Origin of the sequence: Brevibacillus sp. WF146 (assembly GCF_001673705.2) — a bacterium.
GTDB lineage: Bacteria > Bacillota > Bacilli > Brevibacillales > Brevibacillaceae > Brevibacillus > Brevibacillus thermoruber.
In genome coordinates this window covers 1,528,580-1,586,250 of the sequence record NZ_CP109943.1, presented here as the reverse complement: position 1 = coordinate 1,586,250, position 57,671 = coordinate 1,528,580, and the positions used below count along the sequence as shown (strand labels likewise).

Here is a 57,671-nt window from a genome sequence, read left to right as displayed (position 1 = left end):
CACTTCGCCACGATCGCCATGAACATATGGTAGCGGTGGAGGGGCTTGAACCCCCGACCTTTCGGGTATGAACCGAACGCTCTAGCCAGCTGAGCTACACCGCCAGAAATATATGGAGCGGGTGATGGGAATCGAACCCACGCGACCAGCTTGGAAGGCTGGGGTTCTACCATTGAACTACACCCGCACGCAATAATCGGTCAGCGCAGAAGATCGAATGCCGCTCTGCGCCGCCCGTCGCTGATGAGAAAAAGAATGGTCGGGAAGACAGGATTTGAACCTGCGACCTCTTGGTCCCGAACCAAGCGCTCTACCAAGCTGAGCCACTTCCCGACGTGGAGGTGAGACGCGGGCTGCGCCAACTTCCCACCTCTTGCGTATGGCGTGCCCTGAGAGATTCGAACTCCCGACCTTTTGATTCGTAGTCAAACGCTCTATCCAGCTGAGCTAAGGGCACAAAACATGTAAGGGTGTTGAACTGGAGCGGACGACGGGGCTCGAACCCGCGGCCTTCGCCTTGGCAAGGCGACGCTCTACCAGCTGAGCTACGTCCGCACGTGATGCAACCGCTCGAAAAAAGCGTATTTCCTGAAGCTTGAACATTGGGTATGGTGCGGTCGAGAGGACTTGAACCTCCACGGTGTTGCCACCACTAGAACCTGAATCTAGCGCGTCTGCCAATTCCGCCACGACCGCATATATCGTTGTCCCATAAAGGTGGTGGAGGCTGACGGGATCGAACCGCCGACCCTCTGCTTGTAAGGCAGATGCTCTCCCAGCTGAGCTAAGCCTCCGCTCCGTCCCGCAAAGTGAAACGGAGGCTTCTCAGCAGATCCGAGTGCTTTGCGGGGGCCCCCGGACAGGAGCCAGGGGCTTTTCCTATGGTGACCCGTAGGGGATTCGAACCCCTGAATGACAGCGTGAAAGGCTGCTGTGTTAAACCACTTCACCAACGGGCCAGGTGTTTGATGGCGGATGGAGTGGGATTTGAACCCACGAGACGAGTTATCCCCGTCTACACGATTTCCAATCGTGCTCCTTCGGCCTCTCGGACATCCATCCAGATCGTTTTTGCCGTTCTCTCATCGGCAAGAATTAATCTATCACATCTCCAAAGCTTTTTCAAGTGGTATTTTAAAATTTTTTTCTGGTTAAAAGAGAAGATGTTGGCCGTGCGCTTGTTTCATTGTACCGGTTCCGCTTTCGGAAGGCAACGAAAAGGCCCCTTGTTCACAAGGGGCCCTTGCGCGCAGCAGTGGGACGGCAGTCAGGCCGCCGCTCGGTCGATTCTCCTTTCGCCCCGGTTTACACGCGGTCGATCGCTCCGTACCTGTGGACATCGTCCGCGGTAATCCGCGCCAGTTGATTCAAAAACTCGATTTGAAAACGTCCCGGCCCCTCCGCTCCTCTCCCGGCAGCAGCCAGTTCCGCCGCCACGCCATAGCTGACGAGAGCGGACGCCCCCGCCAGCAGCACGTCTTTCTCCACCGCGGCAAACGCGCCCAGAACGGACGTGAGCAGACAACCCGTTCCCGTTACTTTGGTCAGGATGGGATGGCCGTTGCGGATGAGGTAGGTGGTGCGGCCGTCCGTGATGACATCCTCTTTCCCCGTGATTACGACGGTCGTGCCCAACAGCTTCGCCGCCGATTGCGCGAGCGAGACGGCATCGCCGCTCCCTTCGCCCGCATCGACGCCTTTGATCGTCCAGTTCTCGCCAATCACATGAGCGATTTCCGCAGCATTGCCGCGAATGACGGACACCCGGACCTCCCGCATGATCGTTTGGGCCGTTTTCGTCCGATACGGTGTCGCCCCCGCTCCCACCGGGTCGAAAATGACCGGCACGCCGTGCTGATTGGCCGACCGGCCCGCGATCAGCATGGCCTCCACCTCCGCCTCATTCAGCGTGCCGATGTTCAGCACCAGCGCGCCGGCGATCCTGGCCATGTCCGCCACCTCTTCCTTGGCGTACGCCATGACAGGCGAAGCGCCCAGGGCCAACAGGCCGTTGGCGGTAAAGTTGGTGACGACGACGTTGGTGATGTTGTGGACAAGGGGATTGGCCTCACGCACCTTCTCCAGCGTGTTCCCGATGTCTCGAAGCAATGTCATGAAAAGCGCCTCCTGATCCTTTGGTGGTTTGTCCCCTCATTATCTCACAAGATCGAGGCTGGAGACAGACAAGTACGTACACAAGCGGCCCTTTTGCCGCAAAAAAACCCCTCCCGGCAAACAGCCGTACGCGCTGTTTTTCCGGGAGGGGTTCGCGTTGGATGGACCGGCCGGCGATTCACTCATCCGGTCTGAAGCCGGTCCGGCATCAATGGTGTGGCAGGGTGAGCGAGCGCGGAATGCTTTCCGTTTCGGATTCGGCGCGATCGTGTGCCCGCCCGCCTGCGGCTGCGGTCCAGTTGATCACCCGGCTGGCAATCGCCACCGCCAGGATCGTGTAAAGCGTTTCGCGGAGCGGCAGGTACAACAGCGACAGGCTGAGGACCAGCGCGTCCAGCAGGAGAAAGACCGTCCCGATCGACAGACCGGTGTGACGGCTGAGCAGCACGGCCAGGATGTCGTCCCCGCCGGTGGCGCCGCCGTATCGCAGCACGATCCCCGCCCCCCATCCGGTCAGCAGGCCGGACAGCAGGGCGGCCAGCGGCATGAAGCCGCTCAGATCGATGTGCAGCGGCGAGAACCGCTCAAACAAATCGTAAAAGCCGGAAAAGGCGAAAGAAGCGATCATCGTGTTGGCCAGAAACTGGCGTCCCTTCACGTGAAAGGCGACGAGAAACAGCGGAATGTCGAGCGCCAGCGTCATGATCGCCGGCGACAGGTCAAACGCGTACTTGGCCAGCAGGGCCAACCCGACAAACCCGCCCTCCGACAAGTGGTTCTGAGCATTGATGTGGTAATACGCAAAAGCCAAAACAAACGCGCCGAACACAATCCAACACAATTGTCGAACGTACGCAACTGCTCTCCTCATCTGGGATTCCTCGCATCGTACACCGTTTTGGCGCGGGCGCCCTTCCGGCTACGGAGGAACTCCGGACGATTCGATCTCGTTTCATATCCACAATCTCGCTTTCGTAGCAGGTTGGGTCGCCCGAGAGACGATCAACGGCTACGTCGCTAGATGTAGGAGAGGTCATAACGTTTCCAGACGGTCTTGTACGGACCCATCGGTATCAAGATCCTTTCCTGTTTCATGGCTCTATTTTACCATATACAGGGTGTGCTGGCGAACGTGCGTACGGCGCAAAAGCCGGCGCTTCCCGGAAAAATCGCGCCTTTCCCGCGTTTGGGCCTGCCTGCTTCACTGATCCCGGCTCCTAGCTCCCTGTATCTTGCGTTTTCGCCGGTCTGTACGCACCTGTTTTCATGGCGGCTCCCCGCGGACGGTTTTTACGGCCAGGGGCGCAAATCAGGAAAAAATGCCCTACTGCAATCGGCAAATGCCTCCTATAATGATGTCCAACAACGATTGATACCGACATCCAGAGGAGACACGAATGAAACCACGACAGATCAAGACAATCATCACATTGGCCCTGCTGCTCGGCGCCGCCTCCCTCCCTGCGGAGCCGGCGCAGGCGGGCGGCATCCAAAACGCAAAGGTAGCGGCCACCTCGCTGAACGTCCGCAGCGAGCCGAGCATGGACGCACCGATTGTCGGCTCCCTGCCCTACGGCACCCTCGTATCCATTTCCCAGGAATCCTACGGGTGGGCCAAAATCAGCACCGGCCGGACCAGCGGCTGGGTGGCCGGCTATTATCTGAAAAAAGGGGACGAGCCCGGGACGAAGGGAACAGCCGGCAGCGTTCGTCCCGCCCAGCCGGCTTCCGTTTCCAAACGCGGCACGGTCCTGGCCGACGCCCTGCGCCTGCGCAAGGGACCGGGGGTGGAACACCCGATTCTGCAGGTGCTGCCCCAGGGAACCGCGCTGGAGATTACCGGCCAGCAGCAGGACTGGCTGCGCGTCCGGACACCGGCCGGGGCAACCGGTTGGGTGTTGGGGAGCTATGTCGGGACGGGGACCAACGCCCCCCGAACGGAACAGAACAGCAGCGCGCAGGCAATCGGCGCAAACGTGAACCGGACGCCGGGTTTGAAAGGTAAGGTCATCGTCATCGACCCCGGGCACGGCGGCATCGACGCCGGCGCCCTCGGGACAAAATACGGCACCCAGGAAAAGACGGTCAATCTCCAAACCGCCCGTTACGTGGCGGACAAGCTGCGCCAGCTCGGGGCCCGCGTGACCATGACCCGCACCGGGGACGGGGACAGCCCCGCTCTGTTCCAACGGGTGGCTCTGAGCGAAACCCTGGGAGCCGATGCGTTTATCAGCATCCACTACAATTCGTCGCCCAAACCGGCAAGCGGGACGTTGACGTTTTTCTACCAGGAAAAGAAAGATTTGCCCCTGGCTCAGGCGATTGAAGCCCGCCTCCGGGATCTGTACGGCATGAAGAGCAACGGCCTATCCTTTGGGGATTACCACGTCCTGCGGGAAAACGACCGGCCGGCCGTTCTGGTGGAACTGGGGTTTCTGACCAATCCGAGGGACGAGGCGATGATCCGGACGGCGGATTATCAGCAGCGGGCGGCGGAGGCGATCGTCGCGGGGTTGAAGGATTATTTTGGCGGATAAGGAGAAAGACACTTTTCGTACAGCTTGGGAGCGGTGAGGACCGTCCCCTTGATCGAAAGCGTTGTCTCCAGGTTACGGCAGCAGTCTCTCTTGGAATAGACACTGGCCCCCCTGATGGAAAGGTAGGGGGGCGTTTTTCCGGCTATGAAATGGGATTTTTTCAATGCCCGGGGTCATACACATTCATTACCACTTGCTTGGAATCAGACGTATCCATTGTTTTATAGGGAATATTTACGGCGAAAACCCTCATGGATGCGGTAATTTCTTCATAGGCCCTGATTTTACCATAAGAGCGGATGCTATTGAGATAGCTTGTCAACCCCTCGTCAAACTTGCCTGCTCTAAATTGATACGTCCCTTTATATTTATAGTACTCCCCTAGTGACGCATGTTTATATGGAGTGTTCACATGAAAAGGTAGAAATTGATCCTCTGCCTCAATAAGTTCAGTAATTGACTTGAAGTCGTCCATTTTTAAATAAATTTCTAACAATTCATTTATAACATGGATTCGCGCAGGTTTGCTTATTTCCTCCAGGCATTTTTTTAACATGGGAATCGCTTGATCATATTCGCCTTTTTTTGCTTTCACAATGGCACGAGTAAATTTGGCTGATTCCTCCACAAAATCATAACCAAACGATTCATAGTCGGGTAAGAGACTTTCTATGGGATCATAGTTGCCTGTCAACAGATACGAGTTTATCATTGCAAGAAATGCTCTAGCCGTTAGTTCGGTTTCAGCCGTTTCCAACGCAAGGCCCGCTTTACAGAACTCAATACATTGCTTGTATCGTTTGGTGTTATGGGCATGGAGCGCCATTCTAAAATAAAAGACAATCTGTTCTTCACGTGACAGAAAACCTGCATAATGAATAATCTCCTCACCAATTCTGAATGATTCTTCCAGGCGCTTCAAGTCAAGCCTTTCAATCAGATATTGTTGCAGCAACCCTTTTGCAATGTATGGAGGTACCCCTCGTTCTCTCGCGTATGTAACGATGAGGTTGTACAGAGACAGCCTGGCTTCGGTATTCGTTACAGCTCCTGTGAAGGTATACAGTCGTTCTAACGAGGTATAGGTATCCTCGCGCGTCGATTCGAGAAACTTTAACGCGACTTTTGAAGCCAACGGTATGTCAGAAAACTCAATCGCTTCCGAGATCAGCTCAAGCAATGCGTCCGGCCGCTGCTCCACGTCCAAATAGCATTCCTTTGTTCGTAAGGAATGTCCAGGATACTGGCTATGGCTTTGATCGTCTTCCATTCCGGGCGTTTTGTATCTCCGTTTTCAATCTTGGAGATAACTGCTTTATGAATGCCTGCCAGGTTTGCCAACTGTGTGATGGTTAGGTTCGCTAACTATAGCACACCACTTTATTTTTGTTAATATTTTTAATTTTATGCTATATTCATTACGGTGAACTTGTCTCAATGGTCTGCCAGGAGAAACTCCATTTCATTCGCAAAAGAAAAAGGCAGCCGTCCCCATCGAAAGGGGGTGTTGGCTGCCCTTCTACTCTTGCATCAAAATATTCTATTACTGGCCACGATGCCACCAAGAGAAGCACGGCGGCGCTCACTCGCCCCGCTTCCTACCACTCCATCGGCAATCCCACATAGTTCTCGGCCAGACTGGTCGCGGCGGCGCGCGAGGACGTCACATATTCCAGTTCGGCCAGTTGAAGTTGGCGCTCGAGCGGCGTGTGGTCATGGTGGCGATGCAGCATCGATGTCATGTACCAGGAGAAGCGCTCAGCCTTCCAGACCCGGCGCAGACATGTCTCCGAATACCTCTCCAGCCATTCGGTTTTGCCGGACTTGTAGAAGGCATCCAGAGCGCGGGCCAGAACCTGGACATCGGCAACGGCCAGATTCAGCCCCTTGGCGCCGGTCGGCGGGACGATGTGAGCAGCGTCGCCGGCGAGGAAAAGCCTGCCGTACTGCATCGGCTCGCAGACAAAACTGCGCATGGCGACAATGTTCTTCTGGATAATCGGCCCCTCGATCAGTGTCCAGCCATCCCGGGTGGAAAGCCGTTCGTGAAGTTCAAACCAGATCCTGTCATCGGACCAGTTGGCGATATCATCCTGCGGATCGACCTGAAGGTACATGCGCTGAATTTCCGGGGATCGCGTGCTGACCAGCGCAAAGCCGCGCTCGTGATTGGCGTAGATCAGTTCCGGGGATGACGGCGGCGCTTCGATCAGGATGCCGAGCCAGCCGAACGGATACCGTTTTTGGTATTCCTTGCGAACGCGGCCCGGGATCGAAGGACGGCTGGGCCCATGAAACCCGTCGCAGCCGGCAATAAAATCGCAGCGCAATTCCTGACATTCTCCATTCTTGTTTGTGCGAAAACGGATCTTCGGTGACGAGGTATCGAGATCGTGCAGGCTTACCTCCCCCACGTGAAACACGATCTCACCGCCCGCTTTCAGCCGGGCGTCGATCAAATCCTTGATCACCTCATGCTGGGCATAGACCGTGACACGTTTTCCCTCGGTAAGCTCGTGGACGTCGATCCGGTGGCCCCTGCCGTTGAAGCGCAGTTCGATCCCGTGGTGGAAATGCCCTTCCCGCATCATCCGCCCGCCGACCCCCGTCTCGTTCATCAGGTCCACGGTCCCTTGTTCCAGTACGCCCGCCCGGATCGTTCCCTCAATCTCTTCACGCGTCCGGCTCTCGATGATGATTGACTCAATGCCCCGCAGATGCAGAAGGTGCGAGAGCATCAGTCCCGCCGGACCGGCTCCGATGATTCCCACTTGTGTGCGCATCGTTACACCCTCCCCTACACGCCCAGATACTGATGCTGGATGTCCTGGTTGGCGAGCAGCTCTTGCGGCGAGCCCTGCCACACCACTTGCCCTTTGTTCATCACCAGCACCTCGTCAGCCACGCTGCATGCCAAATAGAGGTTTTGTTCCACCAACAGGATGGAAAGCCCGGTTTTCTTCAATCTGTCGATGATCTCCCCCACCTGCTCGATGATGACCGGCGCCAAGCCTTCCGACGGTTCGTCCATGAGGAGAAACCGGGGATTCGTCATTAACGCCCGGCCGATCGCCAGCATCTGCTGCTGGCCGCCCGACAGTTGGGTGCCCCTATTGTGTTCCCGTTCCTTGAGGATTGGAAACAAGTCGTACACCGCCTCCAAGTCCCAGCGCTTCCGTCCCGCCTCCGTGTCGCCGCTGTCTCTGGCGGACACCGTCAGGTTTTCCCGTATGGTGAGCGACGGGAAGATACGTCTGCCCTGCGGAACCAACCCGATGCCGAGGCGGGCGATGTGATGAGGCGGTAAACCGGAAATCGGTTTGTCCCTGTACGCAATCGTCCCCTGCCTGGGAGGCGTCAACCCGGCGATGGAATGAATCGTCGTCGTTTTTCCGGCTCCGTTTCTGCCGAGCAGGGCGACGCACGTTCCTGTGGGCACTTCAAAGGAGAGCCCCTGCAGAATATGGCTGTTTCCGTAGTAGGTATGAACCCGGTCAAGCTTCAGCATACAGCGGCGCACCTCCCCCGAAGTAGATCTCTTTCACCCGCTCGTCTCCGCGGATCTCCTCCGGGGCGCCGCTCAGAAATACTTCACCGTGATGCAGCACCGTGATCCGGTCCGCGATGGAAAAGACCACATCCATGTCGTGTTCAATCACCAAGAGGGTAATGGAACGCGGCATGCTTTGCATCAGCCTGGTGGTTTGAGCGGTTTCCGCCGGCGACATGCCCGACGTCGGTTCGTCCAGAAGCAGCAGGCGCGGTTTGGAGGCGAGGGCGAGCAGCAGTTCCAGGAGCCGCTGTTCCCCGTACGAAAGCTGGTTCACGACGCAGGCCCGCCGTTCCCACAGGGCCCACTGCTCCAGCAGTTGTTCCGCTTCCTCCAGCAAGTCCGTATATTTATAGAAGGGTTTAAAAAAATGGAAACGGTACGGCTTGCATGCGGCAATTGCCAGATGCAGGTTTTCTTCGACGGTCAAGTTGTCGAACAGATTGTTTTTCTGAAACGTTCTCGCCATCCCGACGCGTACGGCCGTATAGGGAGGAAGGCCGCTGATTTGCCTGCCGTTTACCGTGACAACCCCTTCATCGATTGGCAGCGTGCCCGTCATGCAGTGAAACAGCGTCGTTTTTCCGGCGCCATTGGGCCCGATCAGCACATGCCGCTCCCCGGCCTGTACGTCCAGCGAAACATTCTTCAATACCTGCAAGCCGTTAAACGATTTGTGCACCCGTTCAACCTTTAAGAGACTCAAAGCCGCTTCCCTCCTTCGGCAGCACACTCTTTTCTCGGCCGGTACGCCGCTTCGATTGGAGATGGCTCCACACAAGCGATGTGAGGTGAATCACCCCACCTCGCCCGTACAGGACCAGGCAGACAAACAGCAGCCCCATGATGATCGGCCAGCGTTCCGTGTACGAGCTGATGTAGTTTTGCAGGATGACAAAAAAGCCGGCGCCGATGGCCGGTCCGAGTAACGTACCGACGCCGCCGACGATCACCATGATCAGGGCCTGACCGGAGAACATCCAATGCAGAAGGTCGGGCGAAATGTACTGGTTGAAGTAGGCGTAAAGAGCTCCCGCAAATCCGGCCATCATGCCGGACAGCGAATAGACGGTCAGCTTGTACAGGTGCGTGTTGTATCCGAGCGCCGTCATGCGCGATTCGTTTTCCTTTATCCCTCTCACGCCCTTCCCCAGCGGGGACGACAGAAACACGCGAAGCAGATAGTAACACGCCAAAAAGGCAGCGGCGGCTACATAATAAAATGCCAACCGGCTCTCGATGGCCCCGAAGCCCAGGTTAAAGCTCTCGGATACCGCCTTGCCGTCCGCTCCCCCGGTTACGCCCTCCATTTTGTAGGCGATCGCGTACAGCATTTGGCCGAACGCCAACGTGATCATTAAGAAATAGGCGCCTGACGAGCGGATAAACATGAGACCGGACAGAAACGCGACGATTCCCGCTGTCACCACCGCCGCGATGAGCAGCAGCCAGGTATTGTCCACATGCTCGCCGATCAACGCCACGGTATAGGCACCGATTCCAAAAAAAGCCGCGTGACCGAGGGACACAAGCCCCGCAAAGCCGATGATCAGCCCCAGACTCATCACAAACATGGCGATAATCAGCACTTCGCTTGTCAATTTCAACCCATACGAGGTGAGGATCAGGGGCAGAAGCATCGTAGCAGCGACAAAGGCGACGTGTAACGCAACCGTCTCTTTTTTCAAGCTGCCGCCCCCCTTCCAAACAGACCGTTCGGCTTCATCAGCAGCACCGCGATCATGATCAGGAACACCATCGCCATCGTGAACGACGGGAACCAGACGCGCCCCAGCGTATCGACCACACCGATGACGATCGCTCCGATGAAGGCCCCTTTCCACGTCCCGAGTCCGCCCACCACAACGATGACGAGGGAGGAGACCAGTATTTCCGCGTCAATGCCCACATACATCCCCATGATCGGCCCGCCCAACACACCGCTTAATCCGGCCAGCGCCGCCCCCACGGCAAACATGCAGGTAAACACGACGTTGATGTTGATGCCCAGCGCGGAAAGCATCTCCCGGTCGTCAACGCCTGCCCGTATAATCGCGCCGATACGCGTTTTGCTTTCGATATACCACAGCAGCACGGCAAGCAGACAGCCGACCAGAATGACAAAGATCCGGTAGGCGGGGAACATCATCCCGCCGACATTCAGCGAAACATCCAGCGCTTCTGGAACCGGCAGTGTCAAAGGGCTTGACCCCCAAATCCACTCCACCAGATCGGCAAAGATAAAGGACAGCCCGAAGGTCAGCAGCACCTGCTCCAACTCCCTGCCGTACACCCGTTCCAGGAGCCATTTTTCCACCAGAACGCCCAGGATGGCGACGACCGCTACGGACACAAGCAAGGACGGCCAAAATCCCATGTGACGCGCAACCAGCGAATACGCGATGTACACCCCCGCCAGGTAAAAGGCGCCATGCGCCAGGTTCACAACATTCATCAGGCCGAATATGATCGACAACCCCGCCGCGATCATAAACAGCAGCATCCCGTAGGCCAACCCGTTCAAGATATGCATCAACAGTGATGATGTCACCATCGTCCCCTCCTTTCCCCTCTCCGGCACATGGGGGCATGCCCTCCCCCGTTTGCGCATGCCGCTTACTTCGATGCAGCCGGAGGAGTTTCCGGAATTTTCAGTCCTTTAGCCGCTATTCCCATGATTTCCTGTTCGATCTTCCCGTCTTTCCACACGTTTTTCGCCACATACATATCCAGCGCCAAATTGTGCGTGTTCGGATCCATCGCCAGCTCGCCGCGCGGACTGCTGAAGGTGATGGTTTTCAACACCTTGATCAATTCCTCCGACTTCGTACTGCCTGCCGTTTCGATCGCCTTGGCGATCACCTGCGCGGCATCATAGCCTTGAACGTTGAAGTAGTTGGGGGTTTCCTTGTATTTCTTCGTAAATTCCTCGACAAACGCTTTGTTGGTCGGATTGTCCAGCGAGGCGGTATACATCGTGGCCCCAATGATTCCTTCCGCCGCTTTTCCCGCCGGATCGGTAACCAGCGGATCCAAAAACTCCTGCGTGCCGGTCAGCGGAATCCTGCCTTTCAGTCCAAACTGCCCGTACTGCTGGACGAAGCGGATGGCGTCCGTACCGGACAAGAACGAAAAGACGAGATCCGGTTTCGTCTCCAGGATTTCCGTCAGGTACGTGGCGTAATCGTTGGTCCCCAGCTTGGGCCACGCTTCCTTGATTACCTGGCCGCCCGCCTTCGTGAACGCCTCTTTGAACGCTTGGATCGTTTCGTGGCCGGCCGGGTAGTCAGGCGCCAGAACGTATGCCCGTTTCCCGACATGCTGGGCGATGTATGCAGCGCCAGGCGTGCCGTCCTGCCAGTTGGAAATCGAGACGCGGTAAATATAATCGCTTTTCTTGTCCCACGAGATGTCGTTTGCCGCCGCGTTCGCGTCGATCAGCACGATTTTGTCCTTTTCGATCACGTCGCGCAGCGCGTACACGACGGAAGAGGAAATCGGGCCGACCAGCAGATCAACCTTCTCGCTGTCGACAAGCTGCCGGTATTTGCGCAGGGCGACCTGGGGATTGGCCTCGTCATCCTCATACTTGATCGTCACAGGCCGATTTCCGATTTGATTGCCATGCAGTTCGAAATACAGCTCCATCCCTTCCTTGATGCTTTCCGACAGCGGCGCAAAATTCCCCGAGAAGGAAAGAATTGCGCCGATTTTGACAGGTTCTCCCTCACCGCCTGATGCGGTTTGGCTGCCGCACGCGCTCAGAAGCAGCAGCAGCGTCAGCAAGGCGGAGATCCATGCACCGCTCTTTCGTGTGTTCCCTTTTCCCATCATCGAATGGCCCCCTTTTCTCTCGATTTCGGTCGGACGCGGCGATACCCTTGTAAACGCTGTCAACTCTTTCGATACGATTCTCTGCCCGTGCTCACAAAAACATGCTGAGATTCTTTACCCCCAATACGGCTTGGTCGGGATAAATCGTCCGCGCGGCGATTTTCCATTGACCATCTACGTTTCGCAGCACGTCCACCCGCTCACCGAAGATCTCTTCCGCCTCGATCTCGCCGGCTCTGCTCCGTTTGCATAAAAAACAGCTTCTGACCGTCAGCGCATCGTTGGGAAAACCCGATTCCACCAGGATGTTGGAAACAAAATGACGGGTCCTTGGAGGAGGGTCTTCCGCCCACGCCGATGTGGTTCCCAGCCTGTTTACCCGGGTAGTCAAGGAGGTTTTGCTCTCTTCAAAAAACGTCATGTCCTCCACAATCGTGGAACCGTCTTTCCGTTCGCGGGTTGCCCGCAGGGGCATTCGATACACGATGTCATCCGCCAGCAAATCCAGCCATTCGGCAAATCGCCTGCTGTCCAACAAGAACGCCTCATAATGGAGAAAGTTGGTGATGTGAAACTGCAGTTCAGGATTCACAGCCGTTTTCACCTGCGCTTTCCTCCTCTTTGGACATGAGTTCCAGCCAGTACTCATGGGTCGCTCGATGAATCGCGTCCAGATAACACGTGGGATAGGCAACGCCCGGGCCGGGGAATGTTTCATCAGGCAGTACCCGTTCCAGGCCCATCAGATAATTGAGCAGATTGTTGTAGCTCAAATCCTTGCTGCGGGCCATATGCCCTTTGCTTGCGTGGACGATCCTGGCCCATATTTCCGTGTCATCCTGCTCCAGTGTGCCGGACGGGCCAAACGATCCCACATACCCTTTGTACGCGGCCTCCTTGTACGCTTCGGAAGCGGCTTTGTCGATCAAAAACCAGGACCAGATTTCGATTTTTTCCGGTCCCAGCGGACGCCACAGCCGAACGTTCAGGTAATTGTGCAGATGTCCTTCGCTTCCGTGCACGGGACTGTTAAACGACAGATTGGGATAGATGGAGCCGACGAACACGGTCGTTTTCGCGAATACTTTCAATTGATCCGCGTTTAGATTTCGTTCAAACATCGGCCACATCTCCTGCGGCAAGCCCTGATAAGGAGGCCGCTGCGGTTTGCCGGGAGCGGCAGCGGTAATCACGTTAATCCCGTGCCCGTTTTGCAGCACAACCTGATGTCCGTACCCGGCATACAGCGGGTCTTGCGGACTGATCCCCAGCTCCACCGTCGATCTGTGCGTCGTTTGCACGTGATAGGGGTCACCGGCGAAGTTTTCCAGGCCTACCTTCCAGTTGGCGTGCACCACCCAGCGCTGCGGAAGTCCTCTCACTTCCATGCCGCCATCGCTTCGTCCCAGGATGATGTCCATGTACCATTTCATATCGCCCAGATAATCGTCCAGCGGCATGGCGGCGGGGTCCAGGTTTCCAAAAATCATGCCCTGATACCTCTCCACTCGTGGAATGGGCCGAAGCCCCCACTCGTCCTTTTTCATTTCCTCGCCGTACACCTTGTCGCCGGCCACCACACCGATCAGGTCGCCGTCCAGGTTGAACGTCCAGCCGTGATACGGACACGTAAACGCTTTCTTTTTTCCGAAATCGGCGGTACACAACAGCGTCCCCCGATGCGGGCAGGAATTCAGGAACGCCTTTATCTCCCCGCTGTTTGTTCTGACCAGCAATACAGGGTCATCCACCATCCATCGGGTCACATAGCTTCCGGGTTCGGGCAATTCCGATTCATGCGCCAAAAACTGCCACGTGCGGGCGAATATCCTCTCCAATTCCAGTTCATAGATGTGCGGATCGGTAAAGATCCATTGAGGCAGCAATCCCTGCTCCATCTTTTCCCGAAGCCCCTGAAAGATGCGGTTGTCAACAGAATGTTTCAGCATGATCCACGCCTCCTTTCCATACTGCTCCCCATTTCCAATTGTCACTCCGCCATCAGTGTTTGAAACCCGGTGGCGCCTGAGGAATCGGGCGGCCACGCACACAGATCGAACGGATAGTCGGAACCGGGAACGACCCGGTCGCCTCCGACCAGATCGATCAGGCAGCGGATTCCCGCGGGATTCCACAACACCGTGTCATACCAGAACCGTTTGAGATAGTCGTGTGGAGAGGCCTGCAGATGGGCGTTCACCGCTTTCCATTTGGCATATCCTGTCTCGAGTCGTCCGATCTGATAGGGAAGATACCCGCCCCCGTGCGCCAACAGGATCTTCACGTTGGGGTATTTGTCCATGAGACCGCTCAGCATGAGATCGACGGCGCATACGGTTGTCTCCCACGGAACTCCGATCAGATTTGCCATCATCCGCTGCCCCAGCCTCGCGTCTACGCTCAGCAGCGGGTGCAGGAAGAGGATCGCCTTTTGATGATCGGCTTCCTCCCAAAACGGTGCAAACTTCTCATGCGACAGCAGGTTTCCGGACCATGAGGTGGCGATGATCGCTCCTTTCAATCCCAGTCCCATCGCGTCGCGCAATTCGTTTGCCGCACGGGCGGGCTCCTGCAGCGTCACGGTGGCCAGAGCGGACAAACGCTGTTGGTGCGCCCCTGCCCAGGCGGCAAGAGAGCGGTTGTAAACCGACGCCAGCTCCGCTGTGACTGCTGCCGGACAGTCATAGAGAAACAACTGGGGAATCGGCGAAACGAGGGAGTGCGTCACCCCCGCCTGTTCCTGCTCCTCGAGATACAGCGCGGGGTTGATGAACGCTTCCTTCAGTTCAAACTCCCAGGTTCCGTTTACGCGGAGGAAATCCGCCTTTGCCGGATCACGCTTGATCCACGCGGCATTCACGTCATGCGCGTGACTCTTCAGCCACTGGATCACATCGGGTGGAATGACGTGCGTATGGACGTCGTACATGTTTTGCCTCCCAACCGTGATAGGATGACGCCTATCTGTTTTCCGCCTCTGAAATTGGCGTTCCGCCTACGCCCCAATGGCTTTTGGGGATTTCCGCGACGATGACGCGAATGCGGTCCCTGGGGGAACCCAGTTCGGCCGCCACCGTTTCCGTTACATGGGCAATCAAGGACCTGATCTTTTCCTTCGGTCTTCCCTCCAGGATTTGAATGGTGATAATGGGCATCTGCCTTTCTCCCTCCCTGCAAACGAATTACGCCCGGACGAGAAAGCCGACCGAACCCAGCCCATCCAGTCTTGCGCTGACGGCGTCTCCGGGCTGCAGCATCACCGCACCGGTAATGCCCCCTGTTAAAATCGTTTGTCCGGCCTTCAGCTTCAATCCCTTGCGTGCCAGCATATTGGCCAGCATCGCCACCGAGTTGGCGGGATGCCCCAACACAGCCGCTCCCGCTCCCATCTCCTTCAGCTCACCGTTGATCGACAGCGTGACCCCCACCAGATCCAGCTCCAGTTCGTCGGGCCGCTTCAGCGTCGTTCCAAACACCACGCGGGAAGAGGAAGCGTTGTCTGCGATCACATCGGGAAGGGTAAAGTGAAAGCGTTCATACCGGCTGTCGATGATCTCCAGCGCGGGCATCACATGCGCTGTCGCTGCCAGCACCTGCGCGCCCGTAACGCCCGGCCCCTCAATATCCCGGCCGAGAACAAACGCGATTTCCGCTTCGACCTTGGGATGAATCAGGTCGCGGAAGGAGATCTCGCCGCCGGATACGACCATGTAGTCAAAAATGAAGCCATAGATCGGTTCCTCCACATTCATCTGCTTCATCTTCGCCCGGCTGGTCAAGCCCATTTTGGGGCCGACAATCCGGTATCCCTGTTCCAGCTTTTTTCCCACCAGAACTTCTTGAATCTGATAGGCATCTTCCACCGTAAGCTCCGGGTATTGTTCCGTAATGCGGGTCACTTCCCGTTTTTCCACCTCGGCGCGATTCAGCCATTCTGCAAGCGAAACAGCAGTCGCTCTATCCATACCGTTCCTCCTGGTTGACGGCAGTGCCCGTTTTTTGCCTTGCCAATTCGGCGGCGATGTCCACGATCATGTCTTCCTGACCGCCTACCACTTTGCGCCGTCCCACTTCCATCAAGATATCGCGGGAGTCGAGCGAAAACGTTTTGGCCGCTCGCCGGGCATGCAGCAGAAAACTGGAATAGACACCGGCGTAGCCCAACACGAGACTGTCCCTGGTGATCTCCTGCGGCGCTGCCAGGATGGGCGCCACGATCTCTTCCGCCGCATCCATCAGCTTGTAGACGTCAATGCCGGTTTTGATGCCCAGTTTCTCCAAGACGGCAACCAGCACTTCCGTCTGCGTGTTTCCTGCGCCTGCCCCCAAGCAGCGCATGCTGCCATCGATGCGGGTGGCCCCTTCTTCAATGGCCGCCAGGGTATTGGCCATCGCCAGTGACAAATTGTTATGGCCGTGGAAGCCGACATGGACGCGCAGGCGCTGCCTAAGCGCGCGAACCCGTTCGCGAACCTGATGGGGGAGAAGAGCGCCGGCCGAATCCACGATGTACACCGTTTCCGCTCCGCAGCTTTCCATCAGGGCGGCCTGTTCGACCAGCTTCTCCACCGGTGCCATGTGCGCCATCATCAAGAATCCGACGGTTTCCAAGCCCAATTCCCTGGCCGTCTGAAGGTGCTGGGCAGACACGTCGGCTTCGGTCACGTGCGTCGCAATCCGCGCCATTTTCACCCCCAGCTTCGCCGCTTCCTTCAGTTCCCGTACCGTCCCGATCCCCGGCAGCACCAGCACGGCCACTTTCGATTCCCCAGAGACAGAGACGGCCGCTTCGATCAGCTCCATTTCGTTTGTGCGGGACAACCCGTACTGCAGGGACGAGCCGCCCAACCCGTCGCCGTGCGACACTTCGATATAAGGAACATGGGCTTCTCCCAATGCCCGGGCTACACGCGTCACCTGCTCGACCGTAAACTGATGGGCAATGGCGTGGCTGCCATCGCGCAGGGCCACTTCCGTGATGAACAAATCGCGCTCCATGCTCATCCGCAATTCCTCCCCCTTTTCCCGCACGCTACACGACCGTGTTGGACAGTTTGTGTTTAGCGATTTCTTCGGCGACTTTTACCGCTGCCGCCGTCATGATGTCCAGGTTGCCTGCATAGGTGGGCAGGTAGTCTCCCGCCCCCTCCACCTCCAGAAAGACCGTCACCTTGTTTCCGTCAAAAAGCGGCTCGCTGCGCAGACGGTACCCGGGCACATACGACTGGATCGACTCCACCGTTTGATAAATGGACCGGGTGATCGCATGCCGGTCCATCCGCTCCGGATCAACCAGCGCATACACCGTATCCCTCATCAGGATCGGCGGCTCAGCCGGGTTCAGGATGATAATCGCCTTTCCCCGTTTCGCTCCCCCGATCAACTCCAGGCCGCGGGCGGTGGTTTGCGTGAATTCGTCGATGTTGGCGCGTGTTCCGGGTCCCGCGCTCCTGCTGGCAATCGTCGCCACGATCTCCGCATAGTCCACGGGAGCCACCCGGTTTACGGCATGAACGATGGGAATCGTGGCCTGCCCGCCGCAGGTGATGAGGTTGACGTTGGGGTCGTCCAGGTGGGCATCCATGTTGACCGTCGGGACGACAAACGGGCCAACCGCAGCCGGCGTCAGGTCAACAGCCGTTTTCCCCGCCTGTTTCAACGCTTTGGCATGCCGGATGTGAGCCTTCGCCGAAGTGGCGTCAAACAAGATGTCCGCCAGTTCAGGCTGCTCCAAAAATCCGCCAAGTCCGGAAGCAATCGCCGCGTACCCCAGCTCGCGTGCCCGCTGCAACCCATCCGATTCCGGGTCAATCCCGATCACGGCGGTCAGCTCCAACACAGGTGACCGGCGCAGTTTCATCATCAAATCGGTGCCAATGTTTCCCGAGCCGAGAATGGCTACCTTCACCTTCACCAATTCAATCCCGTCCTTCCCCTTGTTCTATTTCAGAGAGGCAAACCTCACGCTGACTTCTCCCAGGTGGGCAAACCTGGCCCGAAAATGATCGCCCGGCGCGGCATTTACGGCTGCTGACAAAGCGCCGGAGAGAATCACTTCTCCTGCCTTCAGCGGAATGCCGAATTCGAATAATTTGTTCGCCAGCCAGGCCACGCAGGCTGCCGGGCTGCCCAAGGCGGCGGCGCCGACGCCGGTGTTGGCGATTTCCCCGTTTTTGTAGAGAACCATTCCGATCTGAGCCAAATCAACCCGATCCACCGGAACCGGTTTTCCCCCCAACACATAGAGACCGGAGGAAGCATTGTCGGCAACCGTATCCGGCAGGGCAATCTTCCAATCCGCCACCCGGCTGTCGACAATCTCCAGAGCCGGAAGCACGTAATCCGTTGCCAGCAGCACGTCAAGCTCGGTCACCTGCGGCCCGATCAGATCGCGTTTCAGCACAAAGGCGATTTCGCCTTCCACCCGCGGCTGCAGGACACGGTGCCACGGGATTTCTCCGCCATTTTCCACGACCATGTCATCCAGCAGGTGTCCGTAATCGGGCTGGTCCACCCCCAGCAGTTTTTGCATGGCCAGGGAGGTGAGCCCGATTTTCTTGCCCACCACCCGCCTGCCTTCCTGAATCTTTCGTTGAATCGTAACCAACTGCACGTCATACGCTTCCTTCTCGGTGATCGCGGGGTCGAGCGCGGTGATTGGCTGTACCCCACGCCCCTCGGATGCGGCCCTGGCCAGATGGTCGGCCAACTCGACGGCTTTTTGCGAAGCGCTCATCGCCGGTGTCCTCCTTTTTACAGCTTGATGCAAATGTTGGTCAGCTCCGAGTAGAATTCAAAGCTGTGAACGCCGCCTTCCCGCCCGATGCCGCTCTGCTTCATCCCGCCAAACGGGGTGCGCAGATCGCGGAAAAACCACGTATTCACCCAGATGATTCCCGCTTCGATCTGTCCCGCGACGCGATGCGCGCGCCGCAAATCGTTGGTCCAGATCGTCGCGCTCAGTCCGTAGTGGGTATCGTTTGCCTGTTCAATGACTTCTTCCTCGGTATCAAACGGCGTAACGGTCACGACCGGACCGAATATTTCCTCCCGCACCACCCGGCAGCTCCGATCCACTCCCGTAATGATGGTCGGTTCCAGGTAGTAGCCTTTTTCCAATCCTTCTGGACGGCGTCCGCCCAGCAAGATGGTGCCTCCTTCCTGCCGGGCCAGCTCGATGTACTGGGTAACGCGCTGATAGTGCTCCTCGCTGATCAACGCCCCCACCTTCGTCTTTTCATGGAACGGGTCACCCACCAGCAGTTCCTTCGTTTTGGCGACGAATTTATCGAGAAATTCCTGATAGGCGGCGCGTTCCACATAGATTCTCGAGCCGCACAGGCATACTTCCCCCTGGTTGACAAAACTTGATTTCAACGTGGTGTCGATCACTTCATCCAAATCGGAATCGGCGAAAATGATATTCGGATTTTTTCCGCCCAACTCATAGGAAAGGCGTTTCAGCGTTTTTGCGGCGGCCTGCATGATGATTTTTCCGGTTGTCGTTTCACCGGTAAAGGTGATGCCGTTTACATCCGGATGTTCCACCAGCGCGGAACCGGCGGAATCAGGCCCGAATCCATGTACGACGTTCACGACACCGTCAGGGATTCCCGCATCGCGGCAGATTTCAGCCAGCACCGTGGCCGTCATGGGCGTCAGCTCTGCCGGCTTCATCACCACCGTATTACCCGCAGCCAGGGCGGGAGCCAATTTCCACGTCAACAAAAGCAGCGGCAGGTTCCACGGATTGATGAGTCCCACCACGCCCAAGGGACGGCGAATGGCGTAATTGATCGCCACGTCATCCGATTGGGAGGCCTCCGTGCCGATCGTGCGCACATAATCGGCGAAAAAGTGGAAGTTGTAGGCGGCACGCGGGATGTCCACGCTTTTCGAGAGCCACAAGGGTTTTCCCGTATCCAGGGATTCCAGAATGGCCAGCTCCTCTTGTCTCTCTAGGATGAGATCCCCGATGCGCCGCAGGACTGCCACCCGTTCATTGGCCGTCATGCTGCGCCAGGGGCCGCGCAAGGCTTTCCGGGCCGCCTGCACGGCGAGATCGATCTCCTCGGGACCGCCTTCTGCCACCGTGCCCAGCACCTCTTCCGTTGCCGGGTTGATATTTGGAAATACCCTACCGTTCACGGAAGGAACAAATTGACCGTTGATAAAATGCAGACAGTCGATCGCTTTCGTTTTTGGCTGCAGACCAGTGGTTGACATCCATTTCCCTCCAAATTGTTTTTATATTGTTTTGATTCCGACAATTCAGGATGCAAAGGTAATCACCGCGTTCCCGCTTCCCGATGACTGCGCATACCCCAGGAATCTAGCCTGGTACCGACTGTCCAGGACACCCAGCAGCGCGGCCAAATGGCGCCCGCCCGATTCCACGCCGGCAAGCCGGGCGTATTGGGTGAGCATCTCGCGGGCCCGATCGTATTCCCCCGTGAGGAGATACTGGATAAACTGATTGTCCATCGCCTGTTCCGACAAGGTCGGCATTTTGTCCGGCCCTCTGACCAGATTGTGAGACAAGGCCCCGCTGCTTACAAAGACGGCGCGTTTGCTGCTCGACCGCAGGACCTTCCCGATTTGCTGCCCCCACAGATGGCTTTCGTCCAGACTGGATGCCAGGCATACCGAGAGATCGACAACGGGTACATCTCCCTGGGGAACCAGATACCGCAGCGGGACAACGGTACCGTAATCCCAGGTATACGTCGGGTCGTGAAATCCGATCACGGGTATCCCGGCGCTTTTGCCCGCTTCGACAAGCTGACCTGCCAGCTCCGGGTCCCCCGGATAATCGTAGGGAACATTGGCGATCAGATCGGGGCATTCCACCGCGGTCAATACCCCTTTATGGCGCGGAGCCACATTCACGTAATGATGGAAGGTTGCCGGAAAATGACACGACATCAGCACAATCACGTCTGCCTGAACCTCCCGGATCGCAGCGGCTGCCTGGCGCATCCCCTCGACCAATGCCTTTTGAAAATCGGGAGCCTTCTCCTCATGGCAAATGCGCGGCACATGAGCGGCCAACATCCCCAAAGATAGCGGCATCATGCTCACTCCTTGCTTTCGGTAATGGTGTGGGATGAGATTGTATTCCTACTATAGCTCGCTGAAACCGCTAACAAAACGTCCGCGTTCTGATATGGTGAACGCCGACAAATTTTTTCCCACATTTTTTTCTAGCGTTTTCACTTTAAGTCAAAATATTCGAAATATATTGATATAATGGAGGCAAAATCAGGAGGGAGGTCTCTCGATGGCAGGGAACCACGAAAAACGAATGCTGTCTTCACTGACGAATGCCCTTCGCATCCTTCGCTCGTATTCCCTTGACAAACCCAGTCAGGGGATCACCGAATTGGCCGCTTCTCTCAAGCTGGGAAAAAGCACGGTACACCGGCTCGTATCAACCCTTTCCCACGAAGGATTCCTCGTGAAAGACGCCGAAACGCAAAAATATCGCCTGGGTTTTTCCGTGTTGGCGCTGAGCGGAGTGGTCACGTCTACGCTCGACGTTTATCACGAATCCCTGCCCGTTGTTCGCAAACTGGTGGACACGGTGGGGGAAACGGCGCATATCGGGATCTTGGAAGGCAGCGACGTGATCTACATCATGAAAATCGAATGCAATCACCACGTCCGCTTTTTAACCCACGTCGGAAGGCGAAATCCGCTGTACTGCACCAGTTCCGGCAAAGTGCTGCTGGCCCATAAGGAACTGCCCTTTATTCAAAAGGTCATCGAAAACGGTCTGGTCAAACACACGGCCAACACCATCACCGATCCGGCCCTGCTCCTGCAGCACCTGCAAAAAGTCAAAAAAGACGGCTGTGCGACCAGCTACGAGGAGCTGTTGGAAGGCGTCCACTCCATCGCCGCTCCCATCCGCGATTACACGGGACAGGTCGTCGCCGCCATCACTCTCGTGGGGCCGAAACAGCGGATGACCCGGTCCAAAGTTCCTTTTCTGATCAAGAAGGTGAAAGAGGCCGGGCAGGAAATCTCGGAAAAATTGGGGTACTATAAACGGCAGTAAAACGAAACAAGCCGACGCCAGTCGAGTGCCGGCGTCAGCTTGCCAACTAGGTGTTTTTCTCAACATCTGCGAGACAGGGTCTTGCCCACTGCTCGGTTTTCTTCCAATAACCAACGAGAACGGCGGCGACCAGTCCCCATGCACCGGCAACATAAAATCCCGCTGCCAGCCCCATTGATTCACAAGATAACCGCCTGCGCTCATACCGGTGAGCTGCGCCAGGACCACCACAAACGAAATGCTGCTCATGGCGCGGTGAACGTCCCGGTCTGGATAATAGCGGGAATACAGGACGGTGAACGCAACCCACGTTGCCGCGGCCACTCCGGCCAGAGAGCGGGAGACCAGTACCCATCCCAGACTGTCCGTTAGTGCAAACAGCAGACAACTGCACGTACCGATTGCCAATCCCACGCGAATAAACGGCATCCTTGCCTTCACAAGGATCCGAGAAGATGCCAAAGGGCACCCGGCATGCACATTGCGCGAGCCCGTAGCTGCTCAACACCAGACCGATCCACGCATACGTGCCCCCCAACGATTCCAGGTAGGGAGACAGAATGGGAACATAGAAAAAATGCGAAACCCAAAACAAAAACGAAACCGCCCGAAACATGTATCGGTCTCTTGCTCGTGAATCCTGCGCCATCCGCTTTACCACTTGTGACAATCCGCTTTTCCCGAAGACCCGAATGCGCGCATGTTCCGCTTCACCGTCTCCCTGACTGCCTCTCTTGCCCGCCCCAAATAGATTCGCGGATCGTACAGCTTCGGATCGTCTTCCAGGGCACGGCGAATCGCTTCGGTACAAGCCATCTGATTCTCGGTGTTCACGTTGATTTTGGCCGTCCCCAGGGAGATGGCTGTCTGGATATCCGGGACTCACGGCCAGAATGACAGGAGATCGCTCCTCTTCCGCAGCCTGCAGGATCGCTTGCGTGAATTCCAGGTTGTTCAGGTTGAAATGACCGACCAGCGCAGCATCTGTTTCATGGAAACCAACCTCATTCTCCTTCCCCGCTCCGGCACTTCCGGATATAGCGTTCGATCTGCTCCACCGTCGGCATCGCCTCCGAGCAGCTGTGGGAGGAAATGACAATCGCGGCGGCGGCAGCGCCGTATTCTATTGCTTTCGGAATGTCCCATCCCTGCATCAGCCCGTAGATCACAGCGGCTGCATAGGCGTCTCCCGCCCCAAACGTCTTGACCACCTTCGCCGGAAAAATCGTCCCTGCAAAACACTGGCCGTCGTTGGTGTACGCGATGGAACCGTCTTTTCCGTGTTTGATCAAGACGATCCTGGCCCGGCAGTCAAACCACCTTCTCGCCGTGACGGCGTCATCGTGACGGTCGTTGCGATCGAAGCGCTCCATCCTGTCGAATTCTTCCCGGGTGCCGAAAATGACGTCGCACTTTTCGGCGGCCAGCTTGTAGTAGATCGCCGTTTCTTCCGGAGAGGTCCACGTGTACGGACGGTAGTCGAGATCAAAAAACGTCACGACGCCGTGCCTTCTCGCATAGTCCAGGGCGAGAAACACCGCTTCACGCGACGGGCTTTTCGCCAGCGCCGTACCGGAGATCAAGATCGCTTTGGCATTCCTGATCGCCTCTTCGTTCACGTCGTTCGGTTCCAGCCGCAAATCCGCCGCATTATCCCGGTACATCAGGATGCTGCATTCGGTCGGGCTCTTGATTTCGGTAAAGGCGAGCCCGGTTACGCTGCCCGATTGGTCGATGATCACCTGGGAGGTGTCAATCTGATTTTGTTCCAGGTAGCCGACGATAAACCGCCCCATCTGATCGTCCGCCACCCGTCCGATAAACCCCGTTTTCATTCCCAACCGGGACAAGCCGATGGCGATGTTGGCCGGGGAGCCGCCCACATATTTGGTGAAGGTCAGCGTTTCTTCCATCGGGCGGTTGATTTCATTGGCATTCAAATCGATGCACAGCCTGCCGATTGCGATGAAATCCGTCGGTTTGCGGCTGTCAAACGTCAGATTGTTCATGGTCACATCCCCTTCCCTTCCAACCCTACCGGCCGGCCTGTTTGCTTGCCATCACCCACTCGTGGGCCGGATCGTTCCGAAACTTCCACGTGCGAACCGGTCCCGCCATGACGTTCAAATAGTAGACGTCATAGCCGGGCGGGGCGGAAACGGGGTGGTAGCCTTTGGGAACCAATACCGCATCACCGCTGTGCACGATCAGCGTCTCGTCCAGCGAACGGTCGTCCGTGTACACGCGCTGTACGGCGAAGCCGTGACCGGGATGGATTTTGTAATAATACGTTTCCTCCAGATGGGATTCATGAGGCAGATTGTCCTGATCATGCTTGTGCGGAGGATAGCTGGACCAGTGTCCTTCCGGTGTGAACACTTCGACCACTAGCAAGCTGTCCGCCGGTTGTTGTTCCGGCAGAATGTTGTGAATTCTTCTCTCGATGTTGCCCGCTCCCCGCTGCTCAACGCCGACGTCTGCGGGAGGAATCAGGCGGGCGGGGTACGTTCCCTTTCCCGGAGCCAGACAGACCGCCAGTTCAACATCCGTTACGGCTTCCACTTCATAGGAATCGCCCGGGGGGACATAGACGGAATAAGGCGGGATTTTTTCAAATACATCCATGCGCTGGCCGATGCTTTCCCACGCTGCGCGGCCGGTGGTGACATGGGCGATGCCCGTCAACAGAACGATGCACACTTCCCGATCGCCGGTTTGCCTTTTCAAGGTCTGCCCTTTTGGCAGCGCGTACACGTCGAATCCGACGTACCTCCACCCTGCCGATTCCGGAGTAACGCATAGCACCTTCCCTTCTTCGTCCGGTCGGGAACCGGGAACAATCAACGTACTCATCTTCTCCCCCCCTCCTATTCTTGGTTCACCGCTTTGACTGCCCGGATGGTTGCCTCGAGATAGTCCTTCGCCCGTTGCGCATAGGTGTAGGGATGAGCGGCGGCCGGGTCCTGTTCCGCTTCGACAATCAGCCAGCCCGTGTAGTTGTTTTCCATCAGCTTCTCTATGATCGGCGCAAAGTCAATGCATCCATCGCCCGGCACCGTGAACATTCCCTTCTTCACCGCACTGCGAAAATCGATGTTCTGCTGCCGGACGTGCTCCAGAACATCCCGGCGGACATCTTTCAAATGGACGTATTGGATCCGGTCCCCATGGTTTTGCAGCAGTTCCAGCGGATCGTATCCTCCGTACAGCGCATGCCCGGTGTCGTACAGCAAATGCACCAGGGCCGGATCCGTCAGCGCCATGATCCGATCGATCTCGTCCGCCGTTTCCACCACAGTGCCGGCGTGGTAATGATAGACGAGCTTCATGCCGTGTGCCCGGCACAGCCGGGCCGCCCGATGCAGCCCCTCCACCAGCGATTCCCATTGGTCTTCCGTCAGTTTGTGGATCGCTATGTCGTCCGGCGAACGCCGGGGATCCCAATGCATCGACCCGCCCATCTCGCATGCGATCACATGCTCGCAGCCCATTTCCTTCAGGTACCGCACCCATGTGCCAAAGGCCTGCAGTTCCTCTTCCAGGCGGTCGGCGTCCGAAAACAGCGTCCCCACAAATTTGCTGGCAAGCTGTATGCCATACGCGTCCAGTTTGGCCTTCAGCGTCGAAGGATCCTGCATGAAAAGGCGCCCCATTTCGGTGGAAACATACCCGAGAGCAGACATTTCGGACAAGACCTGATCCTGCGTGTAGTGGTCGCCGAGGCCGGGAATATCGTCATTGACCCAGCCGATGGGGGCGATTCCGATCCGGAAGGGATTGGTTTGCCTCATCTCATACACCCCTGTTCTGGATTAGTATTGTCGTGCGTGTTTTAGGTTCTCTTCCTTTTCCCGATAAGCCGCTCTCACCCTGGGATTGTGCGAAGCCCCCGCGATGCCGACATGCCACCATGATTCATACCCGCCGGTCATCGTCTTCGGCAGCACCTTGATGTCGATCAAGGTCGACACGGTTTGCCGTTTCGCGTCCGCGATGGCTGCCCGGAGTTCATCCGTCGTCCGAACCCGGTATGTTTTCACGCCGTATCCGGCGGCGCTTTGGGCGAAATCAACGGTCATCAGGCCGCCGTCCAAGCGGCCGGTTTCCGGGTTCCGATATCGGAATTCCGTTCCGAAGCTGCCCATGCCGTTTCCCATTTGCAGGTTGTTGATGCACCCGAACGAGGCGTTGTCAAACAGCAGCACATTGATTTTTTTGCCTTCCTGGATGCTCGTCACCAATTCGGAATGCAGCATCAGGTAGCTGCCGTCCCCCACCATGGCATAGACTTCCTTGTCCGGTTCCGCCATTTTGACGCCGAGCGCCCCGGCTATTTCATATCCCATGCAGGAGTAGCCGTATTCCATGTGGTAGGTGTTCGGCCGGCGGCATTCCCACAATCGCTGCAGGTCGCCGGGGAGGCTTCCCGATGCCCCGACGATAATCGCGTCCTCCTCAATCAGGGCGTTCACCAGGCCGATCACTTCGGTTTGCGTGAGGCAGGATTGAAAGGTGTCCGCAAATTCGGGCAGCACCTCATCAAGCTGGCCGGCCACTTCCGGCTTGAACCCCTCCTTTCGGTACTGAACGCGGCGCAGGCGGTCCCGCTCTGCTTTCCACGCCTGTTTGGCCTTTTCGATCTCATCCGTGTACCCGGATCGGTATCCGATCCGTTCCAGTTCTGCTTCCAGCGCAAGGAGGGCCAATTTGGCGTCAGCCACGATTTTCACCGCGTCCAGCTTGCTCGCGTGGTAATCGGAAACGTTGATGGTGACCACATCCACTTCCGGATGCTGAAACAAGCGCTTGGAGCCCGTCGTAAAGTCGGTAAACCTGGTGCCGATCCCGATTACGACATCCGCCTCTTTGGCGATCAGATTGGCCGCCAGGTTTCCGGTCACGCCAATGCCTCCCAGATTGTACGCATGACCGCTGTCCACCGCACTTTTCCCGGCCTGCGTCTCCCCGTACGGGATGTGAAACTTCTCGGAAAAGCGCCGCAGCACATCGGCCGCGTCGGCGTAACGAACACCCCCGCCGCAGATGATGATCGGCTTTTTCTTATTTCGCAGCAGGTCCACCGCATCGTTCAGCGCCGATTCGCTCGGGACGCGGCGGTCAATCCGATGGACGCGCTTTTGGAAAAAATACTCGGGAAAGTCATAGACTTCTCCCTGTACATCCTGGGGGAGGCAAATGGTTACGGCCCCGGTATCGGCCGGATCGGTGAGCACGCGCATGGCGTTGATCATGGCGGTCATCAATTGTTCCGGCCGGTTTACCCGATCCCAGTATTTGCTGACAGCGCGGAAGGCGTCATTGGTGGTGAGGGTCAAGTCATGGCCGTGTTCAATCTGCTGCAGAACGGGGTCCGGCTGCCTGGTGGCAAACGTATCGCCCGGCAAAAGCAAGACCGGTATCTGATTGGCGGTAGCCGTCGCAGCGGCTGTAATCATGTTGGCCGCTCCGGGACCAACGGACGACGTGCATGCCATGATTTGCCGGCGGTGCTTTTGCTTGGCGAACGCCACCGCAGCGTGTGCCATGCCCTGCTCATTTCGTCCCTGGTACACTTCCAGCTCTCCCGCATCTTCTTCCAGCGCCTGGCCAAGACCCAGTACATTCCCGTGGCCAAAAATGGTGAAGATCCCCTTTACCAACCGCTCCTGCCTGTCGTCCCATTCAACATACTGCTGCTGCAAAAAGGCTACCAACGCTTGCGCCGTTGTCACTTTCCTCGTCTTCATCCCGTTCGTGTCCCACCTTTACTCTGGTGTTGCGCATTCTGCCGGAACTCATCCGATTTCGAAGTATTTGCGCACGATGTTTTCCGTCGTTTCTTTCGCCACTTGTATCGTTCTCTCCACATCCCATTCCCAGTATTCCGGGCGAAACAGTTCGATCGACACCATGTCCCGATAGCCGATCTCTCGCAAGGTACTGAGGATGGATTCCAGATCGATGGCGCCTTCTCCCGGCCATACCCTGTGATGATCCCGCAATGCGCCAACAGGCAGATCTTCACAGTCATCGATATGAACCACAAACAATTTCGTCGGGTCTGCGTTTTGCAGGTCCTGTATGCGGGAGTTCATCGCGTGGAAGTGAAAGCAATCCAGCACGATTCCCACATTGTCTCTGTTCACTTCTTTTACAATGTCATACGCTTGATCAAACGTATTGACCGAACAGTTCGGATATCCGCAAAACTCCAGGGCTAATCGGGTGCCGTACGGTTGAGCCAGCTCTGCCAGCTCGTGCAGGACTCTTGCGGTTTCCTCCTTAATCTGTGAGCGGGTATAGTCTCCAATGTCAAAGGTGGGAACAACGACAATGGTGCTGCAGGCGAGGGCTTTGCCCATCTGACACAGGAATTGCAAGTCATCGATGATTTGTTGATACCCGGCCTTGTCTCTGAACGTGACAAACTCCAATGCATTAAAGGCGTAGGGCTTGATTCTGTGCGTGTCGAAGAAGGATTTCAAATCTTCTGCCGTATGTTCCCGCAAATAGTCCCTTAGCTTATCCAGCCTGATTTCGATGAAGTCATACCCGTACGTTTCACACAGCTCCAGATCGTTTTGAAGCGTCGAGTATTTCATGGTGGTCGCCTGGTTAAACGCTACTTTCATACATCCTCCCCGGTTCCGTTTCAGGATTTTTTGTTTTTCCGGGCATCGAGAAAGACAGCCGTGACAATGATCGCGCCCTTCAAGATCTGCTGCCAGTACGAGGATACGTTGAGCAGGTCGAGACCGTTGTTCATCACGCCGATGATGAGCGCCCCGATAATGGTGCCGCCAATCGTTCCGATCCCGCCGGAAAGGCTGGTACCGCCAATCACCGCTGCGGCGATCGCGTCCAGTTCATACATGACGCCTGCCGTCGGCTGACCGGACGCGATCCGGGACGTCAGGATGATCCCCGCGATCGAAGACAGCAAACCGGCGTACGCGTAAATCATGATTTTATACCTGTCGACCGGGATCCCCGCGATCTTCGCCGCTTGTTCATTCCCGCCCATCGCATAGACGTATTTGCCGAATTTGGTTTTGGTTAGCAGGAGATAGGAAACCAGACCGACCAGCGCAAAAATGAGAATGGGAATCGGTATCCCGAAAACAGCCCCTTGGCCGATGAACTTGAAGGAATCCGATAGATTCCCGATCGGCCTTCCGTCACTGAAGAGCAGCGCCGCCCCTCTCGCCCCGGTCATCATCCCCAGAGTGACGATAAACGGCGCAATTTTGCCTTTGGCAATAATCGTTCCGTTGATGACTCCCGCAAGAAGCCCGATTCCCAGTCCGATGGCGATCGGTACCACGAGCGGATAGCTGTCCGGATGCGCGAAGGTGGCGACTGCCACGGACACGAGAGCGATCACCGAACCGGATGAAAGGTCGATCCCCGTGGTGATAATGACCATCGTGACGCCAATCGCCACAATGCCGACGATCGACATCTGCCTCACGATATTCAGCAAATTGCCGGACGTAAAGAAGGTGGGCGACAGAATCGACATCACCAGGATCAACGCGATCAGAATGAAAAGCATCCCGTATCGCCCGAAGATGCGGAAGGCCGTTTCTTTCCAGTGGCGTTTCCCGGCTGCTTCGGACTTTTTTGGTTTGTTTGCGATCGTCACTTCACTGTTCATCCGCACGTCCCCCAGACTTGTATGAATCTAGCTGGCGATCAGCTCTCCGGTCGCCAACTGCATGATTTTTTCCTGGGTCGCCTCCTCTCGGCGCAATTCCCCCATTTTTCGTCCTTCGTGCATCACGATGACCCGGTCGCTCACGCCCAAAATTTCCGGAAGCTCGGAGGAAATCACCACGATGGCTTTGCCTTTTTTGGCCAGATCCGCAATCAGTTGGTAGATTTCAGATTTGGCCCCCACATCAATCCCGCGTGTCGGCTCATCCAGGATCAAGATGTCGGGATCGTGAAGCAGCCACCGGGCAAGCAGCGCTTTTTGCTGATTTCCGCCGCTCAGATACTTGATCGTTTGATGCAGGCCCGGCGTCTTGATGGCCAGTTGATCACACTGCTGCCGACAATCGGCCTGGATCCGCCTGGTATCGAGAAATCCACAGGTTGTGTAGCGGTCGATGTTCACGGCAATCATGTTGTCCTGCACCGAGAGCGGGAGGAACAAGCCCGTTCCCTTTCGATCCTCTGTCAAAAATCCCATCCCGCACCGAATCGCATCGCGCGGCGAACGAATCACCGTTTTCTCGCCTTTCACCACAATGTCACCCGAATCGGGAGGAACAATCCCGAATACGCTTTCCATTACCTCCGTTCGGCCGGAACCCATCAACCCCGCAAAGCCGACAACCTCTCCTCGGCGAACTTCAAAACTGACGTCCTCGAATTTCCCCTTTCTGGTCAGATGGTTGACTGCCAGCACAACGTCTCCGATTTCCGCACGCTTTTTCTGAAACACGTGATGCAGTTCCCGTCCGACCATCATTTCGATCAAGTGATCTTTGGTGATGCGATCACTCGGTTTTGTGCCCACGTACTTTCCATCGCGCAATACCGTAATCTCGTCCGTGATTTGCGCCAGTTCTTCCATTTTGTGCGTAATGTAAATGATGGACACGCCCTCTTTTTTCAGCGATCGAATGATGGCAAAGAGATGTTGGACTTCTTTTTCGGTGATCGCGGAGGTCGGTTCGTCCATGATGATGAGCTTGGATTGGCGGGAAATCGCCTTGGCGATCTCGACCATTTGCGTATGGGCAATGCTGAGGTCAACCATCTTTGCTCGCGGGTCGATGTCAATCTCCAGCCGCTCAAACAGCCTTCTCGTGTTTTCCTCCAGCTCCCTTTCTTTCACCCACCCCGTAAAACCGTAACTGGGCTCTCTTCCCAAAAAAATGTTTTCGGCGACCGTCATGTAGGGGATCGGGCTGAGCTCTTGGTGTATCATCGAGATCCCTTTGTCGAGCGCGTGTTTGACATGGGACAGCTTCAGCTCTTCCCCGTCAAAGGTAATGACCCCGCTGTCCGGGCTGTACATCCCGATCAATATTTTCATCAACGTTGATTTGCCCGCACCATTCTCTCCCAGCAAGGCGTGTACAGTCCCTTTCCTCACCTTGAGCTGTACGCGGTCCAGAGCTTTCACTCCCGGAAATTCCTTTGAAATATTCTCCATTTCCAGGATGTACGTGCTATGCATGACGCCTCCCCCGCTTTACTGCCATTTTTTCACGTACTCGTCCACGTTCTCCCTGGTTACCAGTTCGTACGGAATCCAGTTGAACTTTTCCACCTTTTCGCCTTTCGCGGCTTTGATCGCCACTTCCAGTCCGCCTTGTCCCTGTCCGGTCGCATTTTGAAAAACGGTCACCTGCAATTTTCCGGCTTTTACGTATTCCAACGCATCCGGTGTGGCATCGACGCCCGCCACGACAACGTCTTTCAGTTTTCCTGCCGCTTCGAGCGCCATGATCGCGCCGATCGCCATCTCATCATTGTTGGACACGACGGCATCAATTTTCTTTCCGGACTGGAGCCAGTTTTCCATCAAGGCCATGCCTTTCGCCCGATCCCATTCTCCCGTTCCTTCCAAGACCACCTTCATGTCCGGATACTTTTCAATGACCTGCTTGTTCCCTTCCGTTCGCTTGATTTGCGCCTCATGACCCATCTGGCCATTCATGATCGCGATGTTCCCTTTTCCGCCAAGCAGTTTTGCCACTTCCTCCATTTCCATGAGACCAGCCTTGATGGACTCGGACCCCACGTAGGCGGTAGCTGCTTCCACCCCGTCGTATTGTCGGTTCACGACCACGATCGGCAGATTGGCCTGGTTTGCTTTTTCGACCAGATTGGGCGCGGAGGTGGTGTCGACGGGGATCAGCACGATCGCATCCACTTTCTGCTGGATGAAGTTCTCCACCTGGGAGAGCTGCTTGCTGGCGTCATTCATCGCATCGACGTAAATGACTTCCACATTTTCCTGCGTTTTTTCATACTGTTTCATTCCATCCTGCAGGTAGCTCAACCACTTGTCATCAAAGTCGGGAAGCGCTGCGCCGATCACAATCTTGTCCTTCTTTCCAGAGGTTCCCTGCTGCGCTGTCTCCTGCTTGGCGCCGCACCCCACAACCAAGACAGTCACAAGGCATACAATCATCCACCATGCACCCTTCTTTAGTTTCCTCATGAATGGACCCCTCCTTATTTGCAGGTGACCCTGCCTGTTTGCACGCCAATTTCCTTCACTGACAGGAAAACCCGATCCGCTCGTTTATCCCGGACTTCCCCCCTCTTATCTTGACTTTTTTCCCGCTGTCAAATGATTCGGTGGCGGCGATGGCGATTTGCAAATTGCGTCTGCCGTCTGCTTCCGTAACGCATGGCGTTTGCTTGTGTTGGACACAGTGGATGAAATGAACCAGTTCCAATCGGTAGGCATCGTGAAAGCGGGTCTGGAAATCGGGGATGATCTCGTAGTGGCTTCCCTTGTGGTTCAGGTACGTCACATGCTGGTTGCGAAGAGTTCCAATAAACAGCGATCCTTCCGTGCCAATAATTTCCGTCCGGATGTCGTGACCGTAGGGCGAGTTTCGGCTGGCCTCGATATCCCCCGCTGCACCGGAGTCAAATTCGACATACGTGATCGCCTGATCCACATCGTTGAATTCTTCCATGAACGGATGAAGCAGCACTCTCCCGTGTGCGGAAACCGCGCTGATTTCCGCCCCCATCAGATATCGCGCCATGTCATAATCATGAATCGATACATCCAGAAACATCCGCCCGCTGTGCTTGATAAACGCGGCGGGAGGTGAACCGGCGTCACGGGTAATCCCTTTGAAGTAGAGGGGTTTTCCAATATCCCCTGCGTCAATCCTTCGTTTTGCCTCGGCATAGGCCGGGTCGAACCGTCTCATAAAGCCCACCTGGCAGATCACCCCACTCTCCTTGATGGTTTGGATGATCTCGTCCGCCTCTTCGATATGCTGCGTGAGCGGCTTTTCCACAAACATGGGCTTGCCGTGTTTCGCCGCCTGTTTGATCATGTCGGCATGGGTGCTGGTCGGCGTCACGATAATGACCGCATCGACATCGGGATCCGCAAATACTTCATCCGGATTCTTCGTCCATGTTTCCAGGCCCAATTCTCTTGCAACCTGTTCCGACCGTCCCTCCATCGGGTCGGCAACACTCACCAGTTGGGCCCCGCTCACTTGATGGGTGGCGATATTTTTCGCATGGTGATAACCCAGGCGGCCCAACCCCAGAACCGCACAGCGAATCGTCATGGAACCACGCACCTTTCCGTGTGGAGTAGTGGAGTAAGCGCTTTCTTCCGGGGATGCCGTTTTTCAGCGCATGCTTTGTTCCTTGAAACTCGGTAAATTACCTGTATATTCAGGCAATTTAACCCATTGTCCGGTTTGGACGGATTGTTCAACCGCCTCCAGCACGATCTGGTTGCGTACGCCGTCTTCGAAGTTGGGAGACGGACTGACTCCTGTGGAAATGCCGTTCATCATTTCTGCCAACAAGTTGATAAACGTGTGCTCATACCCGATGATGTGACCGGCAGGCCAGTACGCTGCCGCAAACGGATGCTCCACCTCCGTGCAGGAAATGGTGCGGAATCCCTGCAAGCCGGGTTCGTCCTCTTCCAGATACACCTGCAGGTGGTTCAGATTCTCCATGTCCCAGCGAATCGAGCCTTTTTCCCCATTGATTTCAAACCGGTTTCCCGCGCGGTTCCCTCTGCTGGAACGGGTGGCTTCGAACACGCCCAACCGATAATTGTGACAGACCATGTGGACGACACCGGCTTTCTTGACCGCTTCCAGCATGTGCAGGGCCTGCCCGACGGTGAGCGCCAGCGGCTTTTCACAGATTACGTGCTTGCCCGCCTGCGCCGCCGCTATCGCAATCTCCGCATGCGTGTTGTTGGGGGTGACGATGGCGATCAGATCAATATCGTCCCGTTCGATCAGACGGCGCCAATCCGTTTCCCAGGAGGCCCAGCCCATCTTTTCCGCCGCCTCTCGGACCCCCGCTGCATCGCGCCCGGCGATCGCCTGCAGGACTGGAACCGCCTCTGTATCGAAATAGAACGGGAGATCCCGAAACGCATGACTGTGGGCTTTGCCCATAAACTTGTACCCAACCATTCCGACCCGAACCTGCTTCTTGTTCACAGCCTTCCGCCACTCCCTTCCCGTCCCCTGTCATGGTTAACGTGCCGCTTGGCGAAAATCGATGCGCTTGCCCGTTTTGGCGCTTTCATACACGGCTTCCAGCAGTTGAATCGAACGAAATCCGTCTTCCGCTGTCACGGGCGGTTTCGTCCCATGGACAATCGCGTCAATGAACAGCCGATCTTCCTCCGCGTACCCCCACTTCTCCTCCATCGGCAGTTGGAAGTAGTCGTGGACCTGTGCCGGCTGTTTCAAGCCAGGGGCGTACATCACCTTCTCCAATTCCTGTGTGGCGACGGTCGCGTATGTTCCGTACACCTCCAGGCTCTCGAACGGAAAGCTCCAACCGGCGTGGGCGTACGTGACAAACGTGGCGACCGTTCCCGATTCAAACGTCAGCAGGATGGCAAACGTGTCCATTTCCGACGCGGAGATATGCTGTCTGCCCTCGCAGGTGACCGATTGGACTTCTCCGAATAAGTAACGGCTCAAGTCCATGAGGTGAAAAGGCGTTTCGTACAGGAACCCACCGGTAACCTTCGGGTCGGCGGTCCAGGCGGGATGCAGCAGTTCTCCCCGGTTCATTTTGAGATGCGCCAGGTACGGGGTGACCTCGCCGGAGCCAATCCACTCCTTCACGCGTTTGTACACGGACGCATACCGGCGATTCATCCCCAGATTGTACACCGCTTTCGACGATGCCGCCGCCTCTCTGATTTGTTCCGCCTCCGCCAACGACGTGGCCATCGGTTTTTCGGAGAACACGTGGATGTTCCGTTTCAAACACGCAAGTACCGGCTCCACGTGCAGCGTATTGGGGGTGGTGACATACACCGCGTCGACGCCAAGATCAAACAGCTCTTCCAGGCTTCCGACCGCTTTCGCCCTCCCCGCCTCAGCCGCCAGGGCCATCGCCCGTCCTTCCAAGATGTCGGCCACGCCCACAATCTCCACCCGTTCATCTCGCTTCAGGATCGAGGCATGTACCTTGGCAATCCCGCCCGCTCCCAAAATGCCAACCTTCACCAACGCCATGCAGCATGTCTCCCTTCTCTCCACACCTATCCCGTATTTCGCCAAATCAGAAAGCGCTTACACTTTTTCCATGACAAATCGCATCCTGCTCGTTTTTTCTCCTCGATCGAAACCGATTGACCGGATGGATCATGCCGCGATGTCACCGCGCTCATGGCTGCAGGACACTCCGTGCTGCGGGTTGCGCAAGCGCTTTCTCTAATTTGTCTTCATTTTACATCCTCCGCCCGCGCCTTGCAACATATTTTTTAGAAAATAAAAAATTGAATGAAAAGTAATGGCGCTTGCGCATCTGTGACAAAAAAAGCGCTCTGCCATCCCCTGCACGTTCGTGAGGAGAGGCAGAGCGCGTGTGTCCGTCAGGATCGTGATGCTTTCGGAAAACTGCCGGCCCGTCTACGGTATGGCCTTCGTGGACTGGCGAATGATCAGCTCGGGCGGTAAAATGACACGCTGCTTCGTCTTTTTTTCCCCCTCGATTTCACGTACCAGCAAATCCATCACCTGACGTCCCATCTCGTCAATCGGCTGGGCGATGGTCGTCAGCGGCGGATCTACGATGGACGCCAATATCGTGTTGTCGAATCCGACAACAGACACATCGTCAGGGATGTGCAGCCCCAGTTCCTTGGCTGCCTGGTAGACGCCAATGGCCAGGAAGTCAAAACAAGCAAAAATCGCTGTCGGCCGTTTGGGTGACGTCAGCAGTTCCCGCGCTGCCCGCTTCCCGTCCTCCAGCGAATAATCCGTCCGGATCACCAGGTCTTCCTCCAGCTCCAAGCCGTTGTCCTCCAGCACCTGCCGAAACGCCTGCAGTCGATATTTATCACTCGTTCGATTCATGTTTCCCAGCAAGATGGCAATCCGTTTGTGCCCCAGCGAAACCAGGTGGGAGGCAGCCTGATACCCCCCCAGATAATCGTCGACAGATACCACGTCGATCGTCAATTCCGGGATGTCCTGCGCAATCAGCGCCACCGGCAGATTCTCCTGCAACAGTTCCTTCAAGACGCGATGATTTCTCGTGGTGGTGCCGATGATGATGCCGTCGACGCTTTTCTGCTTCAACAAGGACAGGTACATGTCTTCCGTTTCCGGGTTGTTGTCCGTGTTGCACATCAACAGGTTAAAGCCCAGTTCCCTTCCCCGGTCCTCCACCCTCCGCGCGACCGCGGCAAAAAAGGGATTGGCAACGTCCGGGATGATGAGTCCGATCGTACGCGTACGCTTTCCCGTCAACGCGGATGCGACCACGCTGGGCTGGTAGCCCAACTGCTCAATCACTTCCAGGACCCGTTTCTTCGTCTTCGCGCTGATCCGGCCGGTATTATTGATCACGCGGGAAACCGTGGATATGGACACGCCCGCTTTCTCCGCAACGTCATAAATGGTTGTCTTCATTTCTCATCCACTTTCGTATCATTCTTTTTCGATTCGGAAATAGGGAAAGCGCTTGCTCTCCTTTCTGTCTTCAGTTTACAGGGTCCCTTTTTGTTTCGCAATTGGATTTTGAGGGAATGATCCCAATTTTCGGGCAATGGCGACGGTCATCGGCGGGATTTTTGCCACAGTTTCCGCCATGCGCAGATGGACTACCCACATACGCATAGAACCCTGGTAACGGATTCGCTCCGGCTCTTGTCGAATCCCTGAATCCCTTGACGAAGGATGGGGGGAATCCTGGGAATCCACTCCATCCATTCGTAAATCGACATGCTTCTCTTCGATTGAAAACAAAAAAATACGGATAAAAATAGTAATGGTTTACAATAACGAATGATGGCGGTGTGAAATGGACTCACATATCTTTGACATCGTTCTTCGATCTGTTCTTGCATTTGCTATTATAATGGTCATTGCTCGTACGCTTGGAAAACCGACGGTTGCCCAACTGACGTATCACGATTTTGTAGCTACGATTACATTGGGCGCGATAACAGCCAATTTGACATTTAACAAGCAAACGAGTGTCTGGGAGTTGATCACCGCATTGCTCACTTTCAGCGGCATAGCGTATTTCCTCATGTATCTAGCACTGAAAAACCGAACGCTCCGTAAATGGTTTTCAGGTCAGCCAACGGTTCTCATCCAAGACGGAAAAATCTTGGAGAATAACATGCGAAAATTGAAACTGACATTAGATACGCTAAATCAGGAATTACGGGAAAAAAATATTTTCAACCTTGAAGAAGTTCAATATGCCGTACTTGAACTGAATGGAAAAATTTCCGTACTTCGAAAACCGAAATACCTACCGGTAACACGAAAAGACTTAAAACTGAAACCCAACATAAGGCAATATTTCCCAATTGAACTGATCATGGACGGCCAAATCATTGAGGACAACTTGAAAGATAACGGGATTACAAAAGAATGGCTCCTATCGCAAGTGAGAAAGCGAGGGCTCTCCATCGAGAAGATTAATTATGCCGTAAAAAGTTCGAATGGATCTTTATATATTGATCCATTCGAAGATCACATTAGCCAACCGATCGATCAGGAATAAGAATCTGCCAAGCGATAGGCCTCCTGCCTCAAGATCACCGGCATACGGTCACGGATGTCTGCGCCAACCTTGTTGGGCCGGCTGGCCGGAACCATTCGCCCCCGCTTCCGGGTCAGGCAGGTAAAACAACATTTCCCTTCGACCCGTTTGTGGATTGCGTGCCATATCAACTCCTTTACACAGTGGTATCGACTGGTCGTAACCCTGTGTAAAGAGATTGGTAGCAAGTCCGCTTTCCTATTTTTTATTGTTCCGGAATCGGATACTCTCTATCCAATATGTCATCCTTGTCACAAACATCCGAATCCTCATCTTCTCCGGCCTGTCTTATTCGATTTCTTTCCTTTTTGATCAGGGAATCAAGATTATATTTTTGCTCCACTACGCACATTTTACTGCCGTCCGCCCCTTCATCGAGCTGGATGTAGACAGGAGCGTCACTGTCCAGGTAATAGCTGACCGGAATGACGGGATCGGTTTTCCTGTAAAATCCGATGGTACCACAGTAGTCGTCCATGTAGTCGGCGACAATAAACTGTCCATTGGAAAGATTTCAGCCTGTCCCGTATGGACGATCTGGTGGTATTGGTTATAGTGCGCCGTCACTTCGAGAAAGGCAGACACATCATAATAGAGTTTCTTCCTTCCACGCCGGCCAATGACCAATGGTTTTCCCTTGAATAGCTTACCTTCAACGATCTCCAGCGCATTTTTCACATAATAGCCCTTTTCATCTTTCTCATCGTAACTGAACGTATAGTACTCCAGGAATTCCCGGATCCGGTCCGTATCATAATACAAGGGAAACTGCACCGAGACGAACAATGTTTTGTTTTTCAGCTCCAACAACGTGAAGAAGAATTCCAGCATTTGAATGCTCTGGCTTTGAAATGAGTCATATTTCATTTCGTAGTCTGGAAGAAAACAGTACTCGTAACAATCCGGCAGCCTGCGCAAGACTCCCTTTTTGATCGCATGCTTGTTCTTTTCTGATGAGAAGTCGATAATCTCCATGGTTGAGTCTCCTTCCGCCTACTCCAGGCCTAAATTTAGCTATTTGACTGTCATAAGTGACTGCTTCTTGGGGTTGATAACTGACTGTGGCTCCAAGCAGCAGCTCTAATGCAATCGTTACTGAAGAAAGTTTGCGGAACATGTTGTCTAAAAATTAAAATGCCCACCTTTATTGAAAATGAGTATAATTTGTTGCTGAGATTTCACCGCTGAAGTTAGGACAATGGAAGTGATACATCGTTTGTCCTTCTTTCAAAACCAACGATAAGTTAATAAAAATTTATGCAAATGGTCTATGATAATTTTTGAAAATGCGTTACAATCGAACTAGCAAAAAGGAAAAATTTACGTTAAGGGCAAACTAACCGAAAGGTTAGGACGCAAAGCTACGGGTCTAAAGTCATAACGACCATGATCGCCGGGCTGCCGGAATTAGTTCTATATCACATGCTCTATTTTCGGCTGCCCTTTTTTGCAAAAGGGGGCTTTTTTATTTTCAAAATGTGAAATGTAGGAGGTTCATCGAAATCAAATAAGTCAAACTCATTTGGCGTACAGTTTATTCCACATTAAAAAACACAGAAAATCGGAGGGAGTACTATGAATTTTGAGTGGACAAAAGACCAAATGATGTGGATTGAAAAGGTCAGACAATTCATGATCGACTTGGATGTAGAAAATGCTTTAAAAAGCGAGAGCGAGCAGCTGCCTTGGCAGATTCGCCAAGCGTCCGGCAAACAGGGACTAATTGGCCTGGATGTTCCGAAGGAATACGGAGGCGAAGGTTTGAGCGCCGTTACAATGGGACTTCTTTACGAGGAATGCGGCAAATTCGGAGTCAACACCCGCGAAGTCATCGGCGCCGGACACGGCAACATGATCGCCAAATTCGGAACTCATGAGCAAAAAAGCAGGTATTTGCCTTCACTCATAAAAGGAGATTTACTGGTGGGCGTCGGTTTGACGGAACCGAACTGCGGTTCCGACCTGGCCGCTATCGAAACGTTCGCTCGCAAAGATGGATCGAATTACATATTGTCGGGCTGCAAGGAATGGGTAAGCCGTGTGGAGGAGGCCGGCGTATTCGTCGTCTTCGCTCAAACGAAGCACGGTTCCGGAACGAAAGGCTTGACCGCCTTCCTTGTCGATATGAACGATCCCAATATCGAGAAATACGCCCTGGAGCCGATGGGAATGAAAGGTTGGTCCTATGGCGGCTTCCGGCTTCACGATGTCGTGATTCCGGCGGAGAACCGATTGGGTCTGGAAGGGGAAGGCTTCCGGATATTCAACCAACACTTCGGCTATTGGCGGGTACTGATGGGAATCATCTGCGTCGGAGCGGCCAGAAAGGCACTGGAGCAAGGCGTGCAGTATGCCAAAGAACGGATGGCCTTCGGCGGTCCGATCGGCCGGTTTCAGTCCGTCATGCACAAAATCGCCGAGCACGCGACCCTTCTGGAAACGGCAAGTCTGCTCAGCCTGAAGGCGCTGGACGTTTTGGACCGCGGTCATTCCAATACAATGGAAGCCTCGATGGCCAAATGGTATTCGACGACCACGGCCTACAAGGCGATCGACGACATGCTGCAGATCCATGGCGCCCGGGGCTACGTCAAGGAATACGGCCTTGAGCAGAAACTGCGCGACGTGCGCGGCCTGATGATAGCCGACGGCAGCACGGACGTGCTGAAATCGTTAATTGGCCGGGATTTGATGGGCAGGGAAATCTACGATGCGATGCTGGGGCGCGCTCGGGAAGAACAACCACTGCGCGTCCTCAATATGGTGCCATAACCTGCCTTACCATATAAAACGGACATCGATATAGACAGGAGAGCGAACCATGACTGTGAATGAAGGACTTGAGAATGTCGTTGTCGCCAAAACCGCGGTCAGCCTTGTCGACGCAGAGAAGGGGAACCTGGTGTACCGGGGATTTCACGCCAGGGATCTGGCCCGCGATAAAAGCTTCGAGGAGGTCGCATATCTTCTCCTGCACGGAAATATGCCGGACGTAGACGAGCGCAAGGACACGCTGGAAAAGTGGGCGTCCGCACGGGAGCTCCCCGCTTCCGTCCGAAACGTCATCGACGCCCTTTCCGAAACGCACGACTTGATGAGCATGCTGCGTACCGCTGTCTCCGCGCTGAGCATCGATAGCCCGGAATATCCGCCTACTTTGCAGCAAGCCACCTCCGTCATCATAAAGCTGCCCGTGATCATCGCTTATTGCTACCGTCGGCTCAAGGGCCTGGAGCCTGTTGCTCCCCGGCCCGACCTCGGGCATACCGCTAACTATTTATACATGCTGAGGGGTACGGAGCCGTCCCCCGTCCATGTTCAGGCGCTGGAAGCTTATTTGAACCTGCTGATGGATCACGGGATGAACAGCTCCACCTTTACCGCCCGCGTGATCGCCTCGACCCGTTCGGATCTCGTTTCCGCGATCACCGGAGCCATCGGCGCTTTGAAAGGACCGCTTCATGGCGGAGCCCCTTCCTTGGTGCTGGACATGCTGAAAGACATCGGCACGAAAGATAACGCTGAGCCGTGGATCAAGCGGCGCTTGGAAAGCGGAGGAAGATTGCCGGGCTTCGGACACCGCGTGTACAAAACGAAAGACCCACGATCCGAAGCTTTAAGGCTCATCGCCACCGAATTGTCAGGCAGTGATGCCTGGCTCGATCTGGCCGTGCACGTGGAGCAAACAGCCCAGGATCTGCTGGCCGTATATAAACCTCACCAAAAGCTGTACACCAATGTGGAGTATTATGCGGCTGCCGTCATGAATGCGATCGGCTTCGAACCGGAGCTGTTCACGCCGACCTTTGCTTTAACGCGGTCGGTAGGCTGGTGCGCGCATATCATTGAAGCCTCCCAAGGCCGTTTGGTGTATCCGGATTCCGCTTACATCGGACGATTGCCTTCTGAATAACGTTTTGGGGAAAAGGAGGCCGATCAATGGCACGCCGACAAATCATTATGTTTTTGGCCACCATGAACGTGTTCATCTTGTTGTACGCGCCTCAGCCGCTGCTGCCGTGGCTGTCCGATAAGTACGGCATCTCGATCGCAACAGCCAGCTTGACGATCTCCCTGACGATCATCGCGCTCGCGGTTTCATCGCTCGCGCTGGCGCCGCTGTTTGATCGGTGGGACCGCAAGAAAGCGATCGGGATTTTTTGCCTGCTGCTGATTGTTCCGAGCGCCATGCTGGCCATAACGGACTCCTTCACCTGGATTTTGGTCTGGCGGGTCGTGCACGGCATGTGCATCCCCGGAGTGACTGCCGTGCTGGTCGCCTACGTGTCCGAAGAATTTCCGGCCGACCGGCGCGGCCGTGCGCTCGGCGCCTACGTCAGCGCCACCGTAGCCGGCGGGTTGGTCGGCCGTGTCATTGCCGGACCGATCGCCGAAGCGTTCTCGTGGCATGCCGTCTTTATCGCTACCGGGTTCTTTTCCCTATTGGTCACCGTTCTCGTATGGCGGTATTTGCCCGCCTCCCAGAATCAAACCAACAGGGCAATCGGCGGGTTTCTGGCGCATTTCCGCAATCCGGCGCTGATCGGCACTTTTTTGATCGGCTTTTCGCAGTTTTTCGCTTTTATCGGCTTTTTCACGTATCTGCCCTTCTATGCTTCCGGCGCTTCGTTTCATCTCAATGCAACACAAATTTCGTTGCTTTATTTTACTTACCTGTTCGGCATCTTTTCCGCTCCGCTGGCGGGGTACTTCTCCGACCGCATCGGCCGGAGAGCGACCATGGCCTTCGGGCATCTGATCGGGGCGTCAGGCATCCTGCTTACGCTTCATCCGTCGTTACCTGCTCTGCTGGCCGGCGCGTCTATTCTCGCGTTTGGAAATTTCGCGTCCCAGTCCGCTACGACAGCCTACGTGACCGATGTCGCGAATGGGTCCAGGGGCGCCGCTTCTTCCCTGTATCTGTTCTTCTTCTATGTCGGCGGAAGTCTCGGCGCTTACATCCCGGGATTATTATGGTCACGTTACGCATGGGACGGTTTGGTCGCGACTACGACATGCATCATTGTACTTGCCCTGCTCAGCAATTATTTCCTGGCAGGAAAAAAGAAGATAACCCATCCCGCAAACACAACGCAAACTTGAGTTATTAGTTAAAGATTACAATTGGAGAGTGTATGCATCGATGATACGTAAAAAAGTAGAAAGGAACCCCAAGCCATCCTCCTTCAAATCTTGGAAATGGAAAAGCATCCTGTCCTCGTTCGCCAGCGTACGCGGCAAACTGTTTCTGTTCTCCTTCCTCATCTTGTTGATTCCGGGGATTGTCATCGGATGGCTGAGCTACGACAAATCGCAATCGCAAATCGAGAAGCTGCTGATGGACAGCGCTACGGAAAACGTGTCTTTAACCAACCGATACATCAACAATTGGATGGATGCGAGACAGAAGGAACTCGACTCGCTATCCAAGCAAATCGCTGACAGCATGAAGCAAAATGCGAACCAGAATTTGCAGGCAATTTTACAGCAATTTCTGAACGATCATCCCGGCGCGAGCATGCCTTTCATCGCTATGGACAACGGGACGTACATCCACGGCTCGAAGGATGCCAAAATCCCCGCCAACTTTAACGCCAGGGAAATGCCCTGGTATAAAGAGGCGGCGAATAAAGATACGGTCATTCTGACCGATCCTTATGCCGACCCGATAAGCGGCGGCGAGTTGGTGATCACGGCAGCCAAAGCGGTACCCGGGCAGTCGGCTGTCGTCGGCTTTAACATCAATCTGGAGGAGCTTCGTAACCTTGTGAAAGATGTCCATATCGGGCAGAAGGGTTACATCGTCATTTACACGAAGAACAAACAATTTTTGCTGCACCCTACGAACAAGATCGGTACGCCAACGGCGCCGCATAACGAAGTGATGTACCGTGAACCGAACGCTTCCGGCTCTTACGAATACATCTTCCAGGGCGAACCTAAGAAAATGATTTATACGACGAATCCGGTCACCGGCTGGAAAGTGGCCGGGAACATGTCGACCAGCGAAATTTCGGACTTGGCCAAACCAATTCTGAACCGCACCCTGCTTGTGGTCGCCGTGGCGCTGCTAATCGGGGCGATCACGATTTATTTCATTATCATGTCGATCATCAGGCCTCTGAACAAATTGGTGGAAGCATCGGGAAAAATCAGCCAAGGCGACTTGACGGAACGCGTGGAAATCACACGGGAAGACGAGATCGGCAAAACGGCCATGAGCTTCAACCAAATGGCAGATTCGCTCCATTCTATTATTAAAGACGTTCGCGACAACGCCACCCAGCTTGCCGACTCCTCCTCCCAGCTGTCGGCCAACTCGCAGCAAAACAACAAGGTATCCGAGCAAATCGCGGAGGCAGCGCAGACGCTTGCAGCCGGTTCCGAGAAGCAGGTCCGGTCGGTGGAAGAAAGCACGAAAGCGATCGCCGAAATTTTGTCCAGTTCGCAGCAAATTATGGCCAATGTCGCCTCGGCTTCGGAGAGCTCGAAATTTTCTTCTGACAAAGCGTTGGAAGGGTATACAGTCCTTCAATCCGTTTCGCAGCAGATGAACTCGATCCAACAAACGGTGAACAGATTGTCGGAATCCGTCCGGGAATTGGGCAGCAGGTCGCAAAAGGTAACGGAAATTATCGGGATCATCGGCGATATCTCTTCCCAGACCAAATTGCTCGCCCTGAATGCCGCGATTGAAGCGGCCAGAGCGGGAGAGCAGGGACGCGGCTTTGCCGTGGTAGCCTCCGAAGTGCGGAAGTTGGCTGAGCAGTCGGCTGTCTCTTCCAAGCAAATCGAGGAAGATCTGCTGGCGATTCGCAATGAAATCAGGCAAACCTCCGAAGCGATGGAAACCGCCACGAAAGAGGTTCAAGACGGGATGGACATGGTCCTTCTCGCGGGTCAGTCCTTTGAGGCGATTCAATCTTCCGTACAAACGGTTGTAAGCCAGATTGAAGAGGTCGCCTCGGCTTCAAGACATATGGCAGCCTACACCGAACAGGTGTCTAAATCGATCGAATCGGTGAATGAGGTTTCGGAGCAGTCGTTCGTCTATTCGCAGGAACTGTCGGCGGCAGCGCAAGAGCAGCTTGCTTCCGTTCAAGAGGTGACGGCGTCGGCGGCTTACCTCAGCAACATGTCGGAAAGGTTAAAAGAATTGGTTGGCCGGTTCAAAATCTGATATCGGGACGTTATGCGTGCACTCCAGAATATGCGGGAGTGCACTTTTTCTTCTGTTTAACGATAACGGAAAACCATCCGGTTGTCGCTTATTCCCAGGCCGCGACGCTCCGACACTTCACGGAGGTTTTGGGAAGAACAAGGCCTGTATGGAGGTCAAACGGTAACGGACCTGCCGATTCGATTTGCGTACTTTCCCAATCATGGCTTCGGTGAACCGGGGGGAGTTGTTCTGGCCAGAGGCCACCGCAACAATCCAATCCTCAGCTGCTGAAGTCACGGTGGAAAGGAAGGAGTGCAGCCGGACACGAGGTGACTACCTTGGCAGGGTGATTGTCACAAGGACCATGTTAGGTGCATTTCCTTCTCCTCTTCCTTCTCTACTTTGTACATAGCACACTCTTTCACCAGCCGCGACCAGTTCACTTACGGAGGGTAATAGCCGGAATTGGTCGACTGATTCCCCGAGGTACTTCACTTCAACCAGCGCCCGAGGAATTGACGAATATCGCTCCCCTTTCAAGCGAACGTTCCGGGCGACGTAAGCATTTAGGCATTCTTTTCGATGGAAAAATTCCCTATTTCTTTACCATGTATTGTTTTCGTTATTTCGCCCGATTAGCTCTCCCTCTCCACCGTGTCGCCGACGGTATAATCCATAGGGTAAGTCATTTTGCCGTGCTTGAATTCTGTATTGCTGTACACGATTTCGCTTCACTTTTACTCTCGAAATAAATGCAATGGCTGGTAAGCAGGTTTTCAAAAGAACCTCTAATCTCTATAATTGGAATGTAATGGATATGCGAAAGCAGGTGATTGCCTTGATCGACTTTGGGTATAGTAGTTTGAATGCTTGGATGGTTCTTCCTCTTCTTTTTGTTGCCGTCCAATTTTCGCCCCTTCTGGAATGGTTCTCGGTTCCGGCATGGCGATCGGCTGGATGACTTGTTTGAGGTGATGACCATGCGCCCTCATGAGGGGTTCACTCTATCGATTGGTAAAACGTGTCATTGACGAGTGGGATCCAGTTGATTTGTTTGTCTCATGCTCCCCCTGATGAGTATGATCCCGAAATCAGGGAAATTACCAGGCGGATGACCCTTCCCAAACACCTGAAGAATTGGCTGAAAGTATTGAGCGTGTTTTCGTTACGTATTTTGGGGAGGCGTACGAGCGCCCGATTGAAGAATGTCTCGCTGTCGCTCAACGGTTGCTGTCTTCGATGTCCAAGACGTACCATGATGACTGTGTTACATGACTGAAGTTTCCTACGTCCACAGTTCATATGGTTGTTACGTGTATGCCCAACATGATGGGGGGATCTTTCATGTTTGATCGCTATACCAACAAGTACGCCCGATGGATTCGGGTACTTGCTCTAGTCGTTTTTGGTGTTAGCATTGTTGTTGGCTTCGTTATGTGGATAGAGGATTTTGAGGATCATTTTGGTCCATTTATCACCACCGTGTGCTATTCAGCCATCACCGCCATTCTCATGTATGGATTTGCTGAAATCATCGAGATCTTATCCAGTATTCTTCAAAGACTCGAATCGGTTGACGGTATTGAGAAATTGCCAGAGAAACAGCGTGATCCCGAGTGAGGAGAGCGCGCCGCCGACCGTCGATTCGCTCCGTTGTTTACGTACCCAACTGACGAGCTGTGGATCTGTGCATCATCCTGCATCAAGGGCGGAGTATTCTCCCGGATGTTTTCATCCGTCGCGCAGGAAACCTGACAGAAGGAGACCATGATGAAATCCATACTCACGAACCCGTCTTTTCTATTCATGTGGATCGGCAGCGCGATATCAGAACTGGGAGGCGCGTTCGGGACGTTTTGCAATTCCGTCCTGATCTATGAGCTGACGGGATCCACAATGGCATTGGGGAGCATGTGGCTGCTGTATTTTATCCCCTCCCTGATTCTCCAGCTCGGTATCGGACCATTTATCGACAGATGGAGCCGCAAATGGATGATGGTTTGTTCCCAATGGTCTCGCGGGGTGGTCTTTCTGCTTCCACTCATCATGCTGCTGCTGGAGAATCTTGAACCCTGGCATATTTACGCGGTACAAATCGTCACCGGACTCATTCAACCTTTGTATGTACCCGCGAGCCTGGCCATAATCCCGACAATCCTTCCCAAACACCTGCTGCACCGTTCCAATTCGTATCTGGAGGGAACCGCTCGTTTGATGAGTGTTTTGGCACCGGCGCTTGGGGGTATTGTAACCGAACGTGCAGGTGTCACGTTCACCTTGCTGTCGATTTGCATCTGTTTTATGGGAAGCGGGTGTTTGCTGCTGTTCTTGCAAGAATCGCGATCCCCCCAACCAATCAGAGCCACATGGTTGCAGCAATTTCTGGAGGGAATCACGTACTTCCTGAAACAGCCCATTTTGGTTTGGCTCGGTGTGTTTCTGGCTTTTGTTCAATTTGGAGTCGGCGTGACCATGGTCGTGAATCTGCCTTATGTGACGGAAGAACTGCATGGCAGTTACGCGGAATATGGTTACGTTATGGCGAGTTTTCCCCTTGGGTACGTACTGGGTTCCATACTTGTCGGAAGAATACAGATGCAGACGGGGAACCGAAGGATGGTCATGATCGGTTCTTTGTTGATCGGCGGGCTGACATTCATGGCACTCGGGATCAATCCCCATCTCGAATGGGCCATCCTTACCGAAACGATCGCCGGCATGGCCATGCCCTTTTTTCATGTGTACAGTACAAGCCTGTATCAGCAAACGGTACCGAATGAGGTCATGGGGAGCGTGTTTTCCGTTCGGTTATTTATCATTCGCAGTGCAATGCCCTTGGGAGTTCTTGCAGGTAGTTCTCTAAGTGAATGGTGGGGAGTACGGCCCCTCTATCTGCTGATTGGCGTTTTGATTTCGACGATGGCCCTAATCGGAATGGTGTCCCCTTTCTTTCGCTTTCTGGATGAACCGCTTGACAAACAGCGCGATGTAAACTAGACGTCGTATGAAAGGATGCCGGGAACCAGCCGCTCTCTCCCATGAAGCAGATCAAACGCGTGCAAGATAACTAACAGGAAACTTCCGCGAAAGCAGTCTGAAACGGTACGGTTCCGTTTCGACTGCTTTTTGATTTTCGCCACTTGTCATCGTGCAGTCATTCTCGCAGCGAAGAGTGTGCCCGCCGGCACGGGACCGCATCCGAATTTTTGGTTTGCCTGTATACATATGTTCTGTTCAATCGTCGTTGTAAGTGAAAGGAGGTTGAAAATGGACAATGAGATGCAGCCACTATTGGAAGAAAAGATGGAGCAAATCAAGCGCTATCTGATCCGTCTCGGAGCCGACCGGAACGACGCGGAAGACATTGTGCAGGATGCCGTCTACAAAGGGCTGCTGTACATTGATTCGATTGATCCGGAGAAGTTCTTCGCCTGGCTGTTCAAAGTCGCGTTGAATCGATATTACGATCTGTGCCGGAAGAGAAAGCGCATCCAGATTCCCATCGACTCCGTGATCGTCGAAGATGCCGAAACCCCCGAAGCGCTGGTTCTGCAAAAAGAGAACCAGGAAGAAATCGAACGAGTCCTGAACGAATTGCCGCCGTTTCACAAGCAGCTCCTGATCATGAAATACGAGTTGGATCTCTCCTACCAGGAAATCGCGGGGCTGCTCGGCGTCAAAATGGAGTTGGTGAAGACCTATCTGTTTCGGGCGAGAAAACAATTTCAGAAAAAATACAGGAGGGACAAATCATGAACGACAAAGCATTCATCCAGGACGGAACGGTGACGTCGCTTGTGAAAAAAGCGAGACGCGCAACGCTTTTTCGAAATATCGGGATCTCGCTGGTAGTTTCGCTGCTGGTGCTGTCCGGCGGTTTTCTGGGAAGCAGGCAGCTGCTCGGCAAAAGCGCCGATGATGCCTTGCGCGACATTGCGTTATTCAAACAGATCAGCGGTCCCAATGTACACGAAGCCGGCTATCGGATCAACTTTGGTCTCTTCAGCGGCACGCTTGAGTACCAGACATACAAGCTGGTCGAAGGGATTCCCGTGGCGTGGAACCAGGAAACGTTCGAGTTCAACGCCCTGGGCAGCGTTTCCAGGCTGCCGGGAAATTATTCGTCGATCCAGCTTCCCGATCCGGCCATGAAGGATTTCCATTATCAACGACCGTTCAATCCGCAAACGGGCCAACGGGAGATGCTGTTTTACCTGCCCGGCATCGACTACGGACACTACCTGAACGATCTGGCGTCTCTGAATGAAATCGGAAGCGGAAGATACGTGGAAATGGCGATTTCCTTCGACAAGAGTTACACCGCTGCCCAAATCAACGCCATGCTGCCGGAAGGGGTGCATCCCGTCTGGTACTGGGTCGACACGTATTACGACAAGGAAGCATACACCCCCAAAACAGTCGTCGAGGAGCAGAAAATGCCCGACGGTTCCATCAAGCAGGTGGAACGGGTTACTCCTCCTGCTCCCGATTCGGCGCGTGACGTTTACGGCTTTGATGCGAACATGGGCGATAGCGAAGAGGGACAGGGGACTGAAAAAGATTTCTTGCGCTCGCTTGAAAACGGCTTGACCTACGGAAAAAAATATTACGCCGAATACAAAAAAATCTACGATTACCTCAAAGGCGGGAAAGAAAAGCCGACCGAACACGATGTCAAAATACTGGGGGTCGTGGTCACGGGAAGCCCCGACAGCCTGAAAGCCTTGCAGGGACAGCCTTATGTAAAGGCTGCTGTCTTGGGAGCCGTTGTGGACAAATACTGATCTGCAGCAAAAGACTTGGTACGCAGCCAGGTCTTTTGCTGGTTTGATCCCCTTGTCGACTTTCATCCAACCATGTCACGGCAGCCGGCGAATGGTTGGCGGGCAGCCATGTTGTGCGGCAGGTGGTTTACACGTCTGGGGAGAACCGCCTCCATCTCCAATAGAAAAACCTCACCGTAAAGCGATGAGGTTCTTTACAAATTCCAGCAGGACGCTTTTGAAGGGGATATGCCGCAATTGTGGAGTTTTCAGTTTCACGATGGGAAAGACAGCGCCATCATGCACGTCGAGGTTTTCACGGTGTGTCTTTGCTGGATGTCTGACGAGATGATTGCTCTCATGGAACAAAGAGAGCTCTTCCCCTGTGAAGAACTGGAAGCGGTAGACTAGTCCCCAACCAAAACAGGCAAACGGCACACAGCCGGTTTCGACTCGCCCAGAGTTTGGCCGGCTATTTCGCTGTTCCAGGGTTCCTCAGGTGTACATTTGCCGTTGCGGGTACCAGCAAGCTTGACCAATCTGTTCTTAAGACATACTGCGCCGGTCGCCTGCTCTTTTCAGGTGGTGCCGGTCGTTGTTCATCCTGATGCGGTACGGCGTGATATCCCCTCCGCCCGCCTTTCAGTCCGGCCATCAGGTGTTGTTCAGGCAGAGCGTTTTTCAGAAGCGGACTGTCCGGCACATAAGACTCGCGTTGCTGTCCGGCCAACCGTCACTGATTCTGCAGACAAGCAGCAGAGGCATATGAAAAAGGGCGGGATCGTGATATTGTTACATACCATGAGGATGACGACAGCACCGTCTTGTTTCACACAATACAAGGTAACGTTAGCGAACACATCATCCAGCCATGTTCCTGCGATCCACACAAATGGTGATTCGTTCCCCCGTTATATTTAAGTCAGCCGGCCATGAAAAAACCGTAGATGGCTTCACCTACGGTTTTCCTTACGAGGGGCCGGGGAGATGCCGGGCACCATCCCCTTACTTGTTTTCCACTTGAATAAACGGAGTGGCCCCGCCCGTCACATTTGGCAATTTCCCGTCCCAACGGCGAATGGCCTCTAACTGCGCTTCAATCTGCCTGAGCTGAATCAATTCCGGCGTGACTTCTTGTTTTTGCAGCCGTAATGCTTCTGCCTGGGCTTGTGCTTTAGTGATTTCCTGTTCCTTTTCAATCTTGATCCGTTCCAGGTCGAGTTTGGACTTGAGCGCCTGCTGCTCGGCCACCTGTTTGGCTTCAATGGCACGGTTAAACTCTTCACTGAACATGAACTCGCGGATGTTGATTTCGTCCAGGATGATATGATAGGCGGACAGTTTTTGGGCCAGGACCTCTTTTACCTTGGTACTCACTTCCGATCGTTTTGAGACCAATTCTTCCGCTGTATATTGGGCCGTGACCGCTTTCAAGGCTTCTGCAATGGCTGGGTCGACAATCCGGCTTCCGTACTCAAACCCCACCTGCTGATACAACTTGTTTACGTTGTTGGCATCCAGATGATAGTTTACCGCGATAGTGGTGGATACCGTCTGCAAGTCGCGCGAGGCTGACGTTTGACTGGTCTCTGATTTTTGCACTCGTACTTCCATGGGGATAACGGTTTGGATAAAGGGAATCTTGAAATGAAGCCCCTCATCCAACACCTTTGGCTGAACGGCTCCCAACTGAAGCACAACCCCGCGATGCCCTGCGCTGATGATGGTAAATGATTGAAACGCGATGAGTGCCGCAAGCGTAACGACGATGATCGTGATAAGCGCCTTCCCGACGACGGGTCGCAACGGACTCAATTTGATTACGTTCTTCTCGTCCATGTCTGCCTCCCTCTTTCTGTGATCCTTATGGGATACGAATGTGAAGGGATTGAGTTTCGAATGTTTTTTATTTTCTGTTTTATAAAAAATTCACCTTATCCCGAGCGAATGGTGGGATAAGGTGATAATTCATTGTGTTCTAAGCCACGCTTCCGTAAAGAGCAGGCTGTCCCGTTTTTTTCGTAATGGCCCTGTGGTTTTATTACTGTAGCTCGATAAGAGGGGAAGGACAGTGCATTTCCTGATGTCCTATCGATGTAATACACACCATCATCCGATCCGAGTAAGAAAAAGGGAATCTACTTTTGAAGCTGAATGGTTACGTTATAACCAAACTCTTGGAACATGTAAACTAAGTTTGAACCGTCTATCAAGGTGATCGGCTTATCTTTTGCAAACTCTCTAGAGTCATTCCCGAAATAACTAGTTGTTACTAATATACCTTTTGTAGCCCCTTCCGCCATTAAAGTCCCATAAAGATCCCTGACGGCTGAAACAGGAACCACGTTATTATACCGTTTCGCCTGGATTACAAATTTTCCACCTCTTATCGGATCCGGATCAAAAGCTATTGCGTCGACTCCTCCATCACGACTCGCTTGTGTCACCTTTACTTCTGCACCGTCTTTGGAAAACACCCTAGCAAACAATTCTCTAACCAGGTGTTCAAAATCCTCCCAGTCCATTGTTGCGAGATTCGTCTCAGCGTTTAGACCAGCTAGAACATCTCTGGATTCAACAAACCTTGAATCCTCTTTCTTTATATCAAGAATTGGTCTTACCGGGGCTAGCTGTGCTAATGGCCCAGCGGAAATTCCTTTTAAGTTTCGGAAACATTCTTTCGGATCAACCCTTTCAAGATTTAATGCTTCGAACTCATCTCGAGATGCCTGACAGGACATTATACACGAACGAAAGTCATTGCCTGTTTTCGGATCAACACCACTTATCCACCCGTTAAAGACAACCGATTTTACGACATTGATATAAACTGACTCAAAGACCTCATGAATGGTTCGAAGGCAAATTTGATATAGGATATTTTCGTAGTAAGTCTCAAATTCTTTCTTTTTCATTTCGACACGATCGATAGCTTTGCGAGAAGCAACATACTTGTATTGAATAATTTTGGGAACGGATTCTTGTGATGGTAATTCAAAGGAAATAATGATGGTACCACTTATCGGTTCATACTGAACTTCATAATCTCTTTCCAGTCCTTCAGGATATGTAGAGCGTTCGAGAACCATATAAACATACTTTTCGATTGCATCCCCATGTCCTAATTCGAAATCGATTTTAAACTGATCAATCGATTCATTTTGTTCTTTCTGTTTAGCTAAAAACTCTTCTTTTCTTTTTTCATATTCCTTTAATCTGGTCTCGAATAAAGTCTTTGCCTCATCTTCTTTCTTAAGACGTGCTTCTTTCTTTGATTTGAAAAAGAATTCAAGGAACCGATTTTCCTTGGGCACGTTTAATTCATTCAATATATTATCAAGTTTCGGACTTCTTTCGATTTCTTCATACGCTTTCTTCTCTTTTAATGCCTCCCAGTTTAGCTTATCATTTACTTTCAAAGTAGATTTGAGAATATTTTTGTATTCCTCAATCAACTTTTGTGCCTGTAAGGTATCAAATTCTGCCTGGCTTTTAAGGTCTGCTATTGCAGCTCGTTCTCTCTCTTTTAATTCCCTTTCTTTCCATTTTCGTAATTGTTCTTCCGCTTTAAATTGAACCTCTGCCCTGGTGGCCCCTTTTATCTCCTTATATACGCCTAAGTAACTATTCGTTACAGTAGTACTATAATAATATTTTCGTGCCATACAGATACCCCCTAGCTATGTCCAAGTGTCTCTATCAATTTTCTCCAAATAGTTCCTTATTCCTACATGTTTTATTCGAACAAAATCGACACTAGTCGACAAAATAAAGAACCTCCTCTTAAGGAGGTTCCATGAGTTCTTAACAAGACCACATCTAAATCGAATAGATACATGTTTTCGGCAATCTAACTGGACAGACATTTTTAGGTCATAAGAGATTAACAGCACGTATAAACTCTCACCCTGTAAAGATAAAATAGGACGTTACGATTGTTGATCATCAAACAATTTTACTGAGTCTTTTCTTCATGTATTCTTGAAGGTTCTCATCTCTACAAAAAACATAACATCCTTTCATTCCTCTAGACATCAATATTTTATAAATGTTCTTAACCAGCTCAGTCAACTTTCGGGGGTTATTTTTCAGACCTTTCTTACCAACCGTATCTTTATATTCATCGTAATCCGCATAAAGTTCCATTTTTTTCGGATCGAACTTCAAATCATTTCCAAAAATCACTCCCACATAATCAAACTCTAACCCCTGAGAAGTATGTACACAACCGATTTGATTTACACCATCTTCATGGATGGCCCATGTTTCAGATATAGATCGACCATTCCAAGGCATTTTAAACCCATGTTCCTCAATTTTAACATCTGGTACTTCCCCGTTAGCATTCCCATCTTTAGTCCATGGCCATGCAAATCCCGCAAGCATCCGTGCATTATATCCATCTTGAACTTTTTCTTTGATTTTTTCGTATACTTGGTTTGGAGTATCTAGTATTTCAAACTCGAATGCATGTTTATCCCAGCCATTATAATTTCCTGTTTCTCTTATTTGAAGCACATCATCAACCCAATTAATAAAACCTTGTGCTCCTGAACATCTAAATTGTGCAACTAACTTCAATTCGTATACTTCCGAAACGTATTTTTCTGCAATTCTTTTAATTTCAGCTACTGACCCAATATCTTCAGGTCGAATGCGCTGAGTATCATCAATGAAGAATACATTAACCTTAGACGCTTTAATGATATCTTCAATTTGATTTTCTCCTAAGTATTGATAAGCCCCCTTACCCTTAAGGCGGTGTGCTTCGTCAACTATAATTACATCGAAAAGGTTTTCTGGTGATTTATAAAATTGTCCCGAACCATACCCCTAAGTATTGCAGCATGCCTACCAGCAATCGCAGATTCTCCGGATTTTCCCGTAGGAAAAGAAATGAATCCTCCTTCTTCTCAAAAACAAATCCCATCCTGACAAAAGCCCTTTCCCACGTAATCATCTTAGACATCCTCACTCAACCTTTCTCTGCCTTTACTTTTCTGTTTCTTATTGTAGAGACCGACTGTTAAACGATGTAACGCGCTGCACTTGATACGTAAAAATAAGAAAACCACGAGCTCTAGGCCCGTGGCAGTTAGAAGTGTATGATGTCTTTTAAGAAAATATCATCTTTCCGATAAAAGATTGTAAACTCTCCCGGCCAATTCCATTGATAGCCCGAAATGGTGGTTAGAATAAGATCAACTGGCAATCGAGGATGATCAAGGGCATCGCGCAGCCTTTGGATCGTTCGGCGTACAATGGATTCGCTTCTTGAATCCGGAAAGATGTTTTCTCGAATGGTTTGTGCAGAAACTGGTCTTTTGTTTTCCATTAGAAAACGGAGTAACTTGCCCAATTGTTCGGATAGTTTGATACGGACATGTGATGGCAAGATGAGGTAAATCTCTTCTCCCAGAAAATCCAGTCGAACTTCATTGGCTGCCAATTCTTCCGACTGATATCTTAATACTTCATCTTCATGTAGAAATAGCGTTTGATCTTGCGTAACCATCACATACGGTTTTGACTCCCCGTAGGAATACAGATCTCTCCTGGTTTCTTCGATAAACGGATCGACCGCATCAGCAACTGCAGGATCGCTTTCTGCTTCAAACATTTCATTTGCCTTCTCAAATATGGACAGGCTCAGCTTCTGATACGCTTTTGCCAGATAACATAACGCTTTCATCTCTTGCTCTCGGTGAATCTGATGAGACCGTTCCGCTGGTCTGGCCCGCAACGCCCTTTCAAAATGATGGATCGACTTTCTCCAATCCTGTTTGTAATAATAGAGGAATCCTAACCGATAGTGGGCGATCGCATGCTCCGGTTCCATCCAAATGAGTTTTCGAAACAGTCGTAGTGCCTGGTTGAAGTTATGCTGCCTCATTTTGAGATCGCCGCCGGCCTTTAGCAGGAGATTGGCTAATTGGATTTTGAACCGTTTATTATCCCGATCCAATCGCGACAGCTTTCTATAGAGTTCGATTCCTTTTTGCCACCAGGTAAAAAGGTCAATTTCGTCTTCTTGTCTTTCCCATATCAGTTCTTCCTCGAGCAGTTCCTCATGCGTTTTCTCTCTCAATTTGATCCCCCGCTTTCTTTTCAAAATGGTAGTGCAGTCGGTACAGGCAGATATCTTTTGTCCAACGGTAGAGAATCGGGCTGTCCTGCGGGTCTATATCGAAATTCAGGGAAAACACACCGTCAGTGAATGTAACCAATCCCTTCGAGCTGCCGCTCCACTTGCTCATCGGCATCTCGGCTATCAACTTGGCCACTTGTTCCTCGTTGTACGTCCATAATTTCTGTGATGATTTGTCCGAGAAGTCAATCCGTTTGCGGAATTCCTTCTCCGTCAAATATCGGTGAAAGAAAGGTGCTACCTCCTGTGGAGTTACGGGCTGATGCCATCTTTGTTCACCCCGATTGAGCATGTAAAGTAGGACGATCATTTTATAGCTTTTTGCCATTCCAGTCGCTTCGACTTCGTTAAGCCAATGCTCATATTTTCTCAGCAGTTCACTCTCTTGTTCACTTAATTGACCAGCCCAATCCAGAAAACGGATGTACGACTTAAATTCCTGTCTGTACTCACGGCTGTTTTCTCTGCCGTACAGATGAAGTTCCAGATAGGTTGGAATCCGCCCCAAATCGCGTTTTACGTCTTCAAACGCCTGGAGAAGTTTTTCTTTTCGCGGCTGTCTTTTACGCGCCATTTCTTGCAGCAGGTTGATTACACCCGTTTCCAGTTCCATGCTGCAATTGAAGGGTACGACAGGCTTCCAGTCATGATTCTTTCTTTCCGTATCCATTCTTGTATCAAAAAGGCTCAGTTTCACATCCGCATTGCGATAGTTTCCAATCAAATCAATAATCGTGCAATACTCTTTGGAAGGATACAATCGCAATCCACGACCGACTTGCTGGGTAAAAATCGTTAAAGATTCCGTCGGGCGAACAAACAAGAGCGTGTCCACCGAAGGGATGTCCGTTCCCTCATTAAATAGATCAACGGTAAAGATGATCTCCAACTCTCCTTTTTCCATCTGGCGAATCGCCTCTGACCGTGACATTTCCCTCGTCTTGGAGTGGAGGCTAAGTGCCCGAACACCTTGATTCTGAAAGAAATTCTTCAAGAAATCCGCCTGTCGTATCGAGGAGCAAAACGCAAGGGTTCTGGTTTGCTTATGCTTGTTCCACGCCGCATATATTTTTGCTGCCATCTCTTCTTTGTGTTGTGCCTGTAACAGCTCTTCTTCATCGTAACGAGTGCCCAACCAGGTAATTTGCGAATAATCCGTATCGTCATACACTCCATAGTAGCGAAACGGAGCCAACCATCCACGCTGCACCGCTTCGATAAAATCGAGCTGAAAGGCAACATTTCCATCACAGATGGCGTATACGTCTTTCCCGTCTGTCCTATATGGCGTCGCCGTGATTCCCAACAAGAAGGCGGGTTGGAAATAATCAAGCACACGCCTGTATGAGTTCGCCGCAGCATGGTGAAACTCGTCCACGATAATCAGGTCAAACTCGTCAGGGCGAAACATTTCCAGATGCCGCTTCATGCTTAAAGTGTATATGGACGCAAATACGGAATCTGCTTGTCTTTCCTTTGTTTGGCCGTCATAGATCCCGCAGGTTCGTTCCGGCATCACTTCCGCAAAGGAACGACGCGCCTGATATAGCAGTTCTTCTCTATGGGCGATAAAGAGAACCCTGTTAAAGTTCCTTGCAAAAAAAGCAGCCAAATACGTTTTTCCCAGTCCGGTAGCCATGACCACCATCGCTTTGTCATAGCCTTCACTCATCGTTTTTTCCAATTCTTCGAGAGCGATTTGCTGGGCTGGACGAGGAACAATACCACCATATTGAGCGA

At 53.4% G+C, this 57,671-nt stretch carries 48 protein-coding genes, 10 tRNA genes, 4 pseudogenes and 1 riboswitch (2 of these 63 running past the window's edge); of the genes and pseudogenes, 12 read left to right on the top strand and 50 right to left on the bottom strand.

Features of this window, described 5'->3' with window-relative positions:
• From A6764_RS07775 to A6764_RS07720, 12 genes are all read right to left on the bottom strand, one after another.
• A tRNA-His gene (locus A6764_RS07775) sits at positions 1-17 on the bottom strand; it reaches 59 nt to the left of the window's first position.
• A gap of 10 nt (positions 18-27) precedes the next feature.
• Positions 28-104 (bottom strand) — tRNA-Met (locus A6764_RS07770).
• Positions 105-113: 9 nt separating this feature from the next.
• Positions 114-187, bottom strand: a tRNA-Gly gene (locus tag A6764_RS07765).
• Positions 188-256: 69 nt separating this feature from the next.
• A tRNA-Pro gene (locus tag A6764_RS07760) sits at positions 257-333 on the bottom strand.
• A 47-nt stretch (positions 334-380) separates the two neighbouring features.
• Positions 381-457, bottom strand: a tRNA-Arg gene (locus A6764_RS07755).
• 22 nt (positions 458-479) lie between these two features.
• Positions 480-555, bottom strand: a tRNA-Gly gene (locus tag A6764_RS07750).
• 54 nt (positions 556-609) lie between these two features.
• Positions 610-696 (bottom strand) — tRNA-Leu (locus tag A6764_RS07745).
• A gap of 22 nt (positions 697-718) precedes the next feature.
• Positions 719-794: transfer RNA gene (locus tag A6764_RS07740), tRNA-Val, on the bottom strand.
• An 88-nt stretch (positions 795-882) separates the two neighbouring features.
• Positions 883-959: transfer RNA gene (locus A6764_RS07735), tRNA-Glu, on the bottom strand.
• Between the two features lie 10 nt (positions 960-969).
• Positions 970-1,062: transfer RNA gene (locus A6764_RS07730), tRNA-Ser, on the bottom strand.
• A 243-nt stretch (positions 1,063-1,305) separates the two neighbouring features.
• Positions 1,306-2,115, bottom strand: coding sequence for a hydroxyethylthiazole kinase (gene thiM / locus A6764_RS07725; protein ID WP_065066884.1), 810 nt, complete (start codon positions 2,113-2,115; stop codon positions 1,306-1,308).
• 208 nt (positions 2,116-2,323) lie between these two features.
• Positions 2,324-2,986, bottom strand: coding sequence for a YitT family protein (locus A6764_RS07720; RefSeq protein ID WP_081656562.1), 663 nt, complete (start codon positions 2,984-2,986; stop codon positions 2,324-2,326).
• Positions 2,987-3,512: 526 nt separating this feature from the next.
• On the opposite strand from A6764_RS07720, the gene A6764_RS07715 reads away from it, so the two are divergent.
• Positions 3,513-4,652, top strand: a complete 1,140-nt coding sequence (locus A6764_RS07715) for an N-acetylmuramoyl-L-alanine amidase family protein (protein ID WP_065066885.1) — start codon at positions 3,513-3,515, stop codon at positions 4,650-4,652.
• Positions 4,653-4,812: 160 nt separating this feature from the next.
• Here A6764_RS07715 and A6764_RS07710 read toward each other — a convergent pair whose 3' ends face one another.
• The 18 genes from A6764_RS07710 to A6764_RS07630 form a co-directional block, all read right to left on the bottom strand.
• Positions 4,813-5,853, bottom strand: a complete 1,041-nt coding sequence (locus A6764_RS07710) for a tetratricopeptide repeat protein (RefSeq protein ID WP_083989773.1) — start codon at positions 5,851-5,853, stop codon at positions 4,813-4,815.
• Positions 5,820-6,002, bottom strand: a complete 183-nt coding sequence (locus A6764_RS22365) for a helix-turn-helix domain-containing protein (protein ID WP_083989774.1) — start codon at positions 6,000-6,002, stop codon at positions 5,820-5,822. The genes A6764_RS07710 and A6764_RS22365 overlap by 34 nt, the downstream gene beginning before the upstream one ends.
• A 248-nt stretch (positions 6,003-6,250) precedes the next feature.
• On the bottom strand, positions 6,251-7,435 hold the full coding sequence (pobA, locus tag A6764_RS07705; RefSeq protein WP_065066887.1) for a 4-hydroxybenzoate 3-monooxygenase: 1,185 nt from the start codon (positions 7,433-7,435) through the stop codon (positions 6,251-6,253).
• Positions 7,436-7,449: 14 nt separating this feature from the next.
• The gene (locus A6764_RS07700) at positions 7,450-8,160 is read right to left on the bottom strand and encodes an ABC transporter ATP-binding protein (protein ID WP_065066888.1); all 711 of its coding nucleotides are present in this window, start codon (positions 8,158-8,160) and stop codon (positions 7,450-7,452) included.
• A complete protein-coding gene (locus A6764_RS07695; RefSeq protein ID WP_065066889.1) occupies positions 8,147-8,908 on the bottom strand; it encodes an ABC transporter ATP-binding protein in 762 nt (253 codons plus the stop codon). The genes A6764_RS07700 and A6764_RS07695 overlap by 14 nt, the downstream gene beginning before the upstream one ends.
• Positions 8,889-9,890, bottom strand: a complete 1,002-nt coding sequence (locus tag A6764_RS07690) for a branched-chain amino acid ABC transporter permease (protein WP_065066890.1) — start codon at positions 9,888-9,890, stop codon at positions 8,889-8,891. Before A6764_RS07690 ends, A6764_RS07695 begins: the two co-directional genes overlap by 20 nt.
• Positions 9,887-10,756, bottom strand: coding sequence for a branched-chain amino acid ABC transporter permease (locus A6764_RS07685; RefSeq protein ID WP_029099870.1), 870 nt, complete (start codon positions 10,754-10,756; stop codon positions 9,887-9,889). Before A6764_RS07685 ends, A6764_RS07690 begins: the two co-directional genes overlap by 4 nt.
• Positions 10,757-10,818: 62 nt before the next feature.
• Positions 10,819-12,036, bottom strand: coding sequence for an ABC transporter substrate-binding protein (locus A6764_RS07680; protein WP_065066891.1), 1,218 nt, complete (start codon positions 12,034-12,036; stop codon positions 10,819-10,821).
• Between the two features lie 91 nt (positions 12,037-12,127).
• Positions 12,128-12,640, bottom strand: a complete 513-nt coding sequence (locus A6764_RS07675; RefSeq protein WP_231558629.1) for a 3-phenylpropionate/cinnamic acid dioxygenase subunit beta — start codon at positions 12,638-12,640, stop codon at positions 12,128-12,130.
• Positions 12,618-13,985 (bottom strand): aromatic ring-hydroxylating oxygenase subunit alpha, encoded by a 1,368-nt coding sequence (locus A6764_RS07670; protein WP_065066892.1) that lies wholly within the window; start codon positions 13,983-13,985, stop codon positions 12,618-12,620. The genes A6764_RS07675 and A6764_RS07670 overlap by 23 nt, the downstream gene beginning before the upstream one ends.
• 41 nt (positions 13,986-14,026) lie before the next feature.
• Positions 14,027-14,965: an amidohydrolase family protein gene (locus A6764_RS07665; RefSeq protein ID WP_065066893.1), complete on the bottom strand. Its 939-nt coding sequence runs from the start codon at positions 14,963-14,965 to the stop codon at positions 14,027-14,029.
• A gap of 31 nt (positions 14,966-14,996) precedes the next feature.
• Positions 14,997-15,191, bottom strand: coding sequence for a 4-oxalocrotonate tautomerase (locus A6764_RS07660; RefSeq protein ID WP_035295333.1), 195 nt, complete (start codon positions 15,189-15,191; stop codon positions 14,997-14,999).
• A gap of 27 nt (positions 15,192-15,218) precedes the next feature.
• On the bottom strand, positions 15,219-16,001 hold the full coding sequence (locus tag A6764_RS07655; RefSeq protein WP_065066894.1) for a 2-keto-4-pentenoate hydratase: 783 nt from the start codon (positions 15,999-16,001) through the stop codon (positions 15,219-15,221).
• Complete coding sequence (gene dmpG / locus A6764_RS07650; protein ID WP_065066913.1) at positions 15,994-17,034, bottom strand: 4-hydroxy-2-oxovalerate aldolase; 1,041 nt, start codon at positions 17,032-17,034, stop codon at positions 15,994-15,996. Before dmpG ends, A6764_RS07655 begins: the two co-directional genes overlap by 8 nt.
• A gap of 34 nt (positions 17,035-17,068) precedes the next feature.
• A complete protein-coding gene (locus tag A6764_RS07645; protein WP_065066895.1) occupies positions 17,069-17,953 on the bottom strand; it encodes an acetaldehyde dehydrogenase (acetylating) in 885 nt (294 codons plus the stop codon).
• Between the two features lie 24 nt (positions 17,954-17,977).
• Positions 17,978-18,772 (bottom strand): 2-keto-4-pentenoate hydratase, encoded by a 795-nt coding sequence (locus tag A6764_RS07640; RefSeq protein WP_035289918.1) that lies wholly within the window; start codon positions 18,770-18,772, stop codon positions 17,978-17,980.
• 17 nt (positions 18,773-18,789) lie between these two features.
• Positions 18,790-20,262, bottom strand: a complete 1,473-nt coding sequence (locus A6764_RS07635) for an aldehyde dehydrogenase (RefSeq protein WP_065066896.1) — start codon at positions 20,260-20,262, stop codon at positions 18,790-18,792.
• Between the two features lie 45 nt (positions 20,263-20,307).
• Entirely contained in the window at positions 20,308-21,108 is an 801-nt protein-coding gene (locus A6764_RS07630) for a DODA-type extradiol aromatic ring-opening family dioxygenase (RefSeq protein ID WP_029099859.1), read from the bottom strand.
• A gap of 208 nt (positions 21,109-21,316) precedes the next feature.
• On the opposite strand from A6764_RS07630, the gene A6764_RS07625 reads away from it, so the two are divergent.
• Positions 21,317-22,096 (top strand): IclR family transcriptional regulator, encoded by a 780-nt coding sequence (locus tag A6764_RS07625; RefSeq protein WP_029099858.1) that lies wholly within the window; start codon positions 21,317-21,319, stop codon positions 22,094-22,096.
• A 210-nt stretch (positions 22,097-22,306) separates the two neighbouring features.
• Here the strand turns inward: A6764_RS07625 and A6764_RS07620 are convergent.
• From A6764_RS07620 to A6764_RS07555, 14 genes and pseudogenes are all read right to left on the bottom strand, one after another.
• A pseudogene (locus A6764_RS07620) lies at positions 22,307-22,525 on the bottom strand (MFS transporter); the annotation flags it as partial.
• A 225-nt stretch (positions 22,526-22,750) separates the two neighbouring features.
• Positions 22,751-22,972: pseudogene (locus A6764_RS07615) on the bottom strand (class II fructose-bisphosphate aldolase); the annotation flags it as partial.
• A 128-nt stretch (positions 22,973-23,100) separates the two neighbouring features.
• Positions 23,101-24,105 carry a 5-dehydro-2-deoxygluconokinase gene (gene iolC, locus A6764_RS07610; protein WP_065066897.1) on the bottom strand — a complete coding sequence of 335 codons (1,005 nt, stop codon included), beginning with the start codon at positions 24,103-24,105 and terminating at the stop codon, positions 23,101-23,103.
• A gap of 25 nt (positions 24,106-24,130) precedes the next feature.
• Complete coding sequence (iolB, locus tag A6764_RS07605) at positions 24,131-24,949, bottom strand: 5-deoxy-glucuronate isomerase (RefSeq protein ID WP_065066898.1); 819 nt, start codon at positions 24,947-24,949, stop codon at positions 24,131-24,133.
• A gap of 14 nt (positions 24,950-24,963) precedes the next feature.
• The gene (gene iolE / locus A6764_RS07600) at positions 24,964-25,887 is read right to left on the bottom strand and encodes a myo-inosose-2 dehydratase (RefSeq protein ID WP_065066899.1); all 924 of its coding nucleotides are present in this window, start codon (positions 25,885-25,887) and stop codon (positions 24,964-24,966) included.
• A gap of 21 nt (positions 25,888-25,908) precedes the next feature.
• A complete protein-coding gene (iolD, locus tag A6764_RS07595; RefSeq protein ID WP_065066900.1) occupies positions 25,909-27,843 on the bottom strand; it encodes a 3D-(3,5/4)-trihydroxycyclohexane-1,2-dione acylhydrolase (decyclizing) in 1,935 nt (644 codons plus the stop codon).
• Between the two features lie 48 nt (positions 27,844-27,891).
• Positions 27,892-28,728, bottom strand: coding sequence for a sugar phosphate isomerase/epimerase family protein (locus tag A6764_RS07590; RefSeq protein ID WP_065066901.1), 837 nt, complete (start codon positions 28,726-28,728; stop codon positions 27,892-27,894).
• Positions 28,729-28,748: 20 nt separating this feature from the next.
• On the bottom strand, positions 28,749-29,753 hold the full coding sequence (locus tag A6764_RS07585) for an ABC transporter permease (RefSeq protein WP_065066902.1): 1,005 nt from the start codon (positions 29,751-29,753) through the stop codon (positions 28,749-28,751).
• Positions 29,754-29,780: 27 nt separating this feature from the next.
• Positions 29,781-31,286 carry a sugar ABC transporter ATP-binding protein gene (locus A6764_RS07580; RefSeq protein ID WP_065066903.1) on the bottom strand — a complete coding sequence of 502 codons (1,506 nt, stop codon included), beginning with the start codon at positions 31,284-31,286 and terminating at the stop codon, positions 29,781-29,783.
• A 15-nt stretch (positions 31,287-31,301) separates the two neighbouring features.
• Complete coding sequence (locus A6764_RS07575) at positions 31,302-32,276, bottom strand: sugar ABC transporter substrate-binding protein (RefSeq protein ID WP_065066904.1); 975 nt, start codon at positions 32,274-32,276, stop codon at positions 31,302-31,304.
• A 55-nt stretch (positions 32,277-32,331) separates the two neighbouring features.
• A complete protein-coding gene (locus tag A6764_RS07570; protein WP_065066905.1) occupies positions 32,332-33,378 on the bottom strand; it encodes a Gfo/Idh/MocA family oxidoreductase in 1,047 nt (348 codons plus the stop codon).
• 63 nt (positions 33,379-33,441) lie between these two features.
• Positions 33,442-34,278, bottom strand: coding sequence for a Gfo/Idh/MocA family protein (locus A6764_RS07565; RefSeq protein WP_065066906.1), 837 nt, complete (start codon positions 34,276-34,278; stop codon positions 33,442-33,444).
• Between the two features lie 36 nt (positions 34,279-34,314).
• Positions 34,315-35,313, bottom strand: coding sequence for a Gfo/Idh/MocA family protein (locus A6764_RS07560; protein WP_044897864.1), 999 nt, complete (start codon positions 35,311-35,313; stop codon positions 34,315-34,317).
• Positions 35,314-35,709: 396 nt separating this feature from the next.
• Positions 35,710-36,714: a LacI family DNA-binding transcriptional regulator gene (locus A6764_RS07555; protein WP_035295358.1), complete on the bottom strand. Its 1,005-nt coding sequence runs from the start codon at positions 36,712-36,714 to the stop codon at positions 35,710-35,712.
• Between the two features lie 391 nt (positions 36,715-37,105).
• Here A6764_RS07555 and A6764_RS07550 point away from each other — a divergent pair, with 391 nt between their 5' ends.
• On the top strand, positions 37,106-37,819 hold the full coding sequence (locus A6764_RS07550) for a DUF421 domain-containing protein (protein ID WP_065066907.1): 714 nt from the start codon (positions 37,106-37,108) through the stop codon (positions 37,817-37,819).
• A gap of 381 nt (positions 37,820-38,200) precedes the next feature.
• Here the strand turns inward: A6764_RS07550 and A6764_RS07545 are convergent, their stop codons facing one another.
• Positions 38,201-38,833: a hypothetical protein gene (locus tag A6764_RS07545; protein ID WP_065066908.1), complete on the bottom strand. Its 633-nt coding sequence runs from the start codon at positions 38,831-38,833 to the stop codon at positions 38,201-38,203.
• Between the two features lie 345 nt (positions 38,834-39,178).
• A riboswitch (cyclic di-GMP riboswitch) is annotated at positions 39,179-39,264 on the top strand.
• Positions 39,265-39,433: 169 nt separating this feature from the next.
• Here A6764_RS07545 and A6764_RS07540 point away from each other — a divergent pair.
• The 9 genes and pseudogenes from A6764_RS07540 to A6764_RS07505 all read left to right on the top strand — a co-directional run bounded on the left by A6764_RS07540 (position 39,434) and on the right by A6764_RS07505 (position 49,804).
• Complete coding sequence (locus A6764_RS07540) at positions 39,434-40,630, top strand: acyl-CoA dehydrogenase family protein (RefSeq protein ID WP_065066909.1); 1,197 nt, start codon at positions 39,434-39,436, stop codon at positions 40,628-40,630.
• Positions 40,631-40,679: 49 nt separating this feature from the next.
• On the top strand, positions 40,680-41,771 hold the full coding sequence (locus tag A6764_RS07535; RefSeq protein ID WP_065066910.1) for a citrate synthase/methylcitrate synthase: 1,092 nt from the start codon (positions 40,680-40,682) through the stop codon (positions 41,769-41,771).
• Positions 41,772-41,797: 26 nt separating this feature from the next.
• On the top strand, positions 41,798-42,961 hold the full coding sequence (locus A6764_RS07530) for an MFS transporter (protein ID WP_413541974.1): 1,164 nt from the start codon (positions 41,798-41,800) through the stop codon (positions 42,959-42,961).
• Positions 42,962-43,001: 40 nt separating this feature from the next.
• Positions 43,002-45,038, top strand: coding sequence for a methyl-accepting chemotaxis protein (locus A6764_RS07525; RefSeq protein WP_083989776.1), 2,037 nt, complete (start codon positions 43,002-43,004; stop codon positions 45,036-45,038).
• Between the two features lie 1,116 nt (positions 45,039-46,154).
• Positions 46,155-46,295, top strand: a pseudogene (locus tag A6764_RS22360) (hypothetical protein); the annotation flags it as partial.
• Between the two features lie 69 nt (positions 46,296-46,364).
• Positions 46,365-46,640: a hypothetical protein gene (locus A6764_RS07520; protein ID WP_065066914.1), complete on the top strand. Its 276-nt coding sequence runs from the start codon at positions 46,365-46,367 to the stop codon at positions 46,638-46,640.
• Between the two features lie 150 nt (positions 46,641-46,790).
• Positions 46,791-48,017 (top strand): MFS transporter, encoded by a 1,227-nt coding sequence (locus A6764_RS07515; protein WP_065066915.1) that lies wholly within the window; start codon positions 46,791-46,793, stop codon positions 48,015-48,017.
• Positions 48,018-48,287: 270 nt separating this feature from the next.
• Positions 48,288-48,776, top strand: a complete 489-nt coding sequence (locus A6764_RS07510; RefSeq protein ID WP_065066916.1) for an RNA polymerase sigma factor — start codon at positions 48,288-48,290, stop codon at positions 48,774-48,776.
• On the top strand, positions 48,773-49,804 hold the full coding sequence (locus A6764_RS07505) for an anti-sigma factor (protein ID WP_065066917.1): 1,032 nt from the start codon (positions 48,773-48,775) through the stop codon (positions 49,802-49,804). Before A6764_RS07510 ends, A6764_RS07505 begins: the two co-directional genes overlap by 4 nt.
• A 984-nt stretch (positions 49,805-50,788) precedes the next feature.
• Here the strand turns inward: A6764_RS07505 and A6764_RS07500 are convergent.
• From A6764_RS07500 to A6764_RS07480, 5 genes and pseudogenes are all read right to left on the bottom strand, one after another.
• Positions 50,789-51,622 (bottom strand): prohibitin family protein, encoded by an 834-nt coding sequence (locus A6764_RS07500; RefSeq protein WP_065066918.1) that lies wholly within the window; start codon positions 51,620-51,622, stop codon positions 50,789-50,791.
• Between the two features lie 299 nt (positions 51,623-51,921).
• The gene (locus A6764_RS07495) at positions 51,922-53,448 is read right to left on the bottom strand and encodes a restriction endonuclease (RefSeq protein WP_065066919.1); all 1,527 of its coding nucleotides are present in this window, start codon (positions 53,446-53,448) and stop codon (positions 51,922-51,924) included.
• A gap of 280 nt (positions 53,449-53,728) precedes the next feature.
• Positions 53,729-54,580: pseudogene (locus A6764_RS07490) on the bottom strand (DUF2075 domain-containing protein); the annotation flags it as partial.
• 298 nt (positions 54,581-54,878) lie between these two features.
• The gene (locus A6764_RS07485) at positions 54,879-55,871 is read right to left on the bottom strand and encodes a helix-turn-helix domain-containing protein (protein ID WP_065066921.1); all 993 of its coding nucleotides are present in this window, start codon (positions 55,869-55,871) and stop codon (positions 54,879-54,881) included.
• A protein-coding gene (locus tag A6764_RS07480) for a DEAD/DEAH box helicase family protein (protein WP_065066922.1) crosses the window boundary here: on the bottom strand, positions 55,852-57,671 show its 3' portion. The gene runs 634 nt beyond the window's last position; only the last 1,820 of its 2,454 coding nucleotides appear in the window; its start codon lies beyond the right edge, outside the window; the stop codon is at positions 55,852-55,854. The genes A6764_RS07485 and A6764_RS07480 overlap by 20 nt, the downstream gene beginning before the upstream one ends.

What these genes read in the sequence shown, in the direction of transcription:
- thiM (WP_065066884.1), bottom strand. Translation starts at nt 2,115, where the DNA reads ATGACATTGCTTCGAGACATCGGGAACACGCTGGAGAAGGTGCGTGAG.
- A6764_RS07720 (WP_081656562.1), bottom strand. Translation starts at nt 2,986, where the DNA reads ATGAGGAGAGCAGTTGCGTACGTTCGACAATTGTGTTGGATTGTGTTC.
- A6764_RS07715 (WP_065066885.1), top strand. Translation starts at nt 3,513, where the DNA reads ATGAAACCACGACAGATCAAGACAATCATCACATTGGCCCTGCTGCTC.
- pobA (WP_065066887.1), bottom strand. Translation starts at nt 7,435, where the DNA reads ATGCGCACACAAGTGGGAATCATCGGAGCCGGTCCGGCGGGACTGATG.
- A6764_RS07700 (WP_065066888.1), bottom strand. Translation starts at nt 8,160, where the DNA reads ATGCTGAAGCTTGACCGGGTTCATACCTACTACGGAAACAGCCATATT.
- A6764_RS07685 (WP_029099870.1), bottom strand. Translation starts at nt 10,756, where the DNA reads ATGGTGACATCATCACTGTTGATGCATATCTTGAACGGGTTGGCCTAC.
- A6764_RS07680 (WP_065066891.1), bottom strand. Translation starts at nt 12,036, where the DNA reads ATGATGGGAAAAGGGAACACACGAAAGAGCGGTGCATGGATCTCCGCC.
- A6764_RS07670 (WP_065066892.1), bottom strand. Translation starts at nt 13,985, where the DNA reads ATGCTGAAACATTCTGTTGACAACCGCATCTTTCAGGGGCTTCGGGAA.
- A6764_RS07665 (WP_065066893.1), bottom strand. Translation starts at nt 14,965, where the DNA reads ATGTACGACGTCCATACGCACGTCATTCCACCCGATGTGATCCAGTGG.
- A6764_RS07660 (WP_035295333.1), bottom strand. Translation starts at nt 15,191, where the DNA reads ATGCCCATTATCACCATTCAAATCCTGGAGGGAAGACCGAAGGAAAAG.
- A6764_RS07655 (WP_065066894.1), bottom strand. Translation starts at nt 16,001, where the DNA reads ATGGATAGAGCGACTGCTGTTTCGCTTGCAGAATGGCTGAATCGCGCC.
- dmpG (WP_065066913.1), bottom strand. Translation starts at nt 17,034, where the DNA reads ATGGAGCGCGATTTGTTCATCACGGAAGTGGCCCTGCGCGATGGCAGC.
- A6764_RS07640 (WP_035289918.1), bottom strand. Translation starts at nt 18,772, where the DNA reads ATGAGCGCTTCGCAAAAAGCCGTCGAGTTGGCCGACCATCTGGCCAGG.
- A6764_RS07635 (WP_065066896.1), bottom strand. Translation starts at nt 20,262, where the DNA reads ATGTCAACCACTGGTCTGCAGCCAAAAACGAAAGCGATCGACTGTCTG.
- A6764_RS07630 (WP_029099859.1), bottom strand. Translation starts at nt 21,108, where the DNA reads ATGCCGCTATCTTTGGGGATGTTGGCCGCTCATGTGCCGCGCATTTGC.
- A6764_RS07625 (WP_029099858.1), top strand. Translation starts at nt 21,317, where the DNA reads ATGGCAGGGAACCACGAAAAACGAATGCTGTCTTCACTGACGAATGCC.
- iolC (WP_065066897.1), bottom strand. Translation starts at nt 24,105, where the DNA reads ATGAACAATCTGACGTTTGACAGCCGCAAACCGACGGATTTCATCGCA.
- iolB (WP_065066898.1), bottom strand. Translation starts at nt 24,949, where the DNA reads ATGAGTACGTTGATTGTTCCCGGTTCCCGACCGGACGAAGAAGGGAAG.
- iolE (WP_065066899.1), bottom strand. Translation starts at nt 25,887, where the DNA reads ATGAGGCAAACCAATCCCTTCCGGATCGGAATCGCCCCCATCGGCTGG.
- iolD (WP_065066900.1), bottom strand. Translation starts at nt 27,843, where the DNA reads ATGAAGACGAGGAAAGTGACAACGGCGCAAGCGTTGGTAGCCTTTTTG.
- A6764_RS07590 (WP_065066901.1), bottom strand. Translation starts at nt 28,728, where the DNA reads ATGAAAGTAGCGTTTAACCAGGCGACCACCATGAAATACTCGACGCTT.
- A6764_RS07585 (WP_065066902.1), bottom strand. Translation starts at nt 29,753, where the DNA reads ATGAACAGTGAAGTGACGATCGCAAACAAACCAAAAAAGTCCGAAGCA.
- A6764_RS07580 (WP_065066903.1), bottom strand. Translation starts at nt 31,286, where the DNA reads ATGCATAGCACGTACATCCTGGAAATGGAGAATATTTCAAAGGAATTT.
- A6764_RS07575 (WP_065066904.1), bottom strand. Translation starts at nt 32,276, where the DNA reads ATGAGGAAACTAAAGAAGGGTGCATGGTGGATGATTGTATGCCTTGTG.
- A6764_RS07570 (WP_065066905.1), bottom strand. Translation starts at nt 33,378, where the DNA reads ATGACGATTCGCTGTGCGGTTCTGGGGTTGGGCCGCCTGGGTTATCAC.
- A6764_RS07560 (WP_044897864.1), bottom strand. Translation starts at nt 35,313, where the DNA reads ATGGCGTTGGTGAAGGTTGGCATTTTGGGAGCGGGCGGGATTGCCAAG.
- A6764_RS07555 (WP_035295358.1), bottom strand. Translation starts at nt 36,714, where the DNA reads ATGAAGACAACCATTTATGACGTTGCGGAGAAAGCGGGCGTGTCCATA.
- A6764_RS07550 (WP_065066907.1), top strand. Translation starts at nt 37,106, where the DNA reads ATGGACTCACATATCTTTGACATCGTTCTTCGATCTGTTCTTGCATTT.
- A6764_RS07545 (WP_065066908.1), bottom strand. Translation starts at nt 38,833, where the DNA reads ATGGAGATTATCGACTTCTCATCAGAAAAGAACAAGCATGCGATCAAA.
- A6764_RS07540 (WP_065066909.1), top strand. Translation starts at nt 39,434, where the DNA reads ATGAATTTTGAGTGGACAAAAGACCAAATGATGTGGATTGAAAAGGTC.
- A6764_RS07535 (WP_065066910.1), top strand. Translation starts at nt 40,680, where the DNA reads ATGACTGTGAATGAAGGACTTGAGAATGTCGTTGTCGCCAAAACCGCG.
- A6764_RS07530 (WP_413541974.1), top strand. Translation starts at nt 41,798, where the DNA reads ATGGCACGCCGACAAATCATTATGTTTTTGGCCACCATGAACGTGTTC.
- A6764_RS07525 (WP_083989776.1), top strand. Translation starts at nt 43,002, where the DNA reads ATGATACGTAAAAAAGTAGAAAGGAACCCCAAGCCATCCTCCTTCAAA.
- A6764_RS07520 (WP_065066914.1), top strand. Translation starts at nt 46,365, where the DNA reads ATGTTTGATCGCTATACCAACAAGTACGCCCGATGGATTCGGGTACTT.
- A6764_RS07515 (WP_065066915.1), top strand. Translation starts at nt 46,791, where the DNA reads ATGAAATCCATACTCACGAACCCGTCTTTTCTATTCATGTGGATCGGC.
- A6764_RS07510 (WP_065066916.1), top strand. Translation starts at nt 48,288, where the DNA reads ATGGACAATGAGATGCAGCCACTATTGGAAGAAAAGATGGAGCAAATC.
- A6764_RS07505 (WP_065066917.1), top strand. Translation starts at nt 48,773, where the DNA reads ATGAACGACAAAGCATTCATCCAGGACGGAACGGTGACGTCGCTTGTG.
- A6764_RS07500 (WP_065066918.1), bottom strand. Translation starts at nt 51,622, where the DNA reads ATGGACGAGAAGAACGTAATCAAATTGAGTCCGTTGCGACCCGTCGTC.
- A6764_RS07495 (WP_065066919.1), bottom strand. Translation starts at nt 53,448, where the DNA reads ATGGCACGAAAATATTATTATAGTACTACTGTAACGAATAGTTACTTA.